Origin of the sequence: Pseudoflavonifractor sp. An44, from assembly GCF_002161675.1 — a bacterium.
Taxonomy (GTDB): Bacteria; Bacillota; Clostridia; order Oscillospirales; family Oscillospiraceae; genus Enterenecus; species Enterenecus faecium.
This window is the reverse complement of sequence record NZ_NFIH01000001.1, coordinates 173,014-228,336: the sequence shown is the minus strand read 5'-3', so window position 1 is coordinate 228,336 and position 55,323 is coordinate 173,014. Positions and strand designations below refer to the sequence as shown.

58 protein-coding genes, 2 tRNA genes and 2 other annotated features (2 of these 62 cut by a window edge) are annotated in these 55,323 nt (G+C 58.7%); of the genes, 45 read left to right on the top strand and 15 right to left on the bottom strand.

Annotated features, from left to right (window positions below; all coding sequences use genetic code 11):
* Together B5F98_RS00955 and B5F98_RS00950 are read right to left on the bottom strand one after the other, a co-directional pair.
* Positions 1 to 1,676, bottom strand: partial view of an ABC transporter ATP-binding protein gene (locus B5F98_RS00955; protein ID WP_087369236.1) — the 5' portion only. It extends 223 nt beyond the left edge of the window; 1,676 of the gene's 1,899 nt are visible here — the first part of the coding sequence; the start codon lies at positions 1,674 to 1,676; its stop codon lies beyond the left edge, outside the window.
* Positions 1,666 to 3,411: an ABC transporter ATP-binding protein gene (locus B5F98_RS00950; protein ID WP_087369235.1), complete on the bottom strand. Its 1,746-nt coding sequence runs from the start codon at positions 3,409 to 3,411 to the stop codon at positions 1,666 to 1,668. The genes B5F98_RS00955 and B5F98_RS00950 overlap by 11 nt, the downstream gene beginning before the upstream one ends.
* A 424-nt stretch (positions 3,412 to 3,835) precedes the next feature.
* On the opposite strand from B5F98_RS00950, the gene B5F98_RS00945 reads away from it, so the two are divergent.
* Positions 3,836 to 4,564: a YebC/PmpR family DNA-binding transcriptional regulator gene (locus B5F98_RS00945; protein ID WP_087229229.1), complete on the top strand. Its 729-nt coding sequence runs from the start codon at positions 3,836 to 3,838 to the stop codon at positions 4,562 to 4,564.
* 280 nt (positions 4,565 to 4,844) lie between these two features.
* Here the strand turns inward: B5F98_RS00945 and proC are convergent, their stop codons facing one another.
* Together proC and leuA are read right to left on the bottom strand one after the other, a co-directional pair.
* Positions 4,845 to 5,660 (bottom strand): pyrroline-5-carboxylate reductase, encoded by an 816-nt coding sequence (proC, locus tag B5F98_RS00940; RefSeq protein ID WP_087369234.1) that lies wholly within the window; start codon positions 5,658 to 5,660, stop codon positions 4,845 to 4,847.
* Between the two features lie 12 nt (positions 5,661 to 5,672).
* On the bottom strand, positions 5,673 to 7,376 hold the full coding sequence (gene leuA, locus B5F98_RS00935) for a 2-isopropylmalate synthase (protein ID WP_206418048.1): 1,704 nt from the start codon (positions 7,374 to 7,376) through the stop codon (positions 5,673 to 5,675).
* Between the two features lie 59 nt (positions 7,377 to 7,435).
* Positions 7,436 to 7,672: a binding site (T-box leader), on the bottom strand.
* 147 nt (positions 7,673 to 7,819) lie between these two features.
* Here leuA and B5F98_RS00930 point away from each other — a divergent pair.
* Positions 7,820 to 7,906: transfer RNA gene (locus tag B5F98_RS00930), tRNA-Ser, on the top strand.
* Positions 7,907 to 7,932: 26 nt separating this feature from the next.
* Positions 7,933 to 8,024: transfer RNA gene (locus B5F98_RS00925), tRNA-Ser, on the top strand.
* A gap of 118 nt (positions 8,025 to 8,142) precedes the next feature.
* Here B5F98_RS00925 and B5F98_RS12870 read toward each other — a convergent pair.
* Entirely contained in the window at positions 8,143 to 8,280 is a 138-nt protein-coding gene (locus B5F98_RS12870; protein ID WP_158096721.1) for a hypothetical protein, read from the bottom strand.
* A gap of 27 nt (positions 8,281 to 8,307) precedes the next feature.
* A complete protein-coding gene (locus B5F98_RS00920) occupies positions 8,308 to 9,144 on the bottom strand; it encodes a DegV family protein (RefSeq protein ID WP_087369233.1) in 837 nt (278 codons plus the stop codon).
* 200 nt (positions 9,145 to 9,344) lie between these two features.
* Here B5F98_RS00920 and B5F98_RS00915 point away from each other — a divergent pair, with 200 nt between their 5' ends.
* The 8 genes from B5F98_RS00915 (at position 9,345) to B5F98_RS00880 (ending at position 17,905) form a co-directional block, all read left to right on the top strand.
* Entirely contained in the window at positions 9,345 to 10,517 is a 1,173-nt protein-coding gene (locus B5F98_RS00915; protein ID WP_087229237.1) for an FprA family A-type flavoprotein, read from the top strand.
* 68 nt (positions 10,518 to 10,585) lie between these two features.
* Positions 10,586 to 11,026: a GtrA family protein gene (locus B5F98_RS00910; protein WP_343219378.1), complete on the top strand. Its 441-nt coding sequence runs from the start codon at positions 10,586 to 10,588 to the stop codon at positions 11,024 to 11,026.
* A 24-nt stretch (positions 11,027 to 11,050) separates the two neighbouring features.
* A complete protein-coding gene (locus B5F98_RS00905) occupies positions 11,051 to 11,749 on the top strand; it encodes a LytTR family DNA-binding domain-containing protein (RefSeq protein ID WP_087369232.1) in 699 nt (232 codons plus the stop codon).
* Between the two features lie 10 nt (positions 11,750 to 11,759).
* On the top strand, positions 11,760 to 12,422 hold the full coding sequence (locus B5F98_RS00900; RefSeq protein ID WP_087229243.1) for an ATP-binding protein: 663 nt from the start codon (positions 11,760 to 11,762) through the stop codon (positions 12,420 to 12,422).
* Between the two features lie 88 nt (positions 12,423 to 12,510).
* Positions 12,511 to 14,325 (top strand): ABC transporter ATP-binding protein, encoded by a 1,815-nt coding sequence (locus tag B5F98_RS00895; RefSeq protein ID WP_087369231.1) that lies wholly within the window; start codon positions 12,511 to 12,513, stop codon positions 14,323 to 14,325.
* Positions 14,325 to 16,193 carry an ABC transporter ATP-binding protein gene (locus B5F98_RS00890; protein ID WP_087369230.1) on the top strand — a complete coding sequence of 623 codons (1,869 nt, stop codon included), beginning with the start codon at positions 14,325 to 14,327 and terminating at the stop codon, positions 16,191 to 16,193. Before B5F98_RS00895 ends, B5F98_RS00890 begins: the two co-directional genes overlap by 1 nt.
* A 183-nt stretch (positions 16,194 to 16,376) precedes the next feature.
* Complete coding sequence (locus B5F98_RS00885; RefSeq protein ID WP_158099741.1) at positions 16,377 to 17,720, top strand: GNAT family N-acetyltransferase; 1,344 nt, start codon at positions 16,377 to 16,379, stop codon at positions 17,718 to 17,720.
* A complete protein-coding gene (locus tag B5F98_RS00880) occupies positions 17,717 to 17,905 on the top strand; it encodes a hypothetical protein (RefSeq protein ID WP_087369228.1) in 189 nt (62 codons plus the stop codon). The genes B5F98_RS00885 and B5F98_RS00880 overlap by 4 nt, the downstream gene beginning before the upstream one ends.
* A 201-nt stretch (positions 17,906 to 18,106) precedes the next feature.
* Here B5F98_RS00880 and B5F98_RS00875 read toward each other — a convergent pair whose 3' ends face one another.
* The 4 genes from B5F98_RS00875 to B5F98_RS00860 are packed head-to-tail and all read right to left on the bottom strand — an operon-like array spanning position 18,107 to position 20,449.
* Positions 18,107 to 18,553, bottom strand: a complete 447-nt coding sequence (locus B5F98_RS00875) for a GNAT family N-acetyltransferase (RefSeq protein ID WP_087369227.1) — start codon at positions 18,551 to 18,553, stop codon at positions 18,107 to 18,109.
* A gap of 21 nt (positions 18,554 to 18,574) precedes the next feature.
* Positions 18,575 to 19,210, bottom strand: coding sequence for a GyrI-like domain-containing protein (locus B5F98_RS00870; RefSeq protein ID WP_087369226.1), 636 nt, complete (start codon positions 19,208 to 19,210; stop codon positions 18,575 to 18,577).
* A 2-nt stretch (positions 19,211 to 19,212) separates the two neighbouring features.
* Positions 19,213 to 19,536, bottom strand: coding sequence for a TfoX/Sxy family protein (locus tag B5F98_RS00865; RefSeq protein WP_087369225.1), 324 nt, complete (start codon positions 19,534 to 19,536; stop codon positions 19,213 to 19,215).
* A 1-nt stretch (position 19,537) separates the two neighbouring features.
* Positions 19,538 to 20,449, bottom strand: coding sequence for a YafY family protein (locus B5F98_RS00860; protein WP_087369224.1), 912 nt, complete (start codon positions 20,447 to 20,449; stop codon positions 19,538 to 19,540).
* A 127-nt stretch (positions 20,450 to 20,576) separates the two neighbouring features.
* Between B5F98_RS00860 and B5F98_RS00855 the strand changes: the two genes are divergently transcribed.
* The 6 genes from B5F98_RS00855 (at position 20,577) to B5F98_RS00830 (ending at position 24,332) form a co-directional block, all read left to right on the top strand.
* Entirely contained in the window at positions 20,577 to 21,107 is a 531-nt protein-coding gene (locus B5F98_RS00855; RefSeq protein WP_087369223.1) for a dihydrofolate reductase family protein, read from the top strand.
* An 8-nt stretch (positions 21,108 to 21,115) separates the two neighbouring features.
* Entirely contained in the window at positions 21,116 to 21,559 is a 444-nt protein-coding gene (locus B5F98_RS00850) for a GNAT family N-acetyltransferase (RefSeq protein WP_087369222.1), read from the top strand.
* A 105-nt stretch (positions 21,560 to 21,664) separates the two neighbouring features.
* Positions 21,665 to 21,976 (top strand): autorepressor SdpR family transcription factor, encoded by a 312-nt coding sequence (locus B5F98_RS00845; RefSeq protein ID WP_087369221.1) that lies wholly within the window; start codon positions 21,665 to 21,667, stop codon positions 21,974 to 21,976.
* A 2-nt stretch (positions 21,977 to 21,978) separates the two neighbouring features.
* A complete protein-coding gene (locus B5F98_RS00840) occupies positions 21,979 to 22,677 on the top strand; it encodes an SdpI family protein (protein WP_158099740.1) in 699 nt (232 codons plus the stop codon).
* A 51-nt stretch (positions 22,678 to 22,728) separates the two neighbouring features.
* The gene (locus B5F98_RS00835) at positions 22,729 to 23,913 is read left to right on the top strand and encodes an ankyrin repeat domain-containing protein (protein ID WP_158099739.1); all 1,185 of its coding nucleotides are present in this window, start codon (positions 22,729 to 22,731) and stop codon (positions 23,911 to 23,913) included.
* Positions 23,914 to 23,915: 2 nt separating this feature from the next.
* Positions 23,916 to 24,332 (top strand): hypothetical protein, encoded by a 417-nt coding sequence (locus tag B5F98_RS00830; protein ID WP_087369219.1) that lies wholly within the window; start codon positions 23,916 to 23,918, stop codon positions 24,330 to 24,332.
* A gap of 365 nt (positions 24,333 to 24,697) precedes the next feature.
* Here the strand turns inward: B5F98_RS00830 and B5F98_RS00820 are convergent, their stop codons facing one another.
* On the bottom strand, positions 24,698 to 25,201 hold the full coding sequence (locus B5F98_RS00820; RefSeq protein ID WP_087369217.1) for a GNAT family N-acetyltransferase: 504 nt from the start codon (positions 25,199 to 25,201) through the stop codon (positions 24,698 to 24,700).
* A gap of 351 nt (positions 25,202 to 25,552) precedes the next feature.
* Here B5F98_RS00820 and B5F98_RS00815 point away from each other — a divergent pair, with 351 nt between their 5' ends.
* Positions 25,553 to 26,638 (top strand): recombinase family protein, encoded by a 1,086-nt coding sequence (locus tag B5F98_RS00815; RefSeq protein WP_087369216.1) that lies wholly within the window; start codon positions 25,553 to 25,555, stop codon positions 26,636 to 26,638.
* A gap of 85 nt (positions 26,639 to 26,723) precedes the next feature.
* On the opposite strand, the gene ppdK is transcribed toward B5F98_RS00815, so the two are convergent.
* On the bottom strand, positions 26,724 to 29,366 hold the full coding sequence (ppdK, locus tag B5F98_RS00810) for a pyruvate, phosphate dikinase (protein WP_087369215.1): 2,643 nt from the start codon (positions 29,364 to 29,366) through the stop codon (positions 26,724 to 26,726).
* A gap of 380 nt (positions 29,367 to 29,746) precedes the next feature.
* Here ppdK and glnA point away from each other — a divergent pair, with 380 nt between their 5' ends.
* The 27 genes from glnA (at position 29,747) to tyrS (ending at position 52,563) form a co-directional block, all read left to right on the top strand.
* Positions 29,747 to 31,078 carry a type I glutamate--ammonia ligase gene (gene glnA, locus B5F98_RS00805; protein WP_087369214.1) on the top strand — a complete coding sequence of 444 codons (1,332 nt, stop codon included), beginning with the start codon at positions 29,747 to 29,749 and terminating at the stop codon, positions 31,076 to 31,078.
* A gap of 50 nt (positions 31,079 to 31,128) precedes the next feature.
* Complete coding sequence (locus B5F98_RS00800; RefSeq protein ID WP_087229265.1) at positions 31,129 to 31,671, top strand: ANTAR domain-containing protein; 543 nt, start codon at positions 31,129 to 31,131, stop codon at positions 31,669 to 31,671.
* A 96-nt stretch (positions 31,672 to 31,767) separates the two neighbouring features.
* Complete coding sequence (gene dapF, locus B5F98_RS00795; RefSeq protein ID WP_087369213.1) at positions 31,768 to 32,559, top strand: diaminopimelate epimerase; 792 nt, start codon at positions 31,768 to 31,770, stop codon at positions 32,557 to 32,559.
* Positions 32,560 to 32,633: 74 nt separating this feature from the next.
* Positions 32,634 to 33,854, top strand: coding sequence for an LL-diaminopimelate aminotransferase (locus B5F98_RS00790; protein ID WP_087369212.1), 1,221 nt, complete (start codon positions 32,634 to 32,636; stop codon positions 33,852 to 33,854).
* Positions 33,855 to 33,941: 87 nt separating this feature from the next.
* Positions 33,942 to 34,874 (top strand): stage III sporulation protein AB, encoded by a 933-nt coding sequence (locus tag B5F98_RS00785; RefSeq protein WP_343219377.1) that lies wholly within the window; start codon positions 33,942 to 33,944, stop codon positions 34,872 to 34,874.
* Positions 34,871 to 35,383 carry a stage III sporulation protein AB gene (locus B5F98_RS00780; protein ID WP_087369210.1) on the top strand — a complete coding sequence of 171 codons (513 nt, stop codon included), beginning with the start codon at positions 34,871 to 34,873 and terminating at the stop codon, positions 35,381 to 35,383. Before B5F98_RS00785 ends, B5F98_RS00780 begins: the two co-directional genes overlap by 4 nt.
* 14 nt (positions 35,384 to 35,397) lie before the next feature.
* Entirely contained in the window at positions 35,398 to 35,592 is a 195-nt protein-coding gene (gene spoIIIAC / locus B5F98_RS00775) for a stage III sporulation protein AC (protein WP_087229280.1), read from the top strand.
* Positions 35,589 to 35,978, top strand: a complete 390-nt coding sequence (locus B5F98_RS00770; protein WP_087369209.1) for a SpoIIIAC/SpoIIIAD family protein — start codon at positions 35,589 to 35,591, stop codon at positions 35,976 to 35,978. The genes spoIIIAC and B5F98_RS00770 overlap by 4 nt, the downstream gene beginning before the upstream one ends.
* 11 nt (positions 35,979 to 35,989) lie before the next feature.
* The gene (locus tag B5F98_RS00765; protein ID WP_087369208.1) at positions 35,990 to 37,084 is read left to right on the top strand and encodes a stage III sporulation protein AE; all 1,095 of its coding nucleotides are present in this window, start codon (positions 35,990 to 35,992) and stop codon (positions 37,082 to 37,084) included.
* Positions 37,081 to 37,569, top strand: coding sequence for a hypothetical protein (locus tag B5F98_RS00760; RefSeq protein ID WP_087369207.1), 489 nt, complete (start codon positions 37,081 to 37,083; stop codon positions 37,567 to 37,569). The genes B5F98_RS00765 and B5F98_RS00760 overlap by 4 nt, the downstream gene beginning before the upstream one ends.
* Entirely contained in the window at positions 37,566 to 38,090 is a 525-nt protein-coding gene (locus B5F98_RS00755; RefSeq protein ID WP_143482704.1) for a stage III sporulation protein AG, read from the top strand. Before B5F98_RS00760 ends, B5F98_RS00755 begins: the two co-directional genes overlap by 4 nt.
* A gap of 27 nt (positions 38,091 to 38,117) precedes the next feature.
* Positions 38,118 to 38,693, top strand: coding sequence for a SpoIIIAH-like family protein (locus tag B5F98_RS00750; protein WP_087369205.1), 576 nt, complete (start codon positions 38,118 to 38,120; stop codon positions 38,691 to 38,693).
* A 107-nt stretch (positions 38,694 to 38,800) separates the two neighbouring features.
* Positions 38,801 to 39,169, top strand: a complete 369-nt coding sequence (locus B5F98_RS00745) for an Asp23/Gls24 family envelope stress response protein (RefSeq protein WP_087229298.1) — start codon at positions 38,801 to 38,803, stop codon at positions 39,167 to 39,169.
* A gap of 231 nt (positions 39,170 to 39,400) precedes the next feature.
* Complete coding sequence (gene nusB, locus B5F98_RS00740; protein ID WP_087229301.1) at positions 39,401 to 39,859, top strand: transcription antitermination factor NusB; 459 nt, start codon at positions 39,401 to 39,403, stop codon at positions 39,857 to 39,859.
* A gap of 28 nt (positions 39,860 to 39,887) precedes the next feature.
* Positions 39,888 to 40,829, top strand: a complete 942-nt coding sequence (locus tag B5F98_RS00735; protein WP_087369204.1) for a DNA-binding protein — start codon at positions 39,888 to 39,890, stop codon at positions 40,827 to 40,829.
* Entirely contained in the window at positions 40,826 to 42,046 is a 1,221-nt protein-coding gene (xseA, locus tag B5F98_RS00730; RefSeq protein ID WP_087369203.1) for an exodeoxyribonuclease VII large subunit, read from the top strand. The genes B5F98_RS00735 and xseA overlap by 4 nt, the downstream gene beginning before the upstream one ends.
* A complete protein-coding gene (xseB, locus tag B5F98_RS00725; RefSeq protein ID WP_087369202.1) occupies positions 42,037 to 42,279 on the top strand; it encodes an exodeoxyribonuclease VII small subunit in 243 nt (80 codons plus the stop codon). Before xseA ends, xseB begins: the two co-directional genes overlap by 10 nt.
* Entirely contained in the window at positions 42,269 to 43,156 is an 888-nt protein-coding gene (locus B5F98_RS00720) for a polyprenyl synthetase family protein (protein WP_087229315.1), read from the top strand. Before xseB ends, B5F98_RS00720 begins: the two co-directional genes overlap by 11 nt.
* A gap of 17 nt (positions 43,157 to 43,173) precedes the next feature.
* Positions 43,174 to 43,611, top strand: a complete 438-nt coding sequence (locus tag B5F98_RS00715) for a divergent PAP2 family protein (protein WP_087229318.1) — start codon at positions 43,174 to 43,176, stop codon at positions 43,609 to 43,611.
* A 27-nt stretch (positions 43,612 to 43,638) separates the two neighbouring features.
* Positions 43,639 to 45,474: a 1-deoxy-D-xylulose-5-phosphate synthase gene (gene dxs / locus B5F98_RS00710; protein WP_275532871.1), complete on the top strand. Its 1,836-nt coding sequence runs from the start codon at positions 43,639 to 43,641 to the stop codon at positions 45,472 to 45,474.
* Positions 45,467 to 46,276: a TlyA family RNA methyltransferase gene (locus tag B5F98_RS00705; RefSeq protein ID WP_087369200.1), complete on the top strand. Its 810-nt coding sequence runs from the start codon at positions 45,467 to 45,469 to the stop codon at positions 46,274 to 46,276. Before dxs ends, B5F98_RS00705 begins: the two co-directional genes overlap by 8 nt.
* On the top strand, positions 46,273 to 47,142 hold the full coding sequence (locus B5F98_RS00700) for an NAD(+)/NADH kinase (protein ID WP_087369199.1): 870 nt from the start codon (positions 46,273 to 46,275) through the stop codon (positions 47,140 to 47,142). The genes B5F98_RS00705 and B5F98_RS00700 overlap by 4 nt, the downstream gene beginning before the upstream one ends.
* A gap of 4 nt (positions 47,143 to 47,146) precedes the next feature.
* Complete coding sequence (locus B5F98_RS00695) at positions 47,147 to 47,602, top strand: arginine repressor (protein WP_087369198.1); 456 nt, start codon at positions 47,147 to 47,149, stop codon at positions 47,600 to 47,602.
* 28 nt (positions 47,603 to 47,630) lie between these two features.
* Positions 47,631 to 49,322 (top strand): DNA repair protein RecN, encoded by a 1,692-nt coding sequence (gene recN / locus B5F98_RS00690; RefSeq protein WP_087229333.1) that lies wholly within the window; start codon positions 47,631 to 47,633, stop codon positions 49,320 to 49,322.
* A 22-nt stretch (positions 49,323 to 49,344) separates the two neighbouring features.
* On the top strand, positions 49,345 to 50,142 hold the full coding sequence (locus tag B5F98_RS00685; protein ID WP_087369197.1) for a Cof-type HAD-IIB family hydrolase: 798 nt from the start codon (positions 49,345 to 49,347) through the stop codon (positions 50,140 to 50,142).
* Between the two features lie 29 nt (positions 50,143 to 50,171).
* Positions 50,172 to 50,424: a binding site (T-box leader), on the top strand.
* A gap of 23 nt (positions 50,425 to 50,447) precedes the next feature.
* Entirely contained in the window at positions 50,448 to 51,317 is an 870-nt protein-coding gene (locus B5F98_RS00680) for an EamA family transporter (RefSeq protein ID WP_087229340.1), read from the top strand.
* 16 nt (positions 51,318 to 51,333) lie between these two features.
* A complete protein-coding gene (gene tyrS / locus B5F98_RS00675) occupies positions 51,334 to 52,563 on the top strand; it encodes a tyrosine--tRNA ligase (RefSeq protein ID WP_087369196.1) in 1,230 nt (409 codons plus the stop codon).
* A gap of 44 nt (positions 52,564 to 52,607) precedes the next feature.
* Here tyrS and dapB read toward each other — a convergent pair whose 3' ends face one another.
* The 3 genes in view from dapB to asd are tightly spaced (at most 33 nt apart) and all read right to left on the bottom strand, a layout consistent with a single transcriptional unit that may run on beyond the window.
* Positions 52,608 to 53,360, bottom strand: a complete 753-nt coding sequence (gene dapB, locus B5F98_RS00670) for a 4-hydroxy-tetrahydrodipicolinate reductase (protein ID WP_087369195.1) — start codon at positions 53,358 to 53,360, stop codon at positions 52,608 to 52,610.
* Positions 53,361 to 53,370: 10 nt separating this feature from the next.
* Positions 53,371 to 54,258, bottom strand: a complete 888-nt coding sequence (gene dapA, locus B5F98_RS00665) for a 4-hydroxy-tetrahydrodipicolinate synthase (RefSeq protein ID WP_087369194.1) — start codon at positions 54,256 to 54,258, stop codon at positions 53,371 to 53,373.
* Positions 54,259 to 54,291: 33 nt separating this feature from the next.
* Positions 54,292 to 55,323: the 3' portion of an aspartate-semialdehyde dehydrogenase gene (asd, locus tag B5F98_RS00660; protein WP_087369193.1), read on the bottom strand. Its footprint extends 57 nt past the window's final position; 1,032 of the gene's 1,089 nt are visible here — the last part of the coding sequence; its start codon lies off the right edge, out of view — the gene reads right to left on this strand; the stop codon is at positions 54,292 to 54,294.

The window sequence follows — 55,323 nt, the reverse complement described above, 5'->3', positions numbered from 1 at the left end:
GAGGAGGTGGCCTCGTCCATGATCATCACCGGGGGATCGGCCACGGCGGCCCGGGCGATGGCCAGCAGCTGGCGCTGGCCCTGGGAGAGGTTGGCGCCGTTGCTGGTGAGCATGGTCTGGTAGCCGTGGGGCAGGCGGGTGATGAAGTCGTGGGCGCCCGCCAGCTTGGCGGCGGCGATACACTCCTCGTCGGTGGCCTCCAGCTGACCATAGCGAATGTTGTCCATGACGGTGCCGGTAAACAGGTTGGTGTCCTGGAGCACGATACCCAGGGAGCGGCGCAGGTCCGCCTTGCGGATGGTCATGATGTCGATGCCATCGTAGAGGATGCGGCCGTTGTGGATGTCGTAGAACCGGTTGATGAGGTTGGTAATGGTGGTCTTACCGGCACCCGTGGCGCCCACGAAGGCCACCTTCTGGCCGGGCTTGGCGAAGAGGGAGATGTCGTGGAGTACGGTTTTCTCGGGCACATAGCCGAAGTCCACGTGCTCAAAGCGTACGTCCCCGGTGAGGCGGGTGTAGTGGAAGGAGCCGTCCTCCTGAGGTACTTTCCAGGCCCAGACGTTGCTGCGGTAGGGCACCTCTTTCAGGGAGCCGTCCTTCTGCTCCTGGACGTTCACCAGAGTTACATTGCCCTGGTCCACCTCGGGCTCCTCGTCCATCAGCTCAAAGATGCGCTGTGCACCGGCCATACCCATGACCACCAGGTTGATCTGCTGGGACACCTGGCCAATGGTACCGGTGAACTGGCGGGTCATGTTGAGGAAGGGAACGGTGATGCTGATGCTGAAGGCCATGCCGGAAAAGCTCAGGTTGGGGGCGTGGGTAATGAGAAGGATGCCGCCCACGATGGCCACCAGGGCATAGATGAAGTTGCCGGTGTTCATGAGGATGGGCATGAGGGTGTTGGCGTAGGTGTTGGCCTGCTTGGAGTCGGACATGAGAGCGTCGTTGAGCCGGTCGAAGTCGGCGCAGGTCTCGGACTCGTGACAGAACACCTTGACCACCTTCTGGCCGTCCATGAGCTCCTCCACGAAGCCCTCCACCTTACCCAGGGACTTCTGCTGCCGCTGGAAGAAGGTGGCGGACTTGCCGCCGATGGAGCGGGTGAACTTCACCATCACCAGGGAGCCCAGGAGAATCACCAGGCTCAGCCAGAAGCTGTAGTAGAGCATGATCACCAGCACGGCCAGAATGGTGACGAACATGGACAGTAGCTGAGGGAAGCTCTGGGCTACCATCTGGCGCAGGGTGTCGATGTCGTTGGTGTAGTGGCTCATGATATCGCCGTGGTCGTTGGTGTCAAAGTAGCGCAGGGGCAGGTTCTGCATGCCGTCGAACATCTTTACTCGCAGCTTTTTCAGCAGGCCCTGGGTGATGATGGCCATCAGCTGGGTCCACACGATGGTGGAGATGAGGGCCAGGCCGTACATGGTGGCCAGAATGGCCACCAGCCGCAGAATCTGGGGGGCAGCAGCGGCCCAGTCACCGGTCTGCCAGTTGGTCTCGATGACAGCGATGATTTTCTGCATGAACACGGTGGGAAGGCTGCCCACGATGGCGCTGAACAGGATACACACCAGAGCCACGGGCATCAGCACCGGGAAAAACTCGAAGAGGGTGCGCAGCAGGCGAACAAAGGTGCCTTTGCGATTGACGGGGACATTAGGCTTCATCTTCCTGACCTCCTTTGTTCTGAGACTCGTAGACTTCCTGATAGATGGGGCTGCTCTTCAGCAGCTCCTCGTGGGTACCCATGGCCACGATGCGGCCACCGTCCATGATGAGGATGCGGTCTGCCTCCTGCACCGAGGCCACACGCTGGGCCACAATGATTTTGGTGGTGTCGGGGATGAACTCCCGGAAGGCCTTGCGGATGAGGGCGTCGGTCTTGGTGTCCACAGCGGAGGTGGAGTCGTCCAGAATGAGGATTTTGGGCTTTTTCAGAAGAGCGCGGGCAATGCACAGACGCTGCTTCTGGCCGCCGGAGACGTTGACACCGCCTCGCTCCAGGTAGGTGTCGTACTTGTGGGGGAAGAGCTGGATGAACTCGTCGGCCTGGGCCAGACGGCAGGCCTCCATGATCTCCTCGTCGGTGGCGTCGGGGTTGCCCCAGCGCAGGTTCTCCTTGATGGTGCCGGAGAAGAGCACGTTCTTTTGCAGCACCACAGACACGGCGTTGCGCAGGCTATCCAGGTCGTAGTCCCGCACATCCACGCCGCCCACTCGCACGGTACCTTCCGTGGCATCGTACAGACGGGGAATGAGCTGGATGAGGGAGGACTTGGAGGAGCCGGTGCCGCCCAGAATGCCCACGGTCTCGCCGGACCGGATGTGCAGGTCAATCTGGGACAGGGCGTCGCGCTCGGCGTCGGCGGAGTACTTGAAGTCCACGCCGTCAAAGTCGATGGAGCCGTCCTTGACGTCCATCACGGCATTGGCGGGGCTGGTGATGGTGCTGCGCTCCTGGAGCACCTCCACGATACGGTGGGCGGACTCGGCGGAGATGGTGATCATCACGAACACCATGGACAGCATCATCAAGCTCACCAGAATCTGAAAGCTGTACACGAACAGGGAGGACAGCTTGCCCACGGTGAGGGCCACGCCCTGGGTGCTGATGATGAAGTAGGCGCCCAACCCCAGGATGAGGCAGGTGGCGGAATAGAGGCAGAACTGCATCAGAGGGGAGTTAAAGGCCATGATGCGCTCGGCCCGGGTGAAGTCCCGGCACACATCTTCGGCGGCGGTGGAGAACTTCTCCTTCTCAAAGTCCTCCCGGACGTAGCTCTTTACCACCCGCATGGCCTGCACGTTCTCCTGGATGGAGTTGTTCAGGGTGTCGTACTTGCGGAACACCTTGACAAACAGGGGATGTACCTTGCAGATGATAACCGCCAGACCGATGGCCAGTACCGGGATGGTGAACAGGAAGATGAAGGCCATGGAGCCGCCCATGATGTAGGCCATGATAAAGGAAAAGACCAGCATCAGGGGAAAGCGAATGGCGCCCCGGATGATCATCATAAAGGCCATCTGCACGTTGGTCACGTCGGTGGTCATACGGGTGACCAGAGAAGAGGTGGAAAAGCGGTCAATGTTGGCAAAGGAGAAGTTCTGAATGTTGTAGAACATATCCCGTCGCAGATTCCGGGCATAGCCGGCGGATGCGGATGCGGCGGTGGTGCCTGCAATCCGTCCAAAGAACAGGGAAAAGCCAGCCAACACCATGAGAATCACACCGTAGCGGACGATGGTGGACAGCTCACAGCCATTTTGGATTTCCAAAACCAGATTGGCGGTGAGGAAGGGGATGATACATTCGATGATGACTTCCAGAGTGACAAACAGGGGGGTCAATAGGGCGTCCCGTTTGTACTCCCGGATGGATTTTGCCAGAAGCCTGATCATACTCCGATTCTCCTTTTCTTAAAAATTTTCGAATGGAAAAAACACGTAATCCAGTATACACATTTTATAAAAAATAGGAAAGCGTCAACTGTTACAAAAAACGGGAGAAAAATTGAGAACTCATGCGAAAAAACTATGAAAAAAGAGGGCAGCCCGCACTTCTGGTGCGGGCTGCCCAAGCTCTTTGGTTCGAAACATGGAGGAAGGAGATTCTATGAGTTAGCGATAGCTAACCATGGGACAACTATACCACGTACCGATTAGAGTGTCAAGAGAATTTTTCAGAATCGGAGGAAAAATCCCTGAGCCCGGGGGCAGAGGGTTGAAAAAAGGAGAATGGCATGGTATACTAACCTGTAAATGTGAAAAACTGCCTGTGCCATAGGCAGTGTGGAATCTATAGAACGAAGGGAACGATTTTTTCATGTCCGGACATTCCAAGTGGCATAACATTCAGAAGACCAAGGGCGCGGCAGACGCCAAGCGCTCTCAGACCTTTACCAAGATCGCCCGTGAGCTGATCGTGGCCGTGAAGACCGGCGGCAGCGGCGACCCCAACAACAACTCCCGTCTGGCCACCGTCATTGCCAAGGCTCGTGCGGCCAACATGCCCAACGACAACATCAAGCGCACCATTGAGAAGGCCCTGGGCTCCGGCAACTCCAACGACTACGAGGCCATCACCTATGAGGGATACGGCCCCTGCGGCGTGGCTGTCATCGTGGAGGCCCTCACCGACAACCGCAACCGCACTGCCTCCGAGGTGCGTCACTACTTCGATAAGTTCGGCGGCAACCTGGGTGCCACCGGCTGCGTGTCCTGGTCCTTTGACCAGAAGGGCGTGCTCATCATCGAGCGGGAGGACCTGGACGAGGACGTGGTGATGATGGACGCTCTGGACTGCGGCGCTGCTGACTTCGAGCCCGAAGAGGAGTGCTTCACCATCTACACCGATCCCGACTCCTTCGCCACCGTGGTGTCTGCCATGGAGGAGAAGGGCTACACCTTCGCCTCCGCCAAGGTGGAGATGGTGCCCCAGAACTACGTCACCCTCACCGATCCCAAGGACATCCAGAACATGGAGAAGATGATCGATATCATGGAGGACAACGACGATATCCAGAACATCTACCACAACTGGGAGCAGGAATAAATCCTCTCGAAAATGCTAGCATTTCCGAGAAGTTGCAGCCCGCTGCATGCATAATCGGGTCAAAGGGCGACCCGATTCCACACTGGCGGGCTGAGAAGTGTTTTTCCCGATGCACATGTCCCCGGGAAAAACGGATTTTGATTTCTTTTCCCGCCGAAAGGCGGGAAAACTCTGCCGAGGGCTTTGGACCGACCCAAGAATCGGTTTCCCTTGCGCAGACCATATGAGTTTGATCATTGAAAGCGCCCCCTCCGGCATCGCCGGAGGGGGCGTATTTCATTTATTGTTTGCCTAGTTGCTTGTTCTTTTCATAGGCGGCCAATACTGCCTGGATGGCGGCGTGGCGCAGGCCATTTGCCTCCAGAGCGGCCACACCGGCAATGGTGGAACCGCCGGGGGAACACACGGCGTCTTTGAGGGCTCCAGGGTGTTGCCCGGACTCCAGCACCATGGCGGCGGCCCCCATCAACATCTGGGCGGCGTACTCCATGGCCTGCTTCCGGGTCAGACCCACCATGACCCCGCCGTCGGCCAGGGCCTCAAGGAAGGGGTAGACGTAGGCGGGACCGCATCCGGCCACCGAGGTAAAGGCGTCCATGTGGGCCTCGTCCATGAGGTCTACCCGCCCGGAGCGGGCGAGAATGTCCTGTACCGCCTGGATGTGGTGGGGCTGGGCGGAGGGAGCGGCGCACAGAGCGGACATGCCCTGACCGATCTCCACGCAGGTGTTGGGCATCAGCCGCAGCAGGGGAATATTCCGGGCCTTGGCCGGGAGAAAGGAGCACAGGGTTTCCAGGGTCACCCCGGCTGCCACCGAGATGAGAACCTTGGTAGGACAGAGTTCCAGGTAAGGTCCTAGCTCTTTGAATACCCCTGCCAATAAGTGTGGCTTGACACACAGAAAGATGTAGTCAGCTTGGGAGAATGCGTTGAGATTGTCCGGGACTACCTGGCAGCCCAGTTCCTGGGCCAAGGCCTCCGCTTTGGCATAGGTGCGGTTAGCCAGATAGACCTGGTCCGGTCCCACGCTGGCACAGGCGGCCCGGGCCAGGGCGGAGCCCATGTTTCCGCAGCCAATAAAAGCGACACGAGACATGTAAACCCCTCCTTAAGCTTCTTGCCGCAGAGAGCGGTTGATGGCGCAGAGAATGGCCCGCAGGGAGGCCCGGCTGATGTTGTGGCTCTTGCCTACGCCGAACACATCCTGACCGTTGGGGGCCTTCAGGTGGATGTAACACACGGCCTGGGTGTCCGAGCCGGAGGAGATGGCGTGCTCCTTGTAGTCCACGAACTGATAGCCGTCAATGGGAGCCTCCGGCAGGTTGTGCAGGGCGTTGAAGAAGGCGTCGATGGGGCCGTTGCCTTCGCCCCAGACCTCCATGCCGTGGCCCTTGTAGCTCACTTCGCCCACAAACTCCACCTGGCTGGCGTCCCCGTGGCGGGCATCCTCCTGGAAGCTGTGGCGCTCCAGCTGATAGGTCTTGGGCACGGACAGGTACTCCTGGTCGAAGAGCTGGAAGATCTGCTCGGGCTTGAGCTCCTTACCCACCCGGTCGGACTCCTTTTGCACCACGGCGCCGAACTCGGCGTGCATGGCACGGGGCAGATCATAGCCGAAGTTCTGCTGCATGACAAAGGCGGCGCCGCCCTTGCCGGACTGGGAGTTGATGCGGATGATGGGCTCGTACTCCCGTCCCACGTCGGCGGGGTCGATGGGCAGATAGGGCACCTCCCACATGTCGGTGCCGCTGTCCTGCATGTAGTGGAAGCCCTTGTTGATGGCGTCCTGGTGGCTGCCGGAGAAGGCGGTGAACACCAGCTCGCCCACATAGGGCTGGCGCTCCCCAATCTTCATCTTGGTGCACCGCTCGTACATGTCCCGGATTTTGTTGATGTTGTGAAAGTCCAGCTTGGGGTCAATGCCCTGGGTCCACATGTTCATAGCCAGGGTGACCATGTCCACGTTGCCGGTGCGCTCGCCGTTGCCGAAGAGGGTGGCCTCCACGCGGTCAGCGCCCGCCAGCAGGCCCAGCTCGGTGGTGGCCACGCCAGTGCCACGGTCGTTGTGGGGGTGGAGGGAGATGATGGCCCGCTCCCGGCCGGGCAGGTTGCGGATGAAGTACTCCAGCATGTCGGCAAACTGGTTGGGCATGCAGTTTTCCACCGTGGTGGGCAGGTTCAAAATGACGGGGTTCTCCGCGGTGGCGTGGAGGTGGTCCAGCACGGCGGCGCAGATTTCCACGGCGTAGTCCATCTCGGTGCCCATGAAGGACTCGGGGGAGTACTCAAAGCGCAGGTTGGTGCCCCCCTCAATGACGGGCTGAGCCATTTCATAGATGAGGTCGGCGGCGTCGGTGGCAATCTTGGTGATGCCGTCGCAGTCCATGCCGAACACCACCTTGCGCTGTAGGGTAGAGGTGGAGTTATAGAAGTGGAGAATCACGTTCTTGGCCCCACGGATGGCCTCAAAGGTGCGGCGGATGAGGTGTTCCCGGGCCTGCACCAGTACCTGAATGGTGACGTCGTCGGGAATATGGCCGCCCTCGATGAGCTCCCGACAGATCTCGTACTCGGTCTCGGAGGCGGAGGGGAAGCCAATCTCAATTTCTTTCACGCCGATGTCCAGCAGGGTGTGGAAGTATTCCAGCTTCTCCTGGAGGTTCATGGGGTCAATGAGGGCCTGGTTTCCGTCCCGCAGGTCCACCGAGCACCAGACAGGGGCCTGAGTCAGTACCTTGTCCGGCCAGGTGCGGTTGGTGATGGGCTGGGGCTGGAAGGGAATATACTTCTGAAAGCCTGGTTTCAAATTCATGGGGAAGTTCCTCCTTTATTCCGATGCGGGGGATGAAAAAAACGCCCCCGACACAAACTGTCAGGGGCGTAACATTACGCGGTACCACCCTAATTCCGTCCACGGTCACCCGTGGGCGCTCACGGCCTCCAACAAGGCCTCGACCTGTAACGGGATCACCCGTCCGCCCTTACTGCATGGAGGTTCAGGACGGCAGCTCCGGGTCCAGTATACACACAGAGACATCCACCGATTTGCACCACCCATCGGCTCTCTGAAGGACCTCGACTGTGTCTTCTTCCCATCGTCGCCTTTTACTTGGTGATATTTTAGCGGAACAAAGCGTGTTTGTCAAGGAACAAAGGATGGGGAAAAAGAGGGGGAAGAAATTGTGAAAAATGTCTTGACAGAATGGAAACCCTATGGTAAGATAACTCTTGCATTTGGGCTGCAAGCTCCGTCATGGAGAGGTGTCCGAGTGGTTTAAGGAGCTAGTCTTGAAAACTAGTGACTCGAAAGGGCCGTGGGTTCGAATCCCACCCTCTCCGCCAATTTTATATCTTTTTTTATTCGGTCTGCGGAAGTACCCAAGAGGCCGAAGGGGCTCCCCTGCTAAGGGAGTAGGCGGTCCAAAGCCGCGCGAGGGTTCAAATCCCTCCTTCCGCGCCAGAAATCCCGAACGCAAACGCGTTCGGGATTTCTATTTTCTCTTTACGTTTCAAAAAAGAATCCCTGTGACATCCAAGTCACAGGGATATTTTTATAGGAAATGAAAGGTTGTGTTCTGTCACAGAATGCCCAGCCACTCCGCCACATTGACGCCCAACCCAATGACACACAGCACCAGGGTGGTGATGAGCACCCAGTACAGCCAGCGGCGGAAGAACAGGGCGCGCCGCTGGTCACGCTTGGATGGCTGATCCATGGGAAACGCTCCTTTCTCTTCTGGGGATTAGTAGGCCACCACCACGCCGCCGTTGTTGGCGTAGAAGGAGCTGATGCCCCGGGTCTCTGTGATGAGCACGTCGGAGACCTCGCAGGTCTTGAGAATCATCATGCGCAGGTATTCCGCCCGCTCCCGGCACAGGCAGTGGGCAATGCACAGCAGCTTGCCCTTGTGATTTTCGTCGGCGGCCACGATGTCCACCAGCTTGTTCAGCGCCTGTTTGATGGACAGGGCCTGGGTGTGCTTCTTGATCTCGCCCTGGGGTGTGGAGCCCATCACCAGCTTCACCCGCAGCGCCCCAGTGACCAGGGACTGCACCCGGGTCAAACGTCCGGCCTTGCGCAGCATGTCCAGATTTTCCAGCACAAACAGGGTGTTCATCTCGGTGATATACTTTTCCACCTGGGCCACCACTTGGGCAAAGGGCATGCCGGAAGAGGCCAGCTCGGAGATTTTCAGAGCAATGAGGGTTTCTCCAGAGGAGGCAGAGCAGGAGTTAAACACCCGGATGTTGCGCTCGGGGTGCTCCTCCACAAACATCTGGGCGGCCTGCCATGCGCTGTTGTGGGAGCCGGAGAGGAGAGCAGAGAGGGTGACCACATAAATGTCTCCATCCACCGCCTCAAAGGCGTCCAGATAGTCCGCCGGAGAGGGACAGGCGGTGTGGGAGGCCTCCTGGCACATGGCCATGGCATCCACCAGGGTCTGAGGTACCAAGGTGTCATCATCCCGGAACTCGTTCTCACCCACATATATGGTCAGGGGAACACTATGGAAAATGCCGGACCGGAGCAATTCGGGGCTGAGGTCGCAGCAGCTATCGACAATAATTTTAAAACTCATAAACAAAAACCCCTAATATCATTTTTGCAATTAAATTCTAGCAGACCCAATCTGTAAAGTCAAGGAAAGAAGGGGAGGGCAAAGGAAGGATTTACAAATTGGAAATAATCGTATCAAGTGAAATTGTAGAAAAAGTTCCTTGACGGTGGTATCAACTCATAGTAAAATAGTGGGGATATATAAAGAGAGGTGTGATCACTGTGAATCAACTGCTCAATTCGACATCTATTTATCGGGTCGGCTGCTATGATCCCGACATTGACCTGTTTGAAAGCCAGTATGTAGTGCCCCAGGGCGTTACCTACAACTCCTATGTGATCGTGGACGAGAAGGTGGCCATTCTGGACACCGTGGACCCCCGCAAGACCCAGGAGTGGCTGGCCAACCTGGACGAGGTGCTGGGCGACCGTCAGCCCGACTATCTGGTGGTGCATCACATGGAGCCCGACCACGCTGGTAGTGTGGCCCAAGTGGCTCAGCGTTATCCCCAGATGAAGCTCATTGGCAACGCCAAGACCTTCCCCATGCTCAAGCAGTTCACCGGTGTGGATTACACCGACCGGGCTGTGGTGGTCAAGGAGGGCGACGTGGTGGAGCTGGGCGAGCACAGCCTCACTTTCGTTATGGCACCCATGGTGCACTGGCCTGAGGCCATGGTGTCCTATGAGGCCAAGGAGAAGGTGCTGTTCTCCGCCGACGGCTTCGGACGCTTTGGCGATGGCAACCCCGAGACCGAGTGGGTGGAAGAGGCCCGCCGCTACTATCTGAACATCGTGGGTAAGTTCGGCCCCCAGGTGCAGGCTTTGCTGAAGAAGGCCGCCGGCCTGGACATCGCCGTGGTGGCTCCCCTCCACGGTCCTGTGCTCACCGGAGACGCCATCGGCCTGGCCCTGGAGAAGTACACCCAGTGGAGCACCTATCAGCCTGAGGAGAAGGGCGTGCTGGTGGCCTATGCCTCCATCCACGGCAACACCGCCAAGGCCGCTCTGGAGCTGGTGGATATGCTCAAGGCTGAGGGCGTGAAGGTGGAAGCCATCGACCTGACCCGTGAGGACTGGGCCAAGGCTGTGGCCAAGGCCTTCCAGTACACCAACCTGGTGCTGGCTGCATCCACCTATGATAACTTTGTCTTCACTCCCATGGCCACCTTCCTCTATCGCCTGAAGACCAAGGCCTTCCAGAACCGCACCGTGGCTCTGGTGGAGAACGGCACTTGGGCTCCTCTGGCCGCCAAGGAGATGCGGGCCGCTCTGGACCAGCTGAAGAACATCACCGTGATGGACCAGGTGGTCACCATCCGTTCCGCTCTGGACGATACCAGCCGCGCCGCTCTGGGTGAGCTGGCCAAGGCGGTCAAGGCCACTCTGGACTAATCTCAATCACGACAGAAAAGGGGCAAGCCCGGTGCTTGCCCTTTTTTTGCACCAAAGGAGCGTATTTTGTGAAGAAACTGTTTGAAGGGACCTTTGTCCGCTTTTTGATGGTGGGCGTTCTCAATACGGCGGTGGGGTTCGGGGTGATGTTCGCCCTGTACAACCTGGCCGGGCTGCACACCTGGGGAGACCTGGGCTACTGGCTGTCCTCGGCCGCCAACTACATTGTGGGCAGCGTGGTCAGCTACTTCCTCAACAAACACTTTACCTTCCGCAATGCCGAGCGAGGCTGGAAGGTGGTGGGCCGATTTGTGCTGAGCATTGCTGTGTGCTGGGTGCTGGCCTATGGCATTGCCAAGCCTGCGGTGGCAGTGGTTCTGTCCGGTATGCCGCTGAGCCAGCAGATGCAGGGCAACCTGACCATGCTGGTGGGCGCAGGCCTGTTCGTGGTGCTCAACTACGCCGGGCAGCGGTTCTTTGCCTTCCGCAGCACGGAGAAGAACCAGTAAGAAAACCAGAGGAGGGAATGGAACATGGAACTGCGGGTGGGCATCTGTGACGACAGCCAGACCGACGCCGCCTATGTGGAGACCTTTCTGTCTGCCTGGGCCCAGGAGCGGGCCCTTGCCCTCCATGTGGAGCGGTTTCCATCGGCAGAGAGTTTTTTGTTCCGCTACGCCGAGGAAAAGCGGTTCGACCTCCTCCTCTTGGACATTGAGATGGGCCAGTTGGATGGAGTGACCATGGCCAAGGAGATTCGCCGGGACAATCAGGATGTCCAGATTGTCTTTATCACCGGGTACTCCGACTATATTGCCGAGGGGTATGAGGTGGCGGCCCTCCACTACCTGCTCAAACCCGTGAACGGGGACAAGCTGCGGGCGGTGCTGGACCGGGCGGTGGACAAGGTGCGCCGCCGGGAGCGGGCGCTGACCCTGGAGCAGGGGGGCGAGATGGTGCGCATTCCCCTGGGGGAGATTCGCTACCTGGAGGTGTGCCGCAACTATGTGACGGTACACGCCAAGGGAGACTATACCACCAAGTCCACCCTCAGCCGCCTGGAGGAGGCCCTGGACGGGCGGTTCCACCGCCTGGGCCGCTCCATGGTGGTGAATCTGGAGGCGGTGCGCCGGGTGACCAAAACCCAGGTGGTGCTCTCCGACGGCAGCGTGCTGCCCTTGCCCCGGGGCGCCTATGAGGGGCTGAACCGGGCCATCATCGCCCACAGTTGAGGAGGTCGCCATGGGGTTTCTATCCAAACGGGTGAATGAGAAGCTGGAGAACTACCAGCGGGAGCTGCTGGACACCCACTACCAAGAGGTGGAGAACATGTACCGGCAGATGCGGGGCTGGCGGCACGACTACCGCAACCATATCCAGACCATGAAGGCCTACGCCGCCCAGGGGGATTTGGAGGCCATCCGGTCCTATCTGGACCTGCTGGACACGGACCTGAACACCGTGGACACGGTGGTAAAGACGGGTAACGCCATGGCAGACGCCATTTTGAACAGTAAGATTTCTCTGGCCAAGGCCCGGGATATCCCGGTACATGTGGACGCCCATATTCCCGTGAAGCTCACCATGTCCGAGCTGGACCTGTGCGTCATCCTGGGCAACCTCTTTGACAACGCCATGGAGGCCAGCCTGGCTCTGCCCCCCCAGGAGCGGCTTATCCGGGTGTATATGGACATGAAGGGCACCCAGCTCTACATCTCCTTCACCAACTTCACTGCCACGGGCAAGCTTTCCAAGGTGGGCAAGGGCTTTCGCACCACCAAGGGGGAGGGCCACGGCTTCGGATTGGTGCGCATGGATGCCATTGTGGAGCGCCTGGACGGCTACCTCAGCCGCAACAGTGAGGCGGGGGCCTTTACCACCGAGATTTTAATTCCACAGCTGTGAGGTGCAATTCAGCACCCCAGATTGGCCGTTCGTCCCCGGATTACTCCGGGGGCGAATTTTTGTGATAAGCTACGGGTGAGGTGAGAACATGAAGGAGAAGAAGAAAAAGCCCACATATAACATGTGGCAGAATACCGCCTACTTTGTCAAAGCGGCGTGGGAGAACTGTCCTTCAGTGCTGTGGATTTGCCTGCTGTTGGCGGTGGCCACCGCCGGGGCTACGGTGGTGGAAATGCTCTTTGTCCCTGTGGTGCTGGGCCAGGTGGAGGGGCATGTGCCCCTTCCTCAGCTGCTGGCCACCATCGGGGTGTTTACCCTGGCCCTGTTGCTGATGTGGGGGGGAAAGAGCTACTTGAATACCAATGCCCTGTTTGGCCGCATTGAGGTGCGCACGGAGATGTCAGCACGGATTTCACGGAAAATAACCGGAACCTCCTATGCAAATCTATTAGACACAAAATTTCGAGAGTATGAGAATTTGGCATACCGTACCTGCGACGGAAATGCGGATGCAGCCGAGGCGATCTGGACCACCTGGACGGATATTTTGACCAACGTGCTGGGCTTTGTGGTGTATCTGCTGTTGCTCTCAGGTCTCAACGGCTGGATGGTGACTCTGGTGGTGCTCACCACAGCAGTGGGATTTATGGTCAGCCAGCACTTGGAGGGCTGGGGCTATCGCCACCGGGAGGAGCGGGCGGCCAGCCTGAAAACCATTTATTATGCCAAAGATGTGGCAACCAAGCGGGAATATGCCCAGGATATTCGGATATTCGGCTTGCGACCCTGGCTGGACGAGGTGTGGGGAAGTGCCATGCGCGCCTACCAGGCCTTTTTGACCCGACGGGAGCGGGTGTATTTTGGGGTGCATGTAGTGGATGCCCTTCTCACCCTGCTGCGCAACGGCGGCGCCTACGCCTACCTCATCTGGATGACCCTGACCCAGGGATTGCCCGCCTCCCAGTTCCTGCTGTACTTTGCCGCTATCAGCGGCTTTACCCAGTGGGTGAAGGGCATCATGGAGCAGGTTTCCACCCTCCACCGCCAGAGCCTGGAATTGTCCAATCTGCGGGAGTTTTTGGAGTGGCCAGAGCCCTTTGCATTTGAGGAGGGAGCGCCGCTGCCCCAAGGTTTGAAAGAGTGCGAGATTCTGCTGGACCATGTGTCCTACCGCTATCCCGGGGCCGAGAAGGACACCATTACGGACCTCTCTTTTACCCTCCATCCCGGGGAGAAGGTGGCCATTGTGGGCCTCAATGGAGCGGGTAAGACCACCTTGGTCAAGTTGCTGTGCGGTTTTTTGGACCCAACTGAGGGAAGTGTCCGTCTCAATGGGGTGGACATCCGTACCTACAACCGCAGAGAATACTATCACCTGTTTTCCGCCGTGTTCCAGGAGTTTTCCGTGCTGGACACTAGCGTGGCAGTGAATGTGGCCCAGCGTGTGGAGGACATCGACCGGGAGCGGGTGGCGAAATGCCTGGAGCAGGCGGGGCTGACCCAGGCGGTGGAAGCTCTGCCCCGGGGGATGGACACCCCCGTGACCCGCAATGTCTTTGAAGATGGGGTGGAGCTGTCCGGAGGACAGATGCAGCGGCTGATGCTGGCCCGGGCGCTGTACCGAGATGCCCCCGTGGTGGTGCTGGATGAGCCCACTGCTGCCCTAGACCCCCTAGCGGAGCACGACATTTACATGAAATACAATTCCATGACCCAGGGAAAGAGCTCTCTATTCATCTCCCACCGTCTGGCCTCCACACGGTTCTGTGACCGGATTCTCTACCTGGAGCATGGCCGCATTGCGGAGGAGGGGACCCATCAGTCCCTGCTGGATCTGGGCGGCGGATATGCCAAACTCTTTGAGGTGCAGAGCAGATATTACCAGGAAGGAGGGGAGTTTTGATGGAGAAAAATAAGTCTTGGGGAGAAAGCTTGCGCCTGACCCTGCGGGGGTGGCGCATGTGGTGGAAGCTGCGCCCCACTCTGTTGGTGTCTATGGCACTGTCGGCGGTGGTCAAGGCTGTGACCCCCTATACCTCTATTTACTTCTCCGCCCGCATCATCGGGGAGCTGTCCCAGGGGCGGAACCCCCAGATGTTGGCCTGGTGGGTGGGCTGGCTGCTGGGCGTGACTGCCGGTTTACTGCTGTTGGGAGGAGCTCTTTCCCGATGGGCCACCTGGGAAAAAGACCAGCTGGATTTTTGGAACAGTAAGTGCAACATGGAAAAGATGATGGATATGGACTACAGTCTTCTGCAACAACAAGAAATCTACGACTTGTATGAGCAGGTCTGGCAGAATGTCCGCTTTGGTGGTTGGGGTATGTATAACCTGCCGCTGTATCTCTCCAACTGCGTGACCTATACCATGCAAGTTCTGATCGGTGTGGCGTTGTCTGTGGGACTGGTAACCCAGAAGATTCCTGCCAGTCATGACCTGGTCTTTCTGAACCACCCCCTATGCCTGGTGGGGGTAGTGGCGGTGATGCTGGGGGTGGCCTTCCTCTCTCCGGTGTGCATCAACCGCAGCAATGCCTATTGGGGCATGAACGGAGAGGAAATGCGGCTGGGGAATCGAATCTTTTCCCGGTTTGGATATTATTCCAATGAGCCTCATCGAACGCTGGATATGCGCATCTATGAACAACAGCCCAACGTGTACCAGTATTATTTGAAAGGACACAATGTGTTCGGAAGCAACGGTCGCTTGGCTCAGTGGGGCAAAGGGCCCATGGGGCTGTGGGCGGCGGCGGGCAAAGGCATTTCTGCCGTTCTCACCGGAGTGGTGTACCTGTATGTGTGTCTGAAATCCTGGGCGGGAGCCTTTGGAGTGGACGGCATCACCCAGTATGTGGGTGCGGTCACCACGCTCTTTGCCGGTGTCGCCGGCCTGATGGAGACCTTGGGAGAACTTCAGTGCAATGCCCGGTATCTGGCGGTGAGTTTGGAGTTTCTAGACGTGGAAAACCAGATGTACCAGGGCACTCTCACCACAGAAAAACGCTCCGACCGAAACTATCAGGTGGAGTTCCGGGATGTGTCCTTCCGCTACCCGGACAGCGAGGCCTGGGCTCTACGCCATGTGAACCTGAAATTCCAGGTGGGTAGCCGCCTGGCGGTGGTGGGGGAGAACGGCAGCGGCAAGTCCACCTTCATCAAGCTCCTGTGCCGCCTCTATGACCCCACTGAGGGAGAAATCCTGTTAAACGGCATCGACATCCGCAAATACCAGTACCCGGACTATATCGCCCTGTTCTCGGTGGTGTTCCAGGACTTCCACCTGTTGGCCTTGCCTTTGGGGCAGAATGTGGCGGGACGCATTAAGTATGACCGGGAGCGGGTGGTCCAGTGCCTCACCCAGGCGGGGGTCATGGACCGGGTAGAGAAGATGGACCAGGGATTGGATACCTATCTCTATAAGGATTTGGAGAAGAAGGGCGTGGAGGTGTCCGGGGGCGAGGCCCAGAAAATCGCCATTGCCCGTGCCCTCTATAAGGATGCCCCCTTTATCATCCTGGACGAACCCACCGCCGCCCTGGACCCCATTGCAGAGGCAGAGGTGTACTCCAAGTTTGACCAGATTGCCGGGGACAAGACGGCGGTGTACATCAGCCACCGTCTCTCCTCCTGCAAGTTCTGCGACGACATTGTGGTCTTCGACCACGGCCATATTGTCCAGCAGGGGAGCCACCAGCAGCTGGTGGAGGCGGACGGTGTGTACGCCCAGCTGTGGCAGGCCCAAGCCCAGTATTATCAAAAACAAGAGGGATGAGAAAAGATCTTCGGGTACCTGTCTAAAGTGGGCAATAGTCAAATAAAAGGCCTCAGGCTGTGCATGGTATAGGAGCACAGCCTGAGGCCTTTTGCGTATAGAACACTTGTATGATATATCTTGTGTAGAAAAGCGGAGTTTGATAAAATGGGGAAAAGCATGGAGAGATGAGGAGAGATGGTTATGCAATCCACCGTTGTGTTTCGCAGAGCACAAGAAGAAGACGCTGCGGTCATAGCCAAACTGCGTCAAGAAATTTGGTCTACCACATACCGAGGCATCTATCCTGACGACATGATCGACCAATTTGACTATGCATGGCATACCCAAAAGGATGCACAGCGTATTAAAAGCCCGGCTTATGCGGTCTATCTCATGATGCAGGAGGACCACCCAATTGGCTACATCACGCTTCATATATCTGTGCCCGCCCACTTGCTCTCCCTATACCTTCGGCAAGAGTACCAACATAGGGGGATTGGACGTCGTGCATTTGCCTTTATCCGAGAGGTATTTCAGACACTGGGAGTCTCCACCTTCACTTGTGCATGTCAGCCGGACAACGAGCGGGCTATGGCCTTTTACCGTCGCTGTGGGGGTCGTGTGGTGGGGGAGGACCTGAGCAATGAGGAGAGCTGGCAGAATTCTGTGACCTTTCAATTTTATGTCATGAGAGAAACAGACCTTGTGATACGAATCATTCAATCTATGGACGAGTGCATAGAGTTTGTCAGGGGCTTTCATGGGGATGCCCAATTCTCAGACCCCATGCTCACCAATGAGGAACAATTCCAAACAAACCTGGTGAAGTGTGTGGAACATCCGGACCGGCACTGTGCGCTGGGCGTGTATCTGGGGGAGCAATTGATCGGCTTGTTCACATTTCTGGTCTTGACAGAGGAGCGATATTTGGAGATGCTCGTGGGCTTATCCAGAGATCGCCGTGCCTATGCAGAGATGTTCCGCTATTTGGAGCGTCACTATCCGGGCTACAGCGCCGACTTTGTATTCAATCCTAAAAATTATTTGTGCAAACAGCTGTTGGAAGAGAGACATGCAGAGTTTGAACCGGAACAGCAGAAAATGGTGCTGGATGTTCCGGTTACGGACCTTGACACCTCTGGGGTGGAGTTGTTCACGCCTGAGTACCAAGAACCGTATCTGTCCATGCATCATCAAGAGACCTACTGGACTGGGGAAAAGGTTCTGGCAGCAGCAGATCGGTTCCGGGTATTTCTGGCCATTCATGAGGGAAAGGTGGTGGGCTACTTGGATGTAACCTACTGCTTTGAGCAAAATGAGCCCTACGACCTGTTTGTTTTGGAGGAGTATCGGAGAATGGGATTTGGCCGGAAGCTTCTGGCCCAAGCGTTGAAGTGCAATGGGCTCAAAGGCATGATGGCTATGGTGGATGTGGAGGCTGTTGCGGCAATTCGCTTGTTTGAGTCTGTGGGCTTTCAACGGGCGAAACATGAGAATAATGTAACAGCACACTGGACGGTGCCCGAAGGGGGAAATGGAGCTTGAGCAAGAGAACATTGAATCCAGAATTGAGAAGATTTATTTATGAAATGAACGGGATGGAAGATCGGGAACCAACGCCCAAGACGGAAGAGGAGAGAGAGGTATTTCGAAGGCACCTGGAGAAGGTCAATGCAGAGATACTAAGGCGAGTAGAAGCAAGGAAGAAAGCCCGGCTGGAGCAGAAGTGAACAATGCAGGGAAAGCAGTGTGGACCTGTTGAAAATATAAAAAACATCGGCAGTTGGTGTAGAAGGTTCAGAAATACATCCTAGCCTTATCACTCAACTGCCGATATTTCTTGTATTCTATCCGGAATATTACCAAAAGTCAATAGGAAAATCATTTGAACAGCACTCGACAGTGAAACCAAGTGCTGTTTTCGATATGTCCTATCGCTTTAAGATGAATTCCTGAGCAGGGTGGCCGAATTCTTCGGTCAGTCTACCCTCCGAAAATCCTAGACGTTTATAAAAGGCCCGGGCAGCTTGTCCATTGGGGTCACCCTCCTGATAGGTGATGAGGGAAATGTCTTTGCCTGCGTCCAGTTGTGTCAGCATAAAGGTCACCAGCTTCTGGGCAATGTGTTGTCTCCGATAGGCTGGATCTACCGCTAGAAAGCACAACTCACTTGCCTTTTTGGAGAACAGTAAAATTCCCGTAATCTTATCTTCTTCTACGGCACAGATGGCGGAGGAGCTTTCCATAAAGCGTAAGACCGTGGCCCGGTGTTCCTCCATGGCTTCGGCGGTCTCCAGGCCAGGGAAAATATCCCGGACCTGCTCCACCAGTATCATCCAGGCATCAATGTCCCGGAGCGTTGCAAGTTTGATTTCCATAGCTGTATTCTCTCCTGTATATCACGGAATGGATGAAGCTTTCCGCACTGGATGCCGAATGACGGTTTTCAGCCGCTCGGGCTTACATCTCCGCGCATCGCTGAGGTAGATTTCGTGGTGGAATCGGCCCTCACAAAAGTCGGCCTCATAGCCCTGGGCCTTGGCATATTCCGCTATGGCAGCCACGGTGGCGGGCTCATCGTCATAGGGGCCGATGTGCATACATTGGACACACAGCCCCTCTTCCCAGGAGAAAAATTCAACTGGGGAAAAGTCTTGCTGTTTCTTTTCTGTAGCCGTCTCAATGGCCCAGTCAAACACCTCACGGGTCACAAATTCCGGCAGACGGATGAGGGAAATCCACTGAAAGTCCGCCTTGCGCGTGTAGTCCACTCCGTGAATACCTTCCTGCCACCACAAACCTTCCAAAGGCGGCACCACATAGTCGAAGTAACCCTCTGGCTTGTGCTTGCTCATTTTAATGGTATAGGCCACGGCATAGAGCATGCCTAGGGCTTGCTTGTATGCGCCGTTCTCCTGGTTGGGGTCGCCTTGACCTCGCACTGCCAAGAAATTCATAGCAGGAACTGTGACAATGGTCGGCGTTTTGGGCGGCAAATAAAACTTCTTATATTCTTTCTTGTAGTCAAACGACATGGTCATTTCCTCCCTTTCTTGGAAGGTGTGCTTTTCAATGTCTCGCAGGTGAGAGAGACGAGTTCTGTCATCTGCTCTCGGTTGTCCACGTCCTCCACCCAAAAGGAGTCCTTGGCGCCTTCGTAGGGTGGTGCCTTCGGCAGGTGGGGGAATGCTGCTTCACCTTGAGGGGTGACCTTGACGAAAAACTGGTCGTCACAAATAACACCAAAGAAGACATCGTTGCAGTAAAGACCATATTCTCCGAACATCTTTCGGCTGCGAATGGCTCCAGCTTCTCGCAACTGCTCGGCCACATAGTTTACAAAGTCCGGATGAGATGCCATGTTAGCTTCTCCCTTCATAACGACGGGCTAATGTTTCGGTTAAAGTTCCCAGTTGCTCCCGCAATTCCGTTGGCTCGATCAGTTCAGCACCTGTTCCAAAGGTCAAAATCCAAGGGATTACGCTGTTCCCATCGGGAAATCCCCAGGTAAATCGAAGTTTTCCGTCCGGTTCCACGGTGAAGCTGTCTACACCATACTCTTCCACCAGCCGCCAGCGGCAGGCAGGCTCAAAGAGAACGGTGACCCGATACTTTGCGGGAAAGATTCGCTCGGGTTCTAGGTTGGGCAGAGGTGCAGGACGAGGGTCAAAGGCTGCACTAGTAGTGAGGTCTGTCATTCGATTGAGCTTAAAAAGGCGAAAATCTTCTCTGGCTTGGCACCAGCCCCACACATACCAGGTGGACCAGTGAAAAACCAGATAATAAGGCTCTACGGTACGTACCGATTCCCCTTTGGGGGAGAAATAGGAAAAGCGAATGGTGTGGTGTTGCTGGATGGCCGCTTGAATCTCTTCGATTTTGGGGGACAGACTGCTCTTGTACCAGGAAGAGAGGTCAATGAGTATGTGAGCGTCTCCGGGTACCAACCTGCCTGTCCCAGCGGACAATTTTTCCATCAGCTGAGCATAACGGCGGGTGCCGCTGACACTGTCCAGGCTCCGCAGTCCCGCCAGAATGGCCTGCATTTCTGGTGCGGTAAGTATCGTGCGGTCTACCCGGTAGCCCTCCATGATGGAAATTCCACCGCCTGTCCCCTGAGTGGTGAAAATGGGAATCCCGGCCCGACATAGGGACTCGATATCTCGCTGGATGGTTCGGCGAGATACCTCGAAGTGCTCTGCCAGTTCCGGCGCGGTGACCTTTTCCCGCTGGAGCAGAATGGATAGGATGCCGATGAGACGCTCCATTTTCATAAGGTGTACCGCCTTTCCTATTTTTCTGTATTATACCATAGAAACAGGACGACAGTCTGTCATGTTTCTTTCTGCCTTGTGTTTTTTGTGACCGCTGGGTACAATAGGGAAAAAGGAGGGAATATCCATGGGAAAAACCGTCTTATACCTCGCCATGAGCGTGGATGGATATATCGCAGATGAGCAGGGAGACGTGAACTGGTTGAGAGGTGACGGCAGCCAGCCGGATGCCCCTGGCAGTTATCCAGCGTTTTATGACACGGTGGACACCATTGTGATGGGCTGGACCACCTATCATCAAATCGTTACGGAGCTCGCCCCGGACAGTTGGCCTTACCAGGGCCGTCCCTGTTATGTGGTAACCCATCGGCAGGAACCAGACCGGGATGGAATCCACCTCTGGAATGGAGACCTTACAGCCCTGGTGGACAAGCTGAAGAAGGAACGGGAGGGCGTCATTTGGATTTGCGGTGGTGCATCTGTAGCTGGACAGCTTCTGAAAGAGGGACGGATTGACCGACTGTGGTTGTCGGTAATCCCTACAGTGCTGGGCACAGGTGTGCGGCTATTCCCGGATATGGAACAAGAATTCCATTTAAAGCTGGTGGGCACGGAACAGTATAACGGAATTGTGGATCTCGTTTATGAAAAGCGGTGAGAAGGAATATGAACATCCGGAAGGTAGAAACAAATAAAAAGCAGTACCTCACATTGCTTTTATTGGCGGATGAGCAAGAGAATATGGTTGACCGCTATCTGGAGCGTGGCACTATGTATGTGCTGGAGGACAACGGGGTAAAAGCGGAATGTGTCGTCACCGATGAGGGAGACGGCGTTCTGGAACTGAAAAACATTGCCGTGGAGCCGGAGTTTCAGGGCAGGGGATACGGAAAAGCCCTTGTGGACTTTCTCATTCAAACCTACGGAGGGCAGTATCATGTGCTGCAAGTGGGCACTGGTGACAGCCCTCTAACCGTTCCGTTTTACGAGGCATGCGGATTCCAGAGGCACCACTTGGTCAAGAACTTCTTCACCAACCACTACGACCATCCCATCTACGAGAGTGGGGTGCAGCTGGTGGATATGCTCTATCTACAAAGGAAGTTGTAATCATACGGAGTATCTGCATTCGATATTGACAATAAAAGTGTGCGGGAGTATTCTATATTTAGCATTTAGCCAAAATGCTAAATATAGAGCTGGGAGGTGGTGCAGGTGGGACTGCAAGAAACCATGAAAGCATTGTCAGACCCCACGCGTCGGGAGATTTTACAGCTTCTGAAAAACGGGAAATTGTCGGCGGGAGACATTGCCGAGCACTTTTCCATTTCTAATGCATCCATATCCAGGCATCTGTCTGTGTTAAAAAAAGCGGAGTTGGTGCGAGATTGTCGGTGCGGACAATTTATCTATTATGAAATTGACACTACGGTACTGCAAGATATGTTAGGGTGGGTCAGTCAATTCACATCGGGCATCGAACAAATGCCTGGGGATACGCCACATGCATCCAAACATGAGGTATGAATATGAAACACAAGGAAATAACAGGCTCCATCGTGTATGATCTTGTCATTGCTGCTGTTCCTTGTCTCGTTTACGCTTCCATATACCGATCTTTGCCACCGGAAATACCCGTACATTATTCCTTTGATGGAATTGCGGATCGATTTGCTTCCAAGCTCTCTGTGGAAGCCCTACTCCTTTGTTCTTTGGGCTACTGTGGATGTTTGCTTGGGGTTCTCTTGAGAAAGATGGTTTTGGCCATGGGAAAGACCCAAGAAAACAGTAACACGCAGACAACGGCAAAGCTTATGACATACAATCAAACTTTTTTGACCATATTCTTTTCTGCGCTGTCCCTATATTTCATTTCAGTGATGCTACAAAATTCGATTCCGGATACCTTTTTTATTCTTAGAACGGCCTATCTTGTGTTGTTCGTCTTATTGATCATCATTGGGAACTACCTGCCGAAATTAAAAATCAATCGGGTTTCTGGTGTGAAGACGAAGTATTCACAGTCCAGTGATGATGCGTGGATGAGGTCGCAACGATTTGGTGGTAGATTGCTGGCCATAGGGGGAAGCGCAGGCCTTATTGTATGTCTGATCCCAGGGGTCTCTGCAAAAAGTGCGGTCGTTTTGAGTACGGTGATGTTTGGGTTGGTGATTCTAGGGCTGCTGGTATTTTCGGTTGTTAAAGGAAGAAAACATCTGACAAGGTGACAAAATACGGTGCATCAAGAAACTCCATATCAAATAGAAAGGGAAATGGCTATGAGAAAAGCTACTGATGCAAACATGCCCCCTTTGGTGGAGGCAATCAAAAGTGGGGATTTGGAGAAGCTCCGATTTCTGTTGGACAACGGCCATTCCCCCAATGAAGTGCAGCGCTATACCACCAGTGACTTGTTCCACGAGGTCCAGAGTGCAATCCGAGAAATGTTTGGAAACGGCATTTTAGCGAAAGGTGCGATGGAACAGTTTCGGATGGTGAATGGTGGAGAGCAGGAGCATGTGCAAAAGACCCCTTTGGAGCTGGCGGTGCAGGAGAACCGGGAGAATATGGTGCGACTTCTGGTAGAGCGAGGGGCAGACTTGACGCAAAATGGGGATGAATTGATCTTTGCCGCAATCAAATGCCAGAATTACTCCACGCTTTCCTATTTGGTGGAAGCTGGTGTGAGATTGGAGGAAAATCAGCGCAGCATCTACCATCTGTTTTCCTTCTTGGAAGGGCAGAAGAATCCAGAACTGTTAACGATTGTGGACCGATTGCAGATAGACTTCAAAAGGTATGGTGGGGAACCACTGCGTACTGCGGTATGGGGTGGGGATCGGATGCTGGCAGAATATCTGATTCAGAATGGTGCCGATATCGACTATCATAAGCCGGACGAGATGTTTCCATATGCCTCGACTCCCGTGATCGAGGCGGCTCGGCAGAATGATTTCCACATGGTGCGCTGGCTTGTTGGACAAGGGGCGGATATCACCATTCCGGACAAATATGGGGATCGCCCTTATACCTTGGCGGTTCAAAATAAAAACCAGGAGATGGCCGCCTATCTAAGAAATTTGGAACCGGAGGATTGGCACAACGAGGAGAACAGGGCCCAGCAACTAGCAGCCTATAAGATGCCAACTGAGATGGTGGAATACTTAAAAACGGGACCGTTGCGACTGGAGTTCCCAGAGCAGGATGAGGTCCAATGGGCAGAACTATACTCGTACATGGACGTGCTGGAAGTGACATGGAAGAGGGAAAAGCTGCTCTCTGTCATGGCTCAGATGGACAATTACCCCGACTACCTGCTGTTGTGGAACCCCAAGGACAAGAGACTATGGTATCTGGATGTGGAGCATGAGGAATTTCATGCACTGGCCACTTGGGAAGATTTTATTGCAGACCCTGGTAAATATCTGAACGGAATGATCATTGGCTGGGAGTGTGGAAGTTGAGTGTGAGTATCATTGCGTATATGTTTGAGATTGTGCTGCTCATATGGTTTTTTGGGTGTATTGTGACCTATCGCCTGGGAAACGTGTTGCTGGTTGAGGGCATGGGGATAAAAAGCGCTGAATTTGGGATGCTTGTGGTGTATGCAGCTAGTATTCTGTTAAGAGTTGTACTGCCGCAGGTGGGGAATTGGTTTGTGCTTTCCGTGCTTGTCGTCTGGCTTGTGGTACAGTATTTCTGCCATTGGCATTTTACGATTTTTGGAGCAACTCCGGAAAAGATTCGGGGATATAACCAATGCTTTGAAGGCAGCCTTTGCATCGTACCACGACGAGCGGATCGGTTGATTCCAGATTTTTATCATATCGTTTTACACGTTTTGATTGTCTTGAATCTTGTGTTGCTCTGGTGTGCGTTCTAAAAAGTGGGTAAAAACCGTCGGTATGGAATCTAATCCCATACCGACGGTTTTTATGTCAAAATACAGAGGATAAGGTGTTTGTTAGTAGGGGGGATGTTTCAGTGTCTGGAATCTGGTTAAAAACCTTCTTCGATTAAATATGATAAACTTGTAGGAAGGACCACCTTTCATGACCAGTGTAACGGTTGGAAAACAAAATGCCCACCCAGTTTCTACTCTCTTAATCCTATAGTATGGCATTTCCAGATTGCGATACTTTCGTTCCAACTGAGATTTGTTTGTCCTATATAGCACTTTATCACTTTGAAGATAGATTGCACCGCCGAGGACACCCTCGTGGAAGAGACTTGCTATAAATGCATCTTTCATGCTGGGTTCTCCTCTTTTATTCTGTGTTTCTCACCGTCAGGCGATACAGAGCCAGAGAAAATAACGTGCTTCATTTCTAGTTCAGCTAAATCACTGCGTAATTCCCGGCGGTTTCCTGTGAACTCATAACCTTCCCGGCGATAGAAAGAGATTGCAGCGTGGTTGTTACTCAGGACCCATAGGGTTGGATTGTCACAACACAGTCCCTCGATATAATGCAGGAGCTGAGTCCCATATCCCTTTCGCTGTTCGGAGGGATGCACATAAAGATTTTCAATTAGATTTTCCTGTAAAGAAACGATGCCCTTTGGCGAGTCGAAATAAAGTAAGTAAAACACTTTACCTCGTGACAACTCTTTGCGAATGTAGTCTATTTGAGTTTCTATGGTATGGGCTTCAATGAAAGTGGGAGAGCAGAAGGACCTGTGGGATTCCCGCCAGGATTCCGCATGGATTTCTGCGGCTGCCCGAATATTAGCTTCTGTTACAAGTTGAAACATAGGCTGCTCCTTGTTACGTCGAATTTCCAAAACGGAGACTCAGGAAAGATTCCTAAAGGCTCCATACACAAGCCCGCTTTACGTACACCAATATTGTAGCGGTTGTGCCCTTATATATCAAGGGTGTTGCCAATATGAAGATCTACAAGAACTTCTTGTCGAATTCTGTAATTCTGGGTATAGTGGAAATAAGAATTCCCGTGTAAGAGAGTGAGAAATATGTTCTACCTTATGGTTAAGGAAAATCGCCATTCTTGACGAGAATACAATGTGATAACCGGCAAGAGCTATGTCTGGAATTGTAAATTTCTTAAGGCTATGCTATAATTTTTGCAAGTATAATGCGGTGGAATGGTGTGCATTAAGATTAGTCGCATTTTACGAAACCAGACGTATATGGGGTATATCTGCTACAACAAATCCTGGGTCAACAACTTCTTGGAAAAGAAGCGGGTGAAAAACTTTGATGAGGATACATTCATCCTCAAAAAGGGAAATTTTGAGCCCATTATTTCAGAAGAGCTGTGGCATCAATGTGATCGGATCCGAAAATCCAGAATTCGAGAGTACCGGTTACCATCTGGTGAGGAGCGCAAGCGAGGCATGAGATTTCCACAGCATCTGTGGGTCAAAAAACTTTGCTGTCGATGTGGGGCCGGTTTTCATCGCTATCGGTGGAGAGTCCTTCGGGATGGAACCCCTGTTTATGGATACCAGTGCATGAAGCGCACCCACGGGCCGGCAAAAAGCTATCTGAAAAAGCATGAAATCCAGGGACAAGAAATCTGTGAAGCCATTTCCGTCTGCCAGTGGAAGTTGGAGCTGATGGCAAAACGGATTTTTGACCAGATTTTGAGAGACCAGGGTAAAGCAGTGGCAAAAGCCTGTCAAATGCTAGAGTCCTGCATGTATGCTGCGGGCGTGCCGTTTGGGTCTACCAGAGAAGGGTTGCAGCGACAGATGGATAAATTGGAGAAGCGCATGTTAAGTTTGGGGCAAATGAGGGCGGATGGTGAACTGACACGAGAGCAATATCAGAAGCTATACGCTCAGACTGCCGCAGAGCGGGAGAAGATTCAGGGACAGCTGGAACATGCGTCGGTTGAAGGAGGAGGCGTGCCTAAGTTTGATCTGACTCAGATCAAAAAGAAGCTCGCTCAAGTGGTGGATGTATCAACGCCAAAGATTTCCGACGAGCTGGTGGAAGAGTTTGTAGACGTGGTGACACCGGTGGAGGACTACCACTATCGCTGGAAGCTGAATTTTGGAGAAATCCAGGAGCGAGGACGTTATGACCTTCTCCACCCAGAATCTCCTCCGGTGCTGTCTTTTACCATCGATTTTGAGATGGCGCGACAATATCGCAAGGAAAATGAGCTTCCACCCCAGTTTCGCAGAGGTAGTTGGAACGATTTGTTTGTTGAAGTGTACCTATGATTGAGAAAAAGGCAAAAGAACAGGCGCACTGCCATAGGGCAATGCGCCTGTTCGCGCGGATATGATAAAGAGTAGTGTTATATGCTTACTTGTCCATTGCACGGGGTTGTCTAATAGCCGCCTGCGCCGCAGCCAGCCGGGCAATGGGCACCCGGAAGGGGGAGCAGGAGACGTAGTCCAGGCCCACGTTGTGGAAGAACTGCACCGAGGAGGCCTCGCCGCCGTGCTCGCCGCACACGCCCAACTTCAGACCGGGCTTGGTCTTGCGGCCCAGGGTGGCAGCCATCTCCACCAGGCGGCCAACACCAACTTGATCCAGGCGCTGGAAGGGATCGAATTCGTAGATCTTCTTGTCGTAGTAGGACTCCAGGAACTTCCCGGCGTCGTCACGGGAGAAGCCAAAGGTCATCTGAGTCAGGTCGTTGGTACCGAAGGAGAAGAAGTCGGCCTCCTTGGCGATCTCATCGGCGGTGAGGGCGGCTCTGGGAATCTCAATCATGGTGCCCACCTTGTACTCCAGGTTGGTGCCGGACTCGCGGATGAGCTGGTCGGCGGTCTCCACCACCACGCCCTTGACGTAAGCCAGCTCCTTGACCTCGCCCACCAGAGGAATCATGATCTCAGGCACGATGGTCCACTCGGGGTGCTTGGCCTGGACGTTCAGAGCGGCCTTGATGACGGCGCGGGTCTGCATCCGGGCGATCTCAGGATAGGTGACAGCCAGACGGCAGCCACGGTGACCCATCATGGGGTTGAACTCGTGGAGGCTGGCGATGATGGCTTTGACGTCGGCCACACTCATGAACATGGCGTTGGCCAGCTGCTGGATGTCTGGCTCGTCGGTGGGGACAAACTCGTGGAGGGGGGGATCCAGGAAGCGGATGGTGATGGGGTTGCCCTCCATGGCCTCGTACATGGCCTCGAAGTCACCCTGCTGCATGGGCTCCAGCTTGGCCAGAGCCTTTTCCCGCTGCTCGGTGGTGTCCGAGCAGATCATTTCCCGGATGGCCAGGATGCGCTCACCCTCAAAGAACATGTGCTCGGTGCGGCACAGGCCGATGCCCTGGGCGCCAAACTTCATGGCCTGACGGGCGTCTCTGGGGTTGTCGGCGTTGGTGCGCACCTGGAGACTGCGATACTTGTCGGCCCAGGCCATAATGCGCCCAAACTCGCCGCCGATGGAGGCATCCACGGTGGGCAGAGGCTGGCCGTAGATGTTACCCGTGGAGCCGTCCAGGCTCAGCCAGTCGCCTTCCTTGTATACACGGCCAGCCAGCTCGAACTGGCGGTTGGCCTCGTCCATCTTGATGGCACCACAGCCGGAGACGCAGCAGGTGCCCATGCCACGGGCCACCACGGCGGCGTGGGAGGTCATGCCGCCACGGACGGTGAGAATACCCTGGGAGGCGGCCATGCCTTCGATGTCCTCGGGGCTGGTCTCCAGACGGACCAGAACCACGGGTTCGCCACGGTTGGCCCACTCCTTGGCGTCCTCGGCGGTAAATACGATACGGCCGCAGGCAGCGCCGGGGGAGGCGGGGAGGGCGGTACCCACGGGGGAGGCGTTTTTCAGAGCCTCGGGGTCAAACTGGGGATGGAGCAGAGAGTCCAGGTTGCGGGCGTCGATCATCAACACAGCCTGCTGCTCGGTGATCTGGCCTTCGTCCACCAGGTCACAGGCGATTTTCAGAGCGGCGGTGGCGGTGCGCTTGCCGTTCCGGGTCTGGAGCATGTACAGCTTGCCGTTTTCCACGGTAAACTCCATGTCCTGCATGTCGTGATAGTGGTCCTCCAGGGCCTTGGCGGCGGCCTCAAAGCGAATGTACGCCTCGGGGAACTTCTCGGCCATCTGGCTGATGGGCATGGGGGTGCGCACGCCGGCCACCACGTCCTCGCCCTGGGCGTTGACCAGGAACTCGCCCATGATCTTCTTCTCGCCGGTGGCGGGGTTGCGGGAGAAGGCCACGCCGGTGCCGCAGTTGTCGCCCATGTTGCCGAACACCATGGCCTGCACGTTGACGGCAGTGCCCCAGGAGCTGGGAATGTCGTTCATGCGGCGGTAGACAATGGCGCGGGGGTTGTTCCAGGAGCGGAACACGGCGTTGACAGCGCCCATCAGCTGCTCCTTGGGGTCGGTGGGGAAGTCGGCGCCGACTTTTTCCTTGTACTCGGCCTTGAACTGCTCGGCCAACTCTTTCAGGTCGTCGGCAGTGAGCTCCACGTCCTGGGTGACACCCCGGGCGTGCTTCATCTCGTCGATGAGCTCCTCGAAATACTTCTTGCCCACTTCCATGACCACGTCGGAGTACATCTGGATGAAGCGGCGATAGCAGTCATAGGCCCAGCGGGGATTGCCGGACTTCTCGGCCATGACCTGGACCACCTCTTCGTTGAGGCCCAGGTTCAGGATGGTGTCCATCATGCCGGGCATGGAGGCCCGAGCGCCGGAGCGGACGGAGACCAGCAGGGGGTTCTCGTGATCGCCGAACTTCTTGCCGGTGATCTCTTCCATCTTGACGATATATTCCAGAATCTGCTCTTGGATTTCTGGAGCAATGGCCTGACCGTCCTCATAGTAACGGGTGCAAGCCTCAGTGGTAATGGTAAATCCCTGGGGAACGGGCATGCCCAAGTTGGTCATCTCGGCCAGGTTGGCGCCCTTGCCGCCCAACAATTCTCTCATGTTGCCGTTTCCTTCGGAAAACAAATAGACATACTTGTGAGACATATACATTCCTCCGTTTTCGTGTGCTGCCCTTTACCAGGGAAAAGCTTATGATGACATTCTAGATAGATATGACCAAAAAGTCAAGAAGAATTTCGTGCGGTTTGTGCAAAGTGGCGATGTCAATTGGGTAAAAATGTGAGAAAAAGGCTTCTGTGCAAAAACGCGAAAATGGCGCTTCTCAAGGTTGTGAACTTGATTTTTGCGATGAAAATTTGCATCGGTGCAAAAATCCGTTGACAAAATAGCGGTTCATGCTATACTGAACACAGAATTACTTCAACAGATAGTTTTAGGAAAAAAGGCAGAGAAGGACAACCTTTTTTCTCCACCGGGCCGGGGTGGTTTCAGCCGGACGAATCGAAAGAAAAGGGGAATGAACAATGGGTTACACCAAGGAAGACATCATTCGCATTGTCAAGGAAGAGGATATTAACTTCATTCGCATGCAGTTTACCGACATTTTCGGTCAGCTGAAGAATGTGGCCATCACCGCTTCCCAGATTGAGAAGGCTCTGAACAACCAGATCACTCTGGACGGCTCCTCCATCGAGGGTTTTGTGCGCATCAACGAGTCTGACCAGTATCTGTACCCCGATCTGGACAGCTTTGCCATCTTCCCCTGGCGTCCCCAGCACGGCCGTGTGGCCCGGCTGATCTGCGACGTGTACAACCCCGACGGCACTCCCTTTGTGGGCGATCCCCGTGGTGTTCTCAAGCGGGTGCTGAAGAAGGCCCACGACATGGGCTATGATGCCTTCAACGTAGGTCCCGAGCCCGAGTTCTTCCTCTTCAAGACCGACGAGGAGGGCCGTCCCACCACCAAGACCAACGACGAGGCTGGTTACTTTGACCTGGGCCCCCTGGACCACGGCGAGTCCACCCGTCGGGAGATCTGCCTGGCCCTGGAGAAGATGGGCTATGAGATTGAGGCCTCTCACCACGAGGTGGCCCCCGGTCAGCACGAGATCGACTTCAAGTACTCCGACGCCGTGCAGTGCGCCGATAAGATCATGACCTTCAAGCTGGCGGTGAAGACCATTGCCCAGAAGAACGGCCTCCACGCCACCTTTATGCCCAAGCCCATTTTCGGCATTGCCGGTTCCGGTATGCACGTGAACATGTCCCTGTTCCGCAACGGCAAGAACGTGTTCTTTGATGAGAACGGCGACAAGAAGCTGTCCCATGAGGCCTACGCCTTCATGGCTGGTATTCTCCACCACATGAAGGGCATCACTGCCATTGCCAACCCCCTGGTCAACTCCTACAAGCGTCTGGTGCCCGGCTATGAGGCCCCCTGCTACATGGCCTGGTCTGCCTCCAACCGGTCCGCCCTCATCCGTATCCCCGCCGCCCGTGGCCAGTCCACCCGCGTGGAGCTGCGCAGCCCCGATCCCGCCTGCAACCCCTATCTGACCCTGGCCGTGTGCCTGGCCGCCGGTCTGGACGGCATTGAGCGGAATTTGACCCTCCCCGCCGAGATCACCGAGAACATCTTCGACATGACCCCCGCCACCCGCAAGCGCCGGGGCATCGAGGCCCTGCCCGGCTCTCTGGACGAGGCTCTGGTGCTGATGAAGAAGGACAAGCTCATCATGTCCACCCTGGGTGAGCACGTGGCCTGCCAGTTCATCGCCGGCAAGGAGAGAGAATGGGAGGAGTATCGCACTCGTGTGTCCAGCTGGGAGCTGGACAAGTACATGATCAACTATTGATCGCTCCCGCTGCCCTTGGGCAACAGGTGATGGGAGGAGTGTGAGATCTTGTGCAAAAAGTAATCGTAGCCTTTGAAAACCGCAAGACAGCGGCCAGCATTTCCGAGGTGCTGGAGAGCGGCGGTGTGGCAGAGTGTGTGGTGTGCCACAGCGCCTCCGAGGTGCGCCGCCTGGTGAACAAGCAGGGGCTGGGCGTGGTGGTGTGCGGGTTCAAGTTCCCCGACGGAGCGGGAGAGGACCTGTACTACGACCTGCCGCAGCAGTGCGTGATGCTGATGGTGGCCCCCCAGAATCGGCTGGAGCTGTGCGAAACCGAGGAGATCTTCCAGCTGCCTGCCCCGGTGAGTCGGGGAGACCTGCTGGCGTCGGTGCGGATGCTGCTGCAATTTGCCCGCCGTCGGGTCTCCAAGTACCCGGTGCACATCCACCGCAGTGAGGAGGAGAACCAGCTGGTGGCTCAGGCCAAGGCGCTGCTCATGGACCGACACGGCATGACGGAGGCACAGGCCCACCGCTTCCTGCAAAAGGAGAGCATGGACCACGGCTCCAAGCTGGCGGAGACCGCCCGCATTGTGCTGGGAAATTCCATATAATTGATAGGCGAGGAGCAGCTACCAAGCTGTTCCTCGCTTTTTTCGGGTATCTCTCCTTCCTTCCCTTCATATAACACCAGGGAAGGGAGTGGTGGTATGAACTTCACCAAAATGCACGGGCTGGGCAACGACTATATCTTCCTCTACTGCCCTCAGGGGGAGCCGGAGGGGGCGGAGGAGCTGGCCCGGCAGCTGTCCCACCGCCATACCGGAGTGGGGGGAGATGGGCTGATCTGCATTTGCCCATCGGAGAACGCGGACTTCCGCATGGCCATGTTCAATGCGGATGGCTCCCGAGGGACCATGTGCGGCAATGGCATCCGCTGCCTGGGCAAGTACGTATACGACCGGAAGCTGACCACGAAGACCCGCCTCACCGTGGAGACCGGGGGCGGTGTCCGAACCGTGGACCTTCAAGTGGAGGGAGGAAAGGTGGCGGAGGTCACCGTGGATATGGGAGTGCCCCAGGTGGGCAAGCCCATGGCCTTGCAAGTGGAGGACATCCAGGTGGAGGGCACTCCTGTGTGGATGGGGAATCCCCACCTGGTGTGTCTGGTGGAGGAGGTAGCGGCGGTGGACGTGACACGCCTGGGGCCCCAGCTGGAGGTCCATCCTAAGCTGTCCCAGCGGGTGAATGTGGAGTTTGTGGCCCCCCGGGACAGGGCCCACATTGCCATGCGGGTGTGGGAGCGGGGCAGTGGGGAGACCATGGCCTGCGGCACCGGAGCCAGCGCTGCCCTGGCCGCTCTGGCCTCCTCTGGCGTGACGGAACGGAGCGCAGTGGTGGCCCTGCCTGGCGGGGAGCTGTCCATCTCCTGGGGGGAGGATGGGCACGTGCATATGACGGGACCCGCTGTGACGGTGTTCGACGGTGAACTTACCCATTGACCCCAGGTGGAAGATGTTGTACAATAAACGGAGAATTTTAATGCTGTAAACAGCTGAATACAGGAGGAACACCCATGGCCACCATCAACGAAAACTATTTGAAATTGCCCGGCAGCTATCTCTTCTCGGAAATTGCCCGGAGAGTGGCGGCATATGCCCAGGCAAACCCGGATAAATCCCTCATCAAGCTGGGCATCGGAGACGTGACCCGGCCTCTGGCTCCTGCTGTCACCGAGGCCATGCACAAGGCGGTGGACGAGATGGCCACCGGGGCTGGCTTCCACGGCTACGGTCCCGAGCAGGGCTATGAGTTCCTGCGCCAAGCCATTGCCCAGCACGATTACGCCGCCCGGGGCGTCACCATCGCCCCCGATGAGATTTTCGTCTCCGACGGCGCCAAGAGCGACTGCGGCAACATCGGAGACATCTTCGGTGTGGACAACGTGGTGGCTGTGTGCGACCCCGTGTACCCCGTGTACGTGGACACCAACGCCATGGCAGGCCGAGCCGGGGACTATGACGAGGCCAGCCAGCACTGGTCCAAGCTGGTGTATATGCCCTGCACCGCCGAAAATGGTTTCTCTCCCGCCATTCCGGAGGAGAAGGTGGACCTCATCTACCTCTGCTTCCCCAACAACCCCACCGGAGCGGTGGCCAGCCGGGAGCAGCTGGAGGCGTGGGTGGCCTACGCCAACGCCAATGATGCGGTGATTCTCTACGACTCCGCCTATGAGGCCTTCATCACCCAGGAGGATGTCCCCCACACCATCTTTGAAATTGAAGGGGCCAAGACCTGTGCCATTGAGTTCCGCTCCTTCTCCAAGACCGCCGGCTTCACCGGTACCCGCTGTGCCTACACCGTGGTGCCCAAGGAGCTGGTGCGGGGCGGGGCCTCCCTCAATAGCCTGTGGAATCGCCGCCAGTGCACCAAGTTCAACGGCGTGCCCTACGTGGTGCAGCGGGGCGCTGAGGCCGTGTACTCTCCCGAGGGGCAGGCCCAGGTGAAGGAGACCATCGCCTACTACCAGCGCAACGCCCAGGTCATCCGGGAGGGGCTGACGAAAGCGGGGCTCACCGTGTCCGGCGGCGTCAACGCCCCCTATATCTGGGTCAAGACCCCGGAGGGAATGGGCTCCTGGGAGTTCTTCGATCTGCTGCTGGAGAAGGCCAACGTGGTCACCACCCCTGGTGCAGGCTTTGGCCCCAGCGGCGAGGGTTACATCCGAGTCACCGCCTTCGGCGATGCCCAGGCCACTCAGGAGGCTGTGGCACGCATCGTGTCTGTGCTGGGCTGAATTTCATAGAATCGTTCGAGAACTGTCTCGCCATATGGCGGGGCAGTTCTTTTTTGCCTGTCATACCCCGGGACAGGCCCTCATACAATGGGGTGTACCATACGAAAGGAAGGGAGTTACATGGTGGACAGCCCATTTCGGCAGGTGGTTGCCCTGATGCCTCAACATCTCCGGTGTGCCCTCAAACAGCTGCCCCAGGAGAAGCGGGAACGGGTGGAGGAGATCCGCCTGCGTCAGGGATTTCTGCCCACGGTGTTGGACGGAGACGGAGAACGGGACGTGGGAGAACTGGTGGTGACGGGGGAACTGCTCCGGCAGGTGCTGGAACAGGCCAGCCAGGCCTCTGCCCACACGGTGCTGGACCAGGTGCAGCGGGGGTTTCTCACCCTGCGGGGCGGGCACCGCATCGGCATCTGCGGCACCGCTGTGGTGCGGGACGGGAAGGTGGCCACCTTGCGGGAGATTTCCTCTCTGTCTGTGCGCATTGCCCGCCCGGTGGTGGGACAGGCTGAGGCCCTGCTTCCCCAGCTGATGGAGGGGGAGCGGCTGCAAAATACCCTGATTTTTGCTCCGCCGGGGGCGGGGAAGACCACCTTGCTCCGGGACTTGGTGCGGGGACTGTCCGACGGGGTGGCCGCGCCTCCGTTGCGTCTGGCGGTGGCAGACGAGCGGGGAGAGATCGCCGCCATGTGGCAGGGTGCCCCTCAGATGTATGTGGGGCGTCACACCGACATTCTGGACGGGTGCGGCAAGGCCGCTGCGGTGTCCATTCTGCTGCGAGGCATGAATCCACAGGTCATCGCCATGGACGAGATCACCCAGATGGAGGATGTGGAGGCCATGGTCCAGGCGGTGGGGTGTGGGGTATCTCTGCTGGCCACCGCCCACGGGGCGTGTATGGAGGATTTTCAGCGGCGTCCGGTGTATCGTCGCCTGTGGCAGTCCGGGGTATTTCGCCGGGTGGTACTGCTGGGAGGCAGCGGAACAAACCGCACCGCCCGGGTGGAGGTGGTGGCATGATTCGTCTGATGGGGGCCGCCTGTTTGGCCTGCGGGGCCATGGGCCTGGGGCTGGGGGCTATCGCACACCTGGATGGGCGTGTGAAGGACCTGCGGAGCCTGTTGGTGGGGCTGGAGTGTGTGCAGCGGGAGCTGTCTTGGAAGCTGGCCCCGTTGCCCGATGCGTTGAACCTGGCCGCCCAACAGTGTCAGGGAGCCCCGGGGGAGTTTTTCACCCTGTGCGCCCACGGGGCCCAGAACCTGCGGGGCCGCACCTTTTCCCAGGTGTGGCAGCAGGCGGGGGAGGCCAGCCAGATGCGACTGGAGCAGCTGGACGTGGAGCTGTTGGACGCCCTGGGGTCCGTGCTGGGCCAGTATGATGGGGAGAGCCAGCGCCAGGCGTTGGAGCACACCCGGGAGCAGCTGGAGGAGCAGCTGGCTCAGGCTTGTGAGCAGCGGCGGCGGTTGGGCCGGGTATACGGTGCCCTGGGGGTGACGGCCGGGGCGGTTTTGATGATCTTATTCGTATAAGGAGACACCTAGGGATGAATGTGGACTTAATTTTTAAAATCGCTGCCATTGGCATTTTGGTGTCGGTGCTCAACCAGGTGCTGGCCCGGTCTGGACGGGATGAGATGGCCACCATGACCACCCTGGTGGCTCTGGTGGTGGTGCTGATGATGGTGGTGCAGGAGATCAGCGCCCTCTTTGACCTGGTGAAGACCCTGTTTGACCTATGAGCCAGATGGTCATGGTGTCGGGGGGCGTGCTGGTGGCGGTGGTGTGCGGGGTGGTGGTGCGCAAGCAGGCCCCGGAGATCGCCCTGGTGCTCACCCTGTGTGCCGCCGTGGCCGTGTTGGTGGCGGTGTCTGGAGAGCTGGGGCTGATTGTGGGCTATATCCAGAGGTTGGCCCAAGCGGGCGGCATCTCTCAGGAGCTCATCACTCCGGTGATGAAGACCACAGGCATCGCCATGCTGTGCAAATTCACCGCGGACTTTTGCCGGGATGCCAAGGAAAACGGCCTGGCCAGCGCCGTGGAGCTGGCGGGGACGGTGTTGGGCCTGGTGGCGGCCATGCCCCTGCTCCAGGGGGTGCTGTCGCTGCTGGAAGAACTGCTGAGTTAGGAGGGGAGAGCATGCGGTGGGTGTGGGCGCTGTGTCTGGCGCTGCTGCTGTGTGTGGTTCCGGCCCGGGCTGTCTCCACAGACCAGATACTGGAGGGCCAGGAGGACGCCCTGGGCATCGAGGAGATGGAGTGGGAGGCCGAACAGCAGGGGGGCAGCGCCGTCTATGGGGAGAGCCTGGACGAAGGACTCCAGGGCCTCGTGGAGACGGGGAAGGGGGAGATGTTCGGCATCGTCCGTGCCGGGGTGCGCTCGGCCACCATCCTTTTTGTCATCCTCCTGCTGTGCGGGCTGGCCCAGACGGTGTACGACGCCGGAGGGGGAAATGAGATTCCGGTGGTGTCCCTGGCGGGGGCTCTGGCGGTGACGGTGGCAGCGGTGGCGGACATGTCCTCCCTGTTGGGGTTGGGGTGTACCGCCATGGAGCGCATGACCGCCTTTGCCACGGTGCTGCTGCCGGTGGTGGCGGGGGCCACCGCCGCCACCGGGGCCATTGCCGGAGCGGCGGCCCGTCAGATGGCGGCGGCGGGGTTTTCCAGCCTGTTGATGAACGTCATCCAGCGGGTGCTGCTGCCCATGGTCTACGGGTATGTGGCGGCCAGTGTGGCGTGGGCAGCCCTGGGCAATCCGGGGCTGAAGCAGATGGCCGGGTGGCTGAAATGGGTGGCCACCTCGGTGTTGGTGGTGCTGATGATGGTGTTTGTTGGATATTTATCCATGAGCGGGGTGGTGTCCGGTTCGGTGGATGCCATGTCCATGAAGGTGGCCAAGTTCGCCATCTCCGGGGCCATTCCGGTGGTGGGGGGCATTTTGTCCGACGCCTCGGAGACCATTTTGGCCTCGGCGGGGATATTGCGCAGTTCGGTGGGGGTGTTTGGCATGGTGACCATACTGGGCATCTGTTTGGTTCCTGTGCTCCAGCTGCTGGTGCACTATCTGCTCTATAAACTGGTGGCGGCCCTGGCGGCCACCATGGGCCAGAGCCGGGTGTGCGGACTGGTGGAGCAGATTGGCGGGGCCTTTGGCCTCATCATGGGGATGACCGGGGCCTGTGCGCTGCTACTGTTGGTGACTCTGGTGTCCTCGGTATCGGCGGTGACCGGATGAGCGGCTGGATGGAGCAGTGGCTGCTGGGTGTGGCCTGTGCGTCCATGGTGATGGTGGTGTCCGGGGCCCTGGTGAAGGGGGGTGGCGGACAGCGGGTGTGCAAGCTGGTGGGCAGCCTGCTGCTGTTGCTGGTGACCCTGGGGCCCATGGTGGGCATGGAAGAAGAGGACTGGCAGGAGATGCTGCAATGGGATACTCGGGCCATGGAGGAGGCAGAGGAGGCGCTCATGGAACAAAATCAATTGCTGTATGAATCCATCATAGAGGAGGAAACCGGCGCATATATTTTGGACAAGGCGGAATCGCTGGGTGTGACGTGTCAGGTGGAGGTGGTGGTTGCATGGGATGACGAGATACCGCAGCCGTGGTCAGCCTGCTTAACAGGGACCTGGACCCAGGCGCAGAGAGACGCCCTGGCGGACATGATGCAGGCGGACCTGGGGATTCCCTATGAGCGCCAGAGCTTTGAGGTGATATCGGGGTGAAGTGGAATTGGAACATGCCCAATGGGGAGCAGTGGCGCAGCTGGCTGCGGCAATACAAGCTGGTGCTGATTCTGGCCGTGGTGGGGTTGGTGCTGGTGGCCTGGCCCACCCAGCGCACCGCTACCTCGGGCCCGGACACCCAGGGCCAGGAGGCAGAGGAGGAGTCCTTCTCGGTGGAAGAGCTGGAGCAGCGGCTGGCCCAGGCCATCTCCCGCATCCAAGGGGCGGGGGACGCCACGGTGCTCCTCTCCCTGGACCAGGGGGTGGAGCGGGTGCTGGCTGAGGACCGGGTGGAAGAGCAGGGAGAGAAGGAGAGCTCCCAGGAGCAGACCACGGTGATCTGCGACGGGGAGGATGGAGAGGAAGTGGTTCTGCTGACCCAGTATTACCCCAGTTTTCGAGGGGCGCTGGTGGTGTGCCCAGGCGGGGACGACCCCCAGGTGCAGCTGGCTATCACCCAGGCGGTGTCGGCCCTCACCGGGCTGGGCTCGGACCGGATTACCATATGTGCGGGCGACTGAATTCGATGTCATTTAGGAGGTAGAAGGATGAGCGTTTGGAAACGCAATGCAGTGGTGTTGGCCATCGTGCTGTTTGTGGGGGTGGCGGTGTATCTCAACTGGTCCTACAACAACCAACTCACCGGAGAGGGTAGCGGCACCGACGGCAGTGACGGCAAGGTGCTGGGCCAGACCACCCTGGTCAATGGCGTGGACGAGGAGCAGGATGGGGAGACGGCGGAGGGCCAGACGGAGGAGGAGACGGGCAGCGGCTACTTTGCCAGCGCCCGGCTCAACCGTCAGCAGGCCCGGGACAGCGCCCTGGAGCTGTTGCAGGAGGCGGCGGCCGACGAGAAGGCGGACCAGAAGGTGGTGGATGAGGCCAACGCCTCCATCCAGACCATGGCCGACGACACCCTCTCGGAGGCCCAGGTGGAGAACCTGGTCACCGCCAAGGGATACGGAGACTGTGTGTGCTTCATTGGGGAGGACGGCGTGAACCTGGTGGTGTCCTCCACAGACCAGGGCCTGAGCGAGACGGATATTGCGAAAATCGTGGAGATTGTGCGGGAAGAAACGGGACTCAGCGCAGATCAGATCAAGATCATTGAGGCCAAACCCTAGAAAAACAGGATTGTATTTTAGGCCTTGCGGTGGTATAATGTCTCCAGTTATCTGAAACCGGGCGGACGTTTGGCTGCCCTGAGAACGAAGAAGGAGCGTGAGGCAGTATGGCCGAAGGCAAGGAATATATCTCCCGCCAGGAAGAGCTGGGAAGCGTGAACATCTCTGAGGAGGTTCTGGCCGTCATCGCCGGGGCAGCAGCTATGGAAGTGGACGGCGTGAGTGCTCTGGGCACCACCCTGACCAACGACGTGGCGGCTCTGGTGACCCGCAAGAGCGTGGCCAAGGGCGTCCACCTGGAGGTGGAGGGCGAGGCCGTGATGGTGGACGTCACCATCCTGGTCAAGTACGGCTACGTGGTGCCCGAGGTGGCCAAGAACGTGCAGGACGCCATTCAGAACGCAGTGATGAACACCAGCGGCCTGGACGTGGCCGGGGTCAACGTCACCGTGTCCGGTGTGACCTTCCAGAAGTAAACAAAACAAGGCGGAGCCGCTGCGTGATGTGCGCAGCGGCTCTTTTGCGTTTTGCACAGGGAATCTGCGGGGAATGGGGCTGGGTTGCCCATTTGTCCAAATTCGTCGCAGGGGGCGGGAAAGGGGTTTTCTTTTCCCACCATTGCGTGTATAATCAATGTATATACACATTGGGGGAGTATGCCCCTTTTAGATTAGGCGGCGGGTGAGCCGCGAAAGGATGAAGGTTCCATGACCAGAAAAACAGCCCGGGAAATTGCGATGCATCTCACCTTTGAGCTGGCGTTTTCCAACCTGAAGGCGGACCAGCTGCTGGAGCGGGAGCTGACGGAAGAGGCCTTTGCAGCCAGAGGCCAGGAGGAAGAGCTGTACGCCCAGTTCCCCGGCGAAGGGCTCAAAGAGTATATTGTCACTCTGGTGCGGGGAGTGGCTGACCACGGTGCCGAGCTGGACGGCTACATTGAGCGCCACGCCAAGGGATGGCGGTTCTCCCGCATCGACCGGGTGGCGGCGGCCATCATGCGCTTGACCATGTACGAGATTTTGTACATGCCCGATGTGCCCAACAAGGTGGCCATCAACGAAGCAGTGGAAATTTCCAAGAAGTACCTGGATGAGGACGTGGTGCGGTTTGTCAACGGTATCTTGGGCGCATTCGTCCGGGAGGAGTTTCCCCAGGAACAGGACTGACGAGAAGACAACGAGGGAGGGGACAAGGATGGCAGGAATGTGTTTGGGATTTGACACCAGCAACTATACCACGTCGGCGGCGGTGTTTGACGGCAGAGTGGGGGTAAACCACGGCCGTCTCCTGACGGTGCAAGAGGGCTCCCTGGGTCTGCGTCAGAGCGAGGCGGTGTTTCAGCACGTCAAGCGTCTGCATCTGATGACCGAGGCGCTGCGGGCCGAAGGGGCCATGGGAGAAATCCGGGCCGTGGGCGCCTCCACCCAGCCCCGGGAAGTTGAGGGGTCTTACATGCCCTGCTTCCTGGTGGGCGAGGGACAGGGACGGTCTCTGGCTGCAGCCCTGGGCGTGCCCTTCTATCCCTGTTCCCATCAGCAGGGCCACATTGCGGCGGCCGCCTGGTCGGCGGGGCGGGAGGACCTGATGGACCAGCCCCACCTGGCCTGGCACCTGTCCGGCGGCACCACTGAGCTGTTGGTGGTGCACCCCCACGGGCACACCGTCCAAGCCGAGCTCATCGGCGGCACCTCGGACATCTCCGCGGGCCAGCTGGTGGACCGCATCGGCGTCATGCTGGGCCTGGACTTCCCGGCGGGAAAGGCCATGGACGTGCTCAGCCGGGACTCTCAGGAGGAGAAGTACTTTGTGGTGAAGACCAAGGAGGGCTCCTTCTCCCTGTCCGGCATGGAGAATAAGATCAAGGGCATGGCAGAGGCCGGGGTAGCTCCCGCCGACGTGGCCCGATTCACCTTTGAGACCCTGGCCTCGGTGCTGGCCCGCACCACTGCCTGGGCCCAGAAAAAATACGGAAACCTGCCCGTGCTGTGCTCCGGCGGCGTGGCCTCCAACTCTCTGCTGCGCAGTCGCCTGGAGCCTCTGGGGGCCATCTTTGCGCCGCCCCAGTACTCCACGGACAACGCCCTGGGTGTGGCCATCCTGGCCCACCGGGCGGTGGAACGGGGGATTGAGCCGTGAGCGGCGCCCAGCTTCCCGTCTATTCCGTCTCCCAGGTCAACGGGTATCTCAAGGAGCTGGTGGACGGCGACCCCCTGCTGCGGGGACTGCTGGTGCGGGGCGAGGTGTCCAACTACAAGTGTTACCCCTCCGGGCACCACTACTTTTCCCTCAAGGACGAGCAGGGGAGTATCCGCTGCGTTATGTTCCGGGGGGATGCGGCCCGGCTGCGCTTTAAGCCCGTCAACGGCCTGTCGGTGATTGCCTACGGCCGAGTGTCCGTCTATCCCCGGGACGGCCAGTATCAGCTGTACTGTACCCAGCTGATGGAGGATGGGCGGGGAGCCCTGGACCGGGCCTTCGAGGAGCTGAAAAAGAAGCTGGAGGCCCAGGGCCTCTTTGACCCGGCCAAGAAGCAGCCATTGCCCGCCTATCCCAGGCGCATCGCCCTGGTGACTTCCCCGGCGGGAGCTGCGGTGCGGGATATGATTCGCATTCTGCGCCAGCGCTGGCCCCTGACCCAGGTGTTGGTGGTGCCGGTGCGGGTGCAGGGGGAGGGGGCGGCAGAGGAGATCGCCGCCGCCATCCACCAGGTGAACAACCGAGACGACATCGACCTCATCATCACCGGCCGAGGCGGCGGCTCCCGGGAGGACCTGTGGGCCTTCAACGAGGAGCCGGTGGCCTGGGCCATTGCCCTGTCCAACATCCCCGTCATCTCGGCGGTGGGCCATGAGCCGGATGTGACCATCTCCGACTACGTGGCGGATCTGCGGGCTTCCACTCCCTCCAACGCCGCCGAATTGGCGGTGCCAGACCAGCAACAGGAGCGGCAGCGGCTGGAGGGGCTCACCCTCCGGCTGAGACAGGCCATGGAGGTCCAGCTGGACCGGGACCGGAAGGAACTGACCCGTCTGGAGCAGAGCCGTGTGCTGCGCAACCCCGTGGCGGTGGTGGATGACCAGCGTATGCGTTTGGATGGTGTGCAGCGCCGTCTAGCCATGGCCTTGGAGCGTACCCTGCGCCGGGGCCGAGTGGAGCTGGCGGGGCTGGCGGGCCGGGTGGACGCCATGAGCCCGCTGAAGGTGCTCAGCCGGGGCTATGCCATCGCCAAGGCAGAGGGGCGGGCGGTGACTACGGTGGAGCAGGTACAACCTGGCCAGGCCATGGACGTGCTGGTGGCAGATGGCGTGTACCACTGCCGGGTGGAAGAAAAGGAGGAACAGCAGTGGCGGTAAAGAAGAAGAGCTTTGAGGAATCCATGAAGCGGCTGGAGGAGATTGTCTCCCAGCTGGAGCGAGGCGAGTCCAGCCTGGACCAGTCGCTGAAACTGTTTGAAGAGGGGACCGGTCTGGCCGCCCACTGCACCCAGATGCTGGACCAGGCCGAGCAGAAGGTCCGCCTGCTGCTGGGCGGGGAGGCCCAGGAGGAGGTCCCCTTCCAGGAAGGAGAACAAAACGATGGACTATGAGGCACAATATGAGCAGGCCCGCCAGATGGCGGAGCAGGCCCTGAAAGAGAGCCTTTTGGATATGGGCCCCCACCAGGAGCTGTTGCAGGCCATGCGGTACAGCCTGTTGGCCGGGGGCAAGCGGATTCGTCCGGTGCTGGTGTTGAAGTTCTGTGAGGCCCTGTGCGGGTCCATGGAGCCCGCTGTGGACTACGCCGTGGCGGTGGAGATGCTCCATACCTATTCCCTCATCCACGACGACCTGCCCTGTATGGACAACGATGACCTGCGCCGGGGCAAGCCCACCTGCCACAAGGTGTACGGAGAGTGCACCGCTGTGCTGGCCGGTGATGCCCTCCAGGCGGAGGCCTTTTCCCGGCTGGCCACCTCCCGGCGTACCCAGCGTGTGGAATCCAACGGCGAGGCCTGTGCCGTGCTGGCCCAGGCGGCGGGTGCCATCCAGGGCATCTGCGCCGGGCAGTACCTGGACATGAACGGGGACAACCAGACCGAGGAGCGGCTGAACCTGGTGCACAGCTGGAAGACGGCGGCCCTTCTCAAGGCCGCCTGCCTGCTGGGCCTGACTGCCTCCCCGGTGGCTCCCACCATGGCACAGTGGAAGGCGGCCAAGGAGTACGCCCAGGGCCTGGGTATGGCGTTCCAAATTCGGGACGACATGCTGGACGAGGAGTCCACCACCCAGCAGCTGGGCAAGCCCGTGGGGTCTGACCGGGAGAACGGCAAGGTGACCTATGTCACCCTGTATGGCCTGGACTCCTGCCAGGAGCTGGTGCAGCGGTATACCCACCGGGCCAAGCTGGCGGTGCAGGAGGCGTTCCCGGACACAGGTGAGTTCCTCTGCGCTCTGGCGGATGCCCTGGCCAAGCGGGACCACTAAAAAGGGAGGTATACGCCATGATCTCACCCATCTTATTTCTGGCTGTGGCCGCCTGGGCCATTGCCCAGGCGTTGAAGATGCTCATCTCCGTGGTGGTCTACCGCAAGGTGGACTGGAGCTACCTGTTCACCGGCGGCGGAATGCCCAGTTCCCACTCGGCTCTGGTGTGTGCCTGTGCCTCTGGTATCGGCATGACCGCCGGGTTTGACCAGCCGGTGTTCGCCCTGGCGGTGGTGGTGGCCTTTGTGGTGATGTACGACGCCGCCAACGTCCGCAAGGAGACGGGAGAGCAGGCCAAAATCCTCAACTACATCATGAAAAACTGGGATGAATACAAGCCAGAGCTGTTTGCCGAGGAACTCAAGGAGCTCATCGGCCACACCCCGCTGCAAGTGGCAGCCGGGGCAGTTCTGGGTGTCGTCGTGGGGACAGCTGGAGCGTATTTTCTGCTGTAACCCCCATACAGGAAGGAGTGGAGCCGCGTGTTGCCTCAGCAATACAGCGAGATGACAGACCAACAGGCCAGACAGCTGTGCCAGCAGCTGCGGGTACAGATGATCCAGACGGTCTCCAAGACCGGGGGACACCTGGCCTCCAGTCTGGGCGTGGTGGAGATCTTGGTGGCGGTGCACCGGGTCTTTGACCTGGATGTGGACCGTCTGGTCTTTGACGTGGGCCACCAGTGCTACGCCCACAAGCTCCTCACCGGGCGGGGCTCGGCCATGAACACCCTGCGGAAGTTCGGCGGCCTGTCCGGCTTCCCCAAGCCCCACGAGAGCCGGGCAGACGCCTTCATTGCCGGCCACGCCTCCAACTCGGTGTCCGTGGCCCTGGGCATGGCCCGGGCCCGTACCGTCAACAAGGAAGACTACAGCGTGCTGGCCCTCATCGGGGACGGCGCGCTCACCGGTGGACTGGCCTTTGAGGGCCTGGCCGATGCGGGCAGCAGCGGCGAGCCCATCATTGTCATCCTCAACGACAATGGCATGTCCATCACCAAGAGCGTGGGCGGCGTGGCCGCCCACCTGTCCCGCCAGCGCCTCAAACCCCAGTACCTGCACCTGAAAAAGCTCTACCGCAGTGTCACCGGGAAAAATGCCGTGGGACAAGCGGTTTACAAGGTCACCCACCGGGCCAAGAAGATGGTGAAGGACGCCATCTTGGGCTACTCCATGTTTGAGGACATGGGCTTTACCTACCTGGGCCCTGTGGACGGCCACGACGTGAGCTACCTTACCCGGATGTTCCGCTACGCCAAGGAGCTCAATTGCCCGGTGCTGCTCCACGTCAAAACTGTAAAGGGGAAGGGCTATACACCGGCAGAACGCCAACCGGATCAGTTCCACGGGGTGGGCCCCTTTGATGTGGAGAAGGGGCTGGCGGTGTCCAAGGCAGGGGGCGCTAACTTCTCCTCGGTGTTTGGGGAGACCATGTGCCAGCTGGCTGAGGAAAAACCGGAGCTGGTGGCCATCACGGCAGCTATGCGGCTGGGCACTGGCCTGGACGAGTTTGCCCGCCGCTATCCCCAACGATTCTTTGACGTAGGTATCGCCGAGGGCCACGCGGTGGCCATGACTGGAGGTCTGGCCAAGCAGGGAGCCCTGCCGGTGTTTGCGGTGTACTCTACGTTCTTACAGCGGGGCTATGACATGCTCATCCACGACATGGCCCTGCAAAACCTCCACGGCATCCTGGCCGTGGACCGGGCGGGCCTGGTGGGAGAGGACGGCGAGACCCACCACGGCGTGTTTGATGTGGGCTTTTTGTCCACGGTGCCCGGGATGCAGATTTTATGCCCTGCCAGCTTTGCCGAGCTGCGGGCCATGCTCCGCCATGCGGTGTGTGAGATGACCGGCCCGGTGGCCATTCGTTATCCCCGGGGCGGGGAAGGGCAGTGGACCCAGGTGGCCGGGGTGGACGGCACCACGGTGATTCAAGAGGGCACCGATGTGACCTTGGTGGCCTATGGCACTATGGTGGACCAGGTGCTCCAGGCCGCCCAGCTCTTGGAGCAGCGGGGGCACTCCGTAGCGGTGGTGAAGCTCAACAGCATCCGTCCCCTGGATATGGGCCCCATCCGCCGCCTGTGTGAGCAAACCGGGCGGCTCATCGTAGCCGAGGAGTGCAACGACTCCGGCTGCGTGGGACGTACCATCATCTCGGAGCTGGCCTTGGCCGGGGTGCCTGTGAAGGCGGCCCTGATGAATCTGGGAGACCAGTTTGTGCCCCAGGGCTCGGTGGCCCAGCTGCGGGAGATGACCGGCATCGACGGGGCAGGAATTTGTCAAAAAGCAATGGAGGTGATCGCCAATGGCTAAAAAACGCTTGGATGTGCTGATGGTGGAGAAGGGGCTGGTGGAGAGCCGCCAAAAGGCCCAGGCCATCATCATGGCCGGACAGGTGTATTCTGGGGAGAAGCGCCTGGACAAGGCGGGGATGACCCTGGATGAGGATACGGCCCTGGAGGTGCGGGGCCAGACCCTGCGCTACGTCAGCCGGGGCGGGTTGAAGCTGGAGAAGGCGATGAAGCACTTCCCCATTGACCTTAAGGGCAAGACGGCGGCGGACATTGGCGCCTCCACCGGAGGCTTCACCGACTGTATGCTGCAAAACGGGGCGGCCAAGGTGTACGCCGTAGACGTGGGCTATGGCCAGCTGGCCTGGTCTCTGCGCAGCGACGAGCGGGTGGTGGTGCTGGAGCGCACCAATGCCCGGTACCTGTCTCATAACGAGATCCCTGACGTGCTGGACTTTGCCTCCATTGACGTCTCGTTTATCTCTTTGAAATTGATTCTTCCCGCCCTGCGCCAACTCATGAGCGAGGACGGGGAGGTGGTGGCCCTCATCAAGCCCCAGTTCGAGGCCGGACGGGAGAAGGTGGGCAAAAAGGGCGTGGTCCGGGACCCCGCCGTCCACCTGGAGGTGCTGGAGCACTTCACCCAGCACGCCGCCGAGGCGGGCTTTACCGTCAAGGGCATTGACTTCTCTCCCATCCGTGGCCCAGAGGGCAACATCGAGTATCTGGGGTATATGCAGGCCAAGCCGGGAGAGCCGGAGTGGGGCGACCTGGAGGACTTGGTACGCCGCTCCCACGCCCAGATGGAAGGAGAGAACCCATGAAGGTGCTACTCAGCCCCAACCCTTACCGGGACCGGGGGCTTAAAACAGCCATGACCGCCAAGCGGATTTTGGAGGACAACGGGGCCCAGGTGGTCATCTGCCTGCCTTTTGATCTGGAGGACTCCAGCCGGGTCCACCTGCCCGCCCACCAGCCCTTTGGGCAGATGAGCGCCGAGCTGGAGGACACCGACGTGCTGGTGTGCTTTGGCGGGGACGGCACCATCCTCCACGCCGCCCGGGACGCAAACGCCCACCAGATTCCGGTGCTGGGCATCAATCTGGGCAGCGTGGGCTTTATGGCCGAGCTGGAGCAGCACGAGCTGTCCATGCTCAGCCGCCTGACGGCGGGAAAGTACACCATTGAGAAGCGGATGATGCTGGACATCACTGTGCGCCGGGACGGGCGGTGGGTGTTCTCTGAGACCGCCCTCAACGACGCCGTGATCACCAAGGGCACCTCGGTGGCCCGGGTGCTGGACCTGCAAGTGACGGGGGACCGGACGGTGATCTCCTCCTTCTCTGGGGACGGAGTGGTCATCGCCACCCCCACCGGGTCCACTGCCTACTCTCTGGCGGCAGGGGGGCCCATTGTGGAGCCCACAGCGGAGAATATGATCATCACTCCCATCTGCGCCCACTCCCTCCACGCCAAGCCCTTTGTGCTGGGCAGTGAGCGGTCAGTGGGGGTGCGGCTGGCCCCAGGCAGCCGGAAAAATGCCAGCCTGTCGGTGGACGGCGGCCGGGCGTTCAAGGTCCAGCCGGGGGACTGGGTGGAGTGCCGCCGGTCCCGCCACGTGACCCGGCTGGTCAAGCTCACCGGACGGACCTTCTACGAGGTTATCAATCAGAAATTGGGAAAGGCGTGAGAGGATGAAGTCAAAGCGACAGTCGGAAATTCTGCGTATCATCGCCGAGCAGGACATTGAGACCCAGGAACAGATGCTGGAGAGCCTGCGGGCGTGTGGGATTTTGGCCACTCAGGCCACCATTTCCCGGGACATAAAAGAGCTGAACCTGGTCAAGCAACCCACCGGGGCCGGGACCTACAAGTACGTGGTGGCGCAAAACAAACAGCCTCACCACAACTTTGCCGGCCGTCTGCGCAACATTTTCAAGGAAGGCGTCACCTCCTTTGACGTGGCCCAGAACATCGTGGTGGTCAAGACCATGCCGGGGCTTGCCTCTGCGGCAGGAGCCGCCCTGGACGGGATGGATATCGACGGATTCGTGGGCTCTCTGGCCGGGGACGACACGGTGATCATCATCATGCGCACCAACCACCTGGCGGAAGAATTTTGTCGAGAAATGGCGGCCATGCTGGACTGAGAGCAGGCGCCAAACGGGGAGATTTGATATGCTTTCCTTGCTTCACATTGAGGATATTGCGGTGATTTCCCAGGCGGAAATCGCCTTTGGAGAGGGATTTAACGTGCTTACCGGCGAGACGGGAGCGGGTAAATCCATTGTGGTGGACGCCATCGGCGCCATCATCGGCGGGCGGACCAGCCGGGACCTCATCCGCACCGGGGCCAAGTGTGCCCGGGTGACGGGGGTGTTTGGCGGACTGCCCGCCTTAAACTGGTTTGAACAGTACGGCATTGCCCCTGATGAAAACGGGGAGCTGTTGGTGGAGCGGGTCATCCACCCCGACGGGAAAAACACCTGTCGGGTCAACGGGCACCCGGTGCTGGTGACCCAGCTGCGGGAGCTGGGCAGCCAGCTTTTGAACATCCACGGCCAGCACGACGGCCAGCAGCTCTTAGACGAGGAGACCCACCTGGAGAGCCTGGATAACTTCGCCCACCTGGCTCCCCAGCGCCAGAATTACACTGCGGCCTATGAGCGTGTGAAGGACCTGCGGGCCCAGCTCAAAGCGGTGCAGATGGACGAGGGGGAGAAGGCCCGGCGCATGGACACCCTCCAGCACCAGATTGGAGAGCTGGAGCGGGCCCAGCTGCGGGTGGGTGAGGAGGCGGAGCTCACCGCCCAGCGGGAGATTCTCCGCAACGCCGAGCGCATCACCGATGCCGTGGACCAGGCGTGGCAGGCCCTCACCGGGGGCGAGATGTCCGACGGAGCGGTGGCCCTGCTGACAAGCGCTGAAAACGCCCTGACCCAGGGGGGGCGGTACAGCGCCGAGCTGTCCGAGCTGGCCCAGAAGGTGTCCCAGCTGCGCTACGCCGCCGACGATGTGGCGGAACTGGTGCGGGACGCCCGCAGCGGCCTGGACTTCTATCCCGGCCAGCTGGACGACGTGGAGGAGCGGCTGGACCTGCTCCACCGCCTCAAGCGCAAGTACGGAGCGGACGAGGAGGAGATGCTGGCTTATCTGGACCGGTGCCAGACCGAGTTGGACAACATCCAGTTCTCCGACGAGCGCCGGGAGAAGCTGGAGCGGGAAGTGGCCCAGGCGGTGCAGGCGGCCCAACAGGAGGCTGAACAACTGTCCAAGGCCCGTCAGAAGGCGGCCAAGGAATTGTCCCGGCGCATTCAGCAGGAGCTGTCCGACCTGGACATGCCCCGGGTGCGGTTTGAAGTGGAATTTGGCCCCGTGGAAGGGGAGGACGGCCTCAATGAGTTCGGCATGGACCGGGTCCGGTTCCTCATGTCCGCCAACTTGGGGGAGGATTTGAAGCCCATCAACCGCATCGCCTCTGGCGGCGAGCTCAGCCGCATCATGCTGGCGCTGAAAAACGTGCTGGCCGAGACCGACTGCGTTACTACTATGGTCTTTGACGAGGTGGACACTGGAGTATCCGGTCGAGCCGCCACCAAAGTGGCCCAGAAGCTCAGCCAGGTGGCCCGGGGCCGCCAGGTGCTGTGCGTCACCCACCTGCCCCAGATCGCCGCCATGGGCGACGTGCACTTCTCGGTGGAGAAGGGGGAGCGGGATGGCCGCACCTACACCCGGGTGGAGCAGTTGGACCGGCCACGCCGCCGGGAAGAGCTGGCCCGCCTCAGCGGCGGCGCTTCCACCGCCATCCTGTTGGAAGGGGCGGAGGAGTTGCTGCAAAAGGCGGAAGCCTGGAAACAGACACAAGCATAACCATACACGGAGGAACTAACCCATGATACGCGCGATCTTTTTTGACATTGACGGCACCATGGTCTCGTATAAAAACAAGATCATGTCCCAACAGCTCCGAGATGACCTGTTTGCCCTCCAGCGGGCGGGCATTCGCATTTTCGTCTGTTCCGGACGGGCACCCCAGGACCTGGAGAGCACCGGAATGCTGCGGGATGTGGTGTTTGACGGTTACATCACCTTGAATGGTCAGTGCTGCTTCAATGCCCAGGGGGTATATCGGGATAACCCCTTGCCCCTGGAGGACCTGCGGAATGCCAAGGATGTGCTGGAGGCCCACCCGGAACTGGCTGCCCTGGTGGAGGAGAACGGGGTGAGCTATCTCACCTGCCACAATCGACGGGTGGACGAGGTGTTCGAGTTTTTGCACACCAAGCAGTACCCCGTCCTGTCCGCCCAGCGGATGCTGGAAGGAAAAGTGTATCAGTTCATTCCCCTGGTCAACCAGGAGGAGGAGCACCTGTTCGTCTCCGTCATGCCCGGGTGCAGCTACAGCCGCTGGCACCCACTGGGCATCGACGTGATGTCCAAAGGGGAGGGCAAGGCCGACGGCATTCGGGCCACCATGGCCCACTACGGCTTAAGCCCCGAGGAGACCATGGCCTTCGGAGACGGAGAGAACGACTTGACCATGATGGCCCTGGTGGGAACCAGTGTGGCCATGGGCGGGGCAGACCAGCGGGTGAAGGAATTGGCGGATTACGTCACCGCCACCGTGGAGGAGGAGGGCATTTCCAAGGCCCTGCGCCACTTCTCGCTGCTGCCCGCAGAAAGCGTTTGACAAGCACAGACAACTGTGCTATCATCAGTGACAATGCAGAGAAGAGGAGAAGTATCTCCCCAGACCGCTGCCCAGAGAGCTTCCGGTGGGTGCAAGGAAGAGAGCGTCGGGGAGGGAATACACCTTGGAGCAGCCTTCTGAAACGGCCCCCTTGGGGCTGCAAGTAGGAACGGACGGGTGCGCCCGATATTGCGCGTTGGAGTTTGAAGGAAACTCCCTGAGGCCGACTTTCGTGAGGAAGCGGCAAACAGAGGTGGTACCGCGTTGTTTCACGCCCTCTGTCCTACGGGACAGGGGGTGTTTTTTTGTCAAAAGAAAAGGAAGAACGCAGTGGTGTGGTGCTGGTATTTCTGGCGGCCATCCTGTACAGCTTGGGTGGGGTGTGTATCAAGGTGATCCCCTGGAGCGGCATGTCCATCAACAGCGGGCGCAATCTCATCGCCCTGGTGGTCATCGGCCTCTACCTGTGGCGGGTGGGACATCGGCCCCGGTTCAATCCCTGGATCGGGCTGGGTGCTGTGGCCATCTGCGGCACCAACACCCTGTTTACCTTGGCCAACAAGATGACCACGGCGGCCAACGCCATTGTGCTGCAATTTACTGCCCCCATCTTCGTGCTGCTGCTCACCGCCCTGGTGTGGCGGAAGATGCCCCGGAAGGGCGAGCTGGTGGCCTGCGGTGTGGTGGTGCTGGGGGTGCTGTGCTTTTTCGTGGACAGCCTCCAGGCAGGGGGCATGGGGGGCAACGTGGTGGCCCTGCTGTCCGGGTTCAGCTATGCGGGCGTGTTTCTCCTCCAGGATATGCCGGACTCCGACCCCATCTCCTCAGTGTTCTGGGGCAATGTGGGCAGCGCCCTCATTGGGTTGCCCTGGCTGATGGGGGAGACAAGGGTTAGCTCGGTGACTCTGTTGAGTCTGGTGGTGCTGGGTGTGTTCCAGGTGGCCTTGGCCTATATCCTGCTCACCCTGGGCCTGGCCCGCACCTCGGCGGTGACGGCCAGCTTGGTGTCGGGCATCGAGCCCATTTTAAACCCCATTCTGGTGGCCCTCATTTACCACGAGACCATCGGTCCCGTGTCCCTGGTGGGTGCGGTGATCGTCATTGGCGGCGTGGTTGGGTATAATGTGTGGAAGACCAAAGCCGATGCGGCCCAGGCCGTGGCGGCAAAATCATAACAAAGGAGTAGACCAAATGAAATTGTACGATGAACTGGTGGCCCGTGGCCTCATCGCCCAGGTCACCAACGAGGAAGAAATTCGAGAGATGATCGACAACGGCAAAGCCACCTTCTACATCGGCTTTGACCCCACCGCCGACTCCCTCCACGTGGGCCACTTCATGGCCCTGTGTCTCATGAAGCGGCTGCAGATGGCGGGCAACCGCCCCATCGCCCTCATTGGCGGCGGCACCGGCATGGTGGGCGACCCCTCCGGCCGCAGCGACATGCGCACCATGATGACCCCCGAGACCATCCAGCACAACTGCGACTGCTTCAAAAAGCAGATGGAGCGGTTCATTGAGTTCGGCGCGGGCAAGGCCATGATGGTCAACAACGCCGACTGGCTGATGAACCTCAACTATGTGGAGCTGCTGCGGGAAGTGGGCGCCTGCTTCTCGGTGAACAACATGCTCCGGGCCGAGTGCTACAAGCAGCGCATGGAGAAGGGCCTGAGCTTCCTGGAGTTCAACTACATGATCATGCAGTCCTACGACTTCTACTACCTGTTCCAGCACTACAACTGCAACATGCAGTTTGGCGGCAACGACCAGTGGTCCAACATGCTGGGCGGCACTGAGCTCATCCGCCGCAAGCTGGGCCAGGACGCCCACGCCATGACCATCACCCTGCTGCTCAACAGCGAGGGCAAGAAGATGGGCAAGACTGCCGCGGGTGCCGTGTGGCTGGACCCCAACAAGACCAGCCCCTACGACTTCTACCAGTACTGGCGCAATGTGGAGGATGCCGACGTGCTCAAGTGCATCCGTATGCTCACCTTCCTGCCTCTGGAGCAGATCGATGAGATGGACCAATGGGAGGGCAGCCAGTTGAACCGTGCCAAGGAGATTCTGGCCTACGAGCTTACCGCCCTGGTCCACGGCAAGGAGGAGGCAGAGAAGGCCCAGGCCGCTGCCAAGGCCCTGTTTGCCGGCGGCGGGGACCGCTCCAGCATGCCCACCACCACCCTGTGCCAGGACGACTTCTGCGAGGGCAAGATCGGCCTTCTGGACCTGCTGGTCAAGTGCGGCCTGTGCCCCTCCAAGGGTGAGGCCCGCCGTCTGGTGCAGCAGGGCGGCGTGTCCGTCAACGACGCCAAGGTCACCGACGTCAATGCCCAGTTCTGCTGCCAGGACTGCGGCGCCGACGGTGCCATCATCAAGAAGGGCAAGAAAGTATTCCACTGCGTGAAGATTGCCGAATAAGAAAAAAACCTCTTGGACAGCAGCTGCTGTCCAAGAGGTTTTTTTTACACCAAATAAGACATGTCGTAGAGGCCCGGGGCCTGTACCCCGGTGAGGAATTTGGCGGCCCGTACCGCACCGCTGGCGAACACCTCGCGGCTGGCGGCGTGGTGGCTGAGCTCAATGACCTCGTCCCGTCCGGCGAAGATCACCGTGTGGTCTCCCACAATGGTGCCCCCACGCACGGCGGAGATGCCAATCTCATGGGGCCCACGGGGCTGGCGCACACTGTGGCGGTCGTACACGTACTCCGGCTCGTAGGGCAGAGCAGAGGCGGCGGCGTCGGCGATCATCAGGGCGGTGCCGCTGGGGGCGTCCACCTTCCGGTGGTGGTGCCGCTCCACGATCTCCACGTCGTAGTCCAGCCCCAGCACCGAGGCGGCCTTCTTCACCAAGTCCAGCAGCACATTCACACCCAGAGACATGTTGGCCGAGCGAAACACGGGGATGTGATGGGCGGCCTCCGCAATGGCATCCAGCTGCTGCTGGTCATAGCCCGTGGTGGCCAGCACCACCGGCAGATTCCGGGCCTGGCACATCTCCAGCAGAGGGGCCAGGGCGGAGGGATGGGAGAAGTCAATGACGGCGTCCGCCTCCACGTCACAGGCGGCGGGGGAGGAGAACACGGGAAAGTTGGGGTTGGACTGGCCCAGAATGTCGATGCCCGCCACCACCTCCACCTGGGGGTCGGTGGCACAGATGTCAGCGACCACACGGCCCATATGGCCGTTGCAGCCGGAAATGATTATCTTTTGCATGGGGCAGCCCTCACAGAAGACCCATACGGGCCATGGAACTACGCAGGGTCTCCAGGTTCTTCTCGGACATCTCGCACAGGGGCAGGCGCAGTCCGCCCATCTCCATGCCAACCAGATTCAAAGCGGCCTTGATGGGAATGGGGTTGACCTCCAGGAACAGGGCGTCGATGAGGTCCATGTACTTGATTTGCAGCTTGGAGGCGGCCGCGAAGTCGTTGTCCAGGCACAGCTTGGTCATCTTCACCATCACCTCGGGAATGAGGTTGGAGGCCACCGAGATGACGCCCTTGGCCCCCAGGGCCATCATGGGCACCACCTGGTCGTCGTTGCCCGACCAGATGTAGAAGTCATCCCCGCACAGGAAACGGGTGTGGGCCAGCAGGGAGAAGTTGCCGGAGGCCTCCTTCACGCCGTTGAACTGGGGGTTCTGGGACAGGTGACGGTAGGTCTCGGCGGTGAAGGACACGCCGGTACGGCTGGGCACGTTGTAGAGGATGATGGGCAGGTCCACCCGGTCGGCGATGTACTCGTAGTGGCGGATGAGGCCGGTCTGGCTGGCCTTGTTGTAGTAGGGGGTGACGTGGAGCAGGGCGTCGGCTCCGGAGTCCTGGGCGTGCTGGGACAGGTAGACCGCGGCGGAGGTGTCGTTGCTGCCAGCCCCGGCAATTACCTTGACCCGGTGATTGACCCGCTTGACGCAGAACTCCACGGCGGCGATGTGCTCCCGAATGGACATGGTGGCGGACTCGCCGGTGGTGCCGCAGACGCACACGGCATCCACCCCGGCTTCAATTTGCGCGTCGATGAGTTTGCCGAAGGCGTCGTAATTGATGGCGCCGTTTTGGTCAAAGGGGGTGACCAGCGCCGGACAGGAACCGGTGAACACGGGTGTGCGCATAGGGCAACTTCCTTTCTTTTTCAAATTCATGGATTAGCGGACGGGCTCAATGTACCCCTCCGCGCACAACAGCTCGGCCAGCAGCACCGCGCCGCCAGCAGCGCCCCGCAGGGTGTTGTGGGAGAGGGAGACAAACTTGTAGTCGTACTGGGTGTCGGGGCGCAGACGACCCACGGAGACGGCCATACCGCCCTCCAGCTCCCGGTCCAGCTTGGCCTGGGGACGGTCGGGCTCCTCAAAGTAGTGGAGGAACTGCTCAGGGGCGGTGGGCAGCTTCAGCTCCTGGGCTCGGCCCTGATAGGTGCGCCAGGCCTCCTTCATCTGCTCCTCAGTGGGCTTGTTTTTAAACGTGACAAAGACAGCGGCGGTGTGGCCGTTGGACACGGGCACCCGCAGGCACTGGGCGGTGATGGCGGGGGCGTCTGCGTTGACGATGACCCCGTTTTCCACCCGGCCCCACACCTTCAGGGGCTCCTGCTCGCTCTTCTCCTCCTCGCCGCCGATGTAGGGGATCAGGTTATCCACCATCTCCGGCCAGGTCTCAAAGGTCTTACCGGCCCCAGAGATGGCCTGATAGGTGCACACCAGAATCTTCTCAATGCCGTAGCCCAGCAGGGGAGTGAGGGCGGGGACATAGCTCTGGATGGAGCAGTTGGATTTCACGGCGATAAAGCCACGCTGGGTGCCCAGCCGCTGCTTCTGGGCGGGGATGACCTCCAGGTGCTGGGGGTTGACCTCGGGAATCACCATGGGCACGTCGGGGGTCCAGCGGTGGGCGGAGTTGTTGGACACCACCGGGCACTCGTGGCGGGCATAGGTCTCCTCCAGGGCCTGGATGGCGTCCTTGGACATGTCCACAGCGGAGAAGACAAAGTCCACCTGGCTGGCGATGCTCTCCACGTCGTCTTGGGCGCTGAGCAGCACCATGTCCTTGGCCACCTCGGGGATGGGCACGTCCATGGCCCAGCGGCCCGCTACGGCCTCCTCATACCGCTTCCCGGCAGAGCGGGGGCTGGCGGCCAGAACGGTGAGGCGGAACCAGGGGTGGTTGGCCAACAGGGTGAC

What these genes read in the sequence shown, in the direction of transcription:
- B5F98_RS00950 (WP_087369235.1), bottom strand. Translation starts at nt 3,411, where the DNA reads ATGATCAGGCTTCTGGCAAAATCCATCCGGGAGTACAAACGGGACGCC.
- B5F98_RS00945 (WP_087229229.1), top strand. Translation starts at nt 3,836, where the DNA reads ATGTCCGGACATTCCAAGTGGCATAACATTCAGAAGACCAAGGGCGCG.
- proC (WP_087369234.1), bottom strand. Translation starts at nt 5,660, where the DNA reads ATGTCTCGTGTCGCTTTTATTGGCTGCGGAAACATGGGCTCCGCCCTG.
- leuA (WP_206418048.1), bottom strand. Translation starts at nt 7,376, where the DNA reads ATGAATTTGAAACCAGGCTTTCAGAAGTATATTCCCTTCCAGCCCCAG.
- B5F98_RS12870 (WP_158096721.1), bottom strand. Translation starts at nt 8,280, where the DNA reads ATGGATCAGCCATCCAAGCGTGACCAGCGGCGCGCCCTGTTCTTCCGC.
- B5F98_RS00920 (WP_087369233.1), bottom strand. Translation starts at nt 9,144, where the DNA reads ATGAGTTTTAAAATTATTGTCGATAGCTGCTGCGACCTCAGCCCCGAA.
- B5F98_RS00905 (WP_087369232.1), top strand. Translation starts at nt 11,051, where the DNA reads ATGGAACTGCGGGTGGGCATCTGTGACGACAGCCAGACCGACGCCGCC.
- B5F98_RS00900 (WP_087229243.1), top strand. Translation starts at nt 11,760, where the DNA reads ATGGGGTTTCTATCCAAACGGGTGAATGAGAAGCTGGAGAACTACCAG.
- B5F98_RS00895 (WP_087369231.1), top strand. Translation starts at nt 12,511, where the DNA reads ATGAAGGAGAAGAAGAAAAAGCCCACATATAACATGTGGCAGAATACC.
- B5F98_RS00890 (WP_087369230.1), top strand. Translation starts at nt 14,325, where the DNA reads ATGGAGAAAAATAAGTCTTGGGGAGAAAGCTTGCGCCTGACCCTGCGG.
- B5F98_RS00885 (WP_158099741.1), top strand. Translation starts at nt 16,377, where the DNA reads ATGCAATCCACCGTTGTGTTTCGCAGAGCACAAGAAGAAGACGCTGCG.
- B5F98_RS00875 (WP_087369227.1), bottom strand. Translation starts at nt 18,553, where the DNA reads ATGGAAATCAAACTTGCAACGCTCCGGGACATTGATGCCTGGATGATA.
- B5F98_RS00870 (WP_087369226.1), bottom strand. Translation starts at nt 19,210, where the DNA reads ATGTCGTTTGACTACAAGAAAGAATATAAGAAGTTTTATTTGCCGCCC.
- B5F98_RS00865 (WP_087369225.1), bottom strand. Translation starts at nt 19,536, where the DNA reads ATGGCATCTCATCCGGACTTTGTAAACTATGTGGCCGAGCAGTTGCGA.
- B5F98_RS00860 (WP_087369224.1), bottom strand. Translation starts at nt 20,449, where the DNA reads ATGAAAATGGAGCGTCTCATCGGCATCCTATCCATTCTGCTCCAGCGG.
- B5F98_RS00855 (WP_087369223.1), top strand. Translation starts at nt 20,577, where the DNA reads ATGGGAAAAACCGTCTTATACCTCGCCATGAGCGTGGATGGATATATC.
- B5F98_RS00850 (WP_087369222.1), top strand. Translation starts at nt 21,116, where the DNA reads ATGAACATCCGGAAGGTAGAAACAAATAAAAAGCAGTACCTCACATTG.
- B5F98_RS00840 (WP_158099740.1), top strand. Translation starts at nt 21,979, where the DNA reads ATGAAACACAAGGAAATAACAGGCTCCATCGTGTATGATCTTGTCATT.
- B5F98_RS00835 (WP_158099739.1), top strand. Translation starts at nt 22,729, where the DNA reads ATGAGAAAAGCTACTGATGCAAACATGCCCCCTTTGGTGGAGGCAATC.
- B5F98_RS00820 (WP_087369217.1), bottom strand. Translation starts at nt 25,201, where the DNA reads ATGTTTCAACTTGTAACAGAAGCTAATATTCGGGCAGCCGCAGAAATC.
- B5F98_RS00815 (WP_087369216.1), top strand. Translation starts at nt 25,553, where the DNA reads ATGGTGTGCATTAAGATTAGTCGCATTTTACGAAACCAGACGTATATG.
- ppdK (WP_087369215.1), bottom strand. Translation starts at nt 29,366, where the DNA reads ATGTCTCACAAGTATGTCTATTTGTTTTCCGAAGGAAACGGCAACATG.
- glnA (WP_087369214.1), top strand. Translation starts at nt 29,747, where the DNA reads ATGGGTTACACCAAGGAAGACATCATTCGCATTGTCAAGGAAGAGGAT.
- dapF (WP_087369213.1), top strand. Translation starts at nt 31,768, where the DNA reads ATGAACTTCACCAAAATGCACGGGCTGGGCAACGACTATATCTTCCTC.
- B5F98_RS00790 (WP_087369212.1), top strand. Translation starts at nt 32,634, where the DNA reads ATGGCCACCATCAACGAAAACTATTTGAAATTGCCCGGCAGCTATCTC.
- B5F98_RS00785 (WP_343219377.1), top strand. Translation starts at nt 33,942, where the DNA reads ATGGGGTGTACCATACGAAAGGAAGGGAGTTACATGGTGGACAGCCCA.
- B5F98_RS00780 (WP_087369210.1), top strand. Translation starts at nt 34,871, where the DNA reads ATGATTCGTCTGATGGGGGCCGCCTGTTTGGCCTGCGGGGCCATGGGC.
- spoIIIAC (WP_087229280.1), top strand. Translation starts at nt 35,398, where the DNA reads ATGAATGTGGACTTAATTTTTAAAATCGCTGCCATTGGCATTTTGGTG.
- B5F98_RS00770 (WP_087369209.1), top strand. Translation starts at nt 35,589, where the DNA reads ATGAGCCAGATGGTCATGGTGTCGGGGGGCGTGCTGGTGGCGGTGGTG.
- B5F98_RS00765 (WP_087369208.1), top strand. Translation starts at nt 35,990, where the DNA reads ATGCGGTGGGTGTGGGCGCTGTGTCTGGCGCTGCTGCTGTGTGTGGTT.
- B5F98_RS00760 (WP_087369207.1), top strand. Translation starts at nt 37,081, where the DNA reads ATGAGCGGCTGGATGGAGCAGTGGCTGCTGGGTGTGGCCTGTGCGTCC.
- B5F98_RS00750 (WP_087369205.1), top strand. Translation starts at nt 38,118, where the DNA reads ATGAGCGTTTGGAAACGCAATGCAGTGGTGTTGGCCATCGTGCTGTTT.
- B5F98_RS00745 (WP_087229298.1), top strand. Translation starts at nt 38,801, where the DNA reads ATGGCCGAAGGCAAGGAATATATCTCCCGCCAGGAAGAGCTGGGAAGC.
- nusB (WP_087229301.1), top strand. Translation starts at nt 39,401, where the DNA reads ATGACCAGAAAAACAGCCCGGGAAATTGCGATGCATCTCACCTTTGAG.
- B5F98_RS00735 (WP_087369204.1), top strand. Translation starts at nt 39,888, where the DNA reads ATGGCAGGAATGTGTTTGGGATTTGACACCAGCAACTATACCACGTCG.
- B5F98_RS00720 (WP_087229315.1), top strand. Translation starts at nt 42,269, where the DNA reads ATGGACTATGAGGCACAATATGAGCAGGCCCGCCAGATGGCGGAGCAG.
- B5F98_RS00715 (WP_087229318.1), top strand. Translation starts at nt 43,174, where the DNA reads ATGATCTCACCCATCTTATTTCTGGCTGTGGCCGCCTGGGCCATTGCC.
- B5F98_RS00705 (WP_087369200.1), top strand. Translation starts at nt 45,467, where the DNA reads ATGGCTAAAAAACGCTTGGATGTGCTGATGGTGGAGAAGGGGCTGGTG.
- B5F98_RS00700 (WP_087369199.1), top strand. Translation starts at nt 46,273, where the DNA reads ATGAAGGTGCTACTCAGCCCCAACCCTTACCGGGACCGGGGGCTTAAA.
- B5F98_RS00695 (WP_087369198.1), top strand. Translation starts at nt 47,147, where the DNA reads ATGAAGTCAAAGCGACAGTCGGAAATTCTGCGTATCATCGCCGAGCAG.
- recN (WP_087229333.1), top strand. Translation starts at nt 47,631, where the DNA reads ATGCTTTCCTTGCTTCACATTGAGGATATTGCGGTGATTTCCCAGGCG.
- B5F98_RS00685 (WP_087369197.1), top strand. Translation starts at nt 49,345, where the DNA reads ATGATACGCGCGATCTTTTTTGACATTGACGGCACCATGGTCTCGTAT.
- tyrS (WP_087369196.1), top strand. Translation starts at nt 51,334, where the DNA reads ATGAAATTGTACGATGAACTGGTGGCCCGTGGCCTCATCGCCCAGGTC.
- dapB (WP_087369195.1), bottom strand. Translation starts at nt 53,360, where the DNA reads ATGCAAAAGATAATCATTTCCGGCTGCAACGGCCATATGGGCCGTGTG.
- dapA (WP_087369194.1), bottom strand. Translation starts at nt 54,258, where the DNA reads ATGCGCACACCCGTGTTCACCGGTTCCTGTCCGGCGCTGGTCACCCCC.